This is a genomic window from Corynebacterium gottingense, assembly GCF_002285125.1.
In the GTDB taxonomy this organism is placed as follows: Bacteria; Actinomycetota; Actinomycetes; order Mycobacteriales; family Mycobacteriaceae; genus Corynebacterium; species Corynebacterium gottingense.
Genome location: NZ_NSGN01000001.1, coordinates 400049 through 457719, shown reverse-complemented (window position 1 = coordinate 457719; position 57671 = coordinate 400049). Strand labels below are relative to the sequence as shown.

Sequence of the window (57671 nt, the reverse complement as noted above, 5' to 3'; positions counted from 1 at the left end):
CGCCGGCGCAGACGACCCGGAAGTGACCAAACTGGTGGCGGCAACCGGCCGAGACGACGTCATCGGCTTCACGCTGCGTGCCCCCGAGCCCGGGCAGGTCGGCGTGGAGGGCGGTCGGCTGGTCTCTCGCTGGAAGAGCGACGATCCCGCGGACCTCGCTTCCGCCACGCGCATCCAGCCCCCGGGGGCCGCGGGCGTGCTCGACGCCGCCGCCGCGGCGGCGGTGGCGCTCACCCAGGGTGCGACGCCCGCCCACATCCAGGACGGGTTGGACGCGTACCGCGTGGCCGACCACCGCGGCGCCGTCGTCCACAGTGGTGGGGGCGTGGATTGGGTGGACAACTCCAAGGCCACCAACCCGCACGCCGCCCACTCCGCGCTGTCGGGCGCGGGCACCGTCGTGTGGGTCGCGGGCGGACAGCTCAAGGGCGCAAGCGTGGACGAGCTCATCCACGAGCACTCCGCACAGTTCCGCGCTGTGGCGCTCATGGGGACAGACCGCGAAATCCTGCGCGACGCGCTGCAGCGGCTCGCCCCGCAGGTGCCCATATTTGTCACGGAGAGCACCGACCCGGCCGAAGCGATGGACAACGTGGTTGAGTTCGCAGCTTCCGTAGCGCAGCCTGGGGATTCCGTGTTATTAGCCCCGGCTGCTGCAAGTTTGGATATGTATTCCGGAATGTCAGCGCGTGGCGACGAATTTCGCGCCGCAGCAATGAGACACTGCTAACACGAGTAACACGAACCACGCTGGTTGAAACGACGAAAGGCCACAGGACGCATTCGATGACGCTGAAACCAGACAATCACAGGAGGTCGGAGCGCCCGGCCGGGGCGACTCGCGGGCGCCGCCCCGCCGAGCGCTCCAGCGCCGCGGTCCGACAGGAGTCCCGACTTGGCAACGCCTCGCGTCGCCTGGGCGAGTTCATGGATTCGCGCCCCCTGCTGGATTACACCATGATCCGCACTGTGGTGCTCGTCCTCGCCGGCCTCGGCGTCGTGATGGTGCTCAGCTCATCCATGGCCATGTCGGTGGCGAACAACCAGGCGCCGTGGAGCATCGCACTGCGCCAGCTCCTCATGGTCATCGGCGGCCTGATCGCTTTTTGGGCCGCGCTGAAGATCCCGCCGTCCCGTTTGCACAAGCTCAGCGTCGTGCTCATGTGGTTGGCGGTTCTCCTGCTCATCGCGGTGCTTACGCCGCTGGGCACGGGTAAGGAATCGGTGGGCTCGCAGTCCTGGCTCGAGCTCGGGCCGCTGCGCTTGCAGCCCTCGGAGCTCGCCCGCATCGCCATTGCAATCTGGGGCGCACAAGAGGTGGCCAACAAGGACGCGACGCGCCCGCTGCAGGCCGGAACCGGAACGCTGCGTTTCACCGTCGTCTCGGTCACCTGCCTAGCGCTGATCGCGGCGCAGGGCGACTTCGGCATGGCGGTCTCGTTCGCGCTCGTTGTCGCGTTCATCCTGCTCTTCGCGGGCATCTCGTGGCGCACGATCGGCATCTTTGCCGGCATCGGCGCGATCTTCCTCTTCAGTCAGTTCGCGGCGGGCGGCTTCCGTTCCAACCGCTTCCACGTCTACTTCGACGCGCTCCTCGGTCACTTCGAGGACACGCGCGGCATCGCGTTCCAGTCGCACCAGGGCTTTCTTTCGCTTGCCGACGGTGCCCTCTTCGGCGTCGGACTCGGCCAATCTCGCGCCAAGTGGTTCTACCTCCCGGAGGCGCAAAATGACTTCATCTTCGCCGTCATCGGTGAGGAGCTTGGCTTGTGGGGCGGCGCGCTGGTGATCTGCCTGTTCGCCATGCTCGGCTACTTCGGCCTGCGGGCCGCGCGCCGCGCGCAGACGCAGGAGCAGCGGCTCATGGCTGCCTCGCTGGCGGCCGCTGTGGTCTCCCAGGCGTTCATTAACATCGGCTACGTCGTCGGCCTCCTGCCCGTGACCGGCATCCAGCTGCCGATGCTCTCCGCGGGTGGCACGTCCGCGGTGATCACGTTCGGCGCCATGGGCGTGCTCGCCTCGGTGGCGCGCCACGAGCCGGATGCGGTTTCCGCGATGCAGAACTACGGGCGTCCGCTCTTTGACCAACTGTTGTTGATTGGGGAGCCGCGGCCCGTCGATAAGCAAGGCACCCCGCGCCCGAAGACCGCATCGCGGAAGCGCGAAGGGTCGCGCTCGGGGCGCGTCGTTCGACCGAACCAGCGCGACGCGCGCTTCGGCACACCCGTCACGGCGCGCGGCGCGGCGGGGGCCGGTCGCCGCACCGACGACGAACGAGGTCGCCCGAGCAGGCGCCGCGAGCAGGCACGCTACGATGAACCACGAAACAGCGCTCGCAGGGGCGAGCGCCGGGCCGGCTAACGCTGCCGGTCAGCGACGTGAAAGGCGGAAATACGGCAATGGCTGAAACGCACGACGGAGACGGTACCGAGCTCAACACCCAGCTCAATGTGGTGGTAGCCGGAGGCGGCACCGCGGGCCACATCGAGCCCGCGCTCGCGGTCGGCGAGGTCCTGCGCGACACATATGGCGCGCGCGTCGTCGCTCTGGGCACGGAGAAAGGGTTGGAGACGACCATTGTGCCCGCGCGAGGATTCGAGCTCGAGCTCATTGACCCGGTGCCGATGCCCCGCAAACAGCCGCTGAAGTGGGCAGGCATCCCGCTGAAGCTGCGCCGCGCGGTGCGTCAAACCGCGGACATCATGAAGGAGAGCGGCGCGGACGTGGTCTTCGGCACCGGCGGATACGTCGCCGGCCCCGCGTACCTGGCCGCGCGCCAGCTGCGCCTGCCGTTCTTTGTCCTGGAGACCAACGCGCTTGCTGGTATGGCGAACAAGCTCGGCGTGCGACTCGGCGGCATTGGACTCAACGCCGTGCCGAACTCGGGCATGGCCGGCGACGTCGTCGGGATCCCCGTGCGCCCGGGCGTGGGCGACGACCCGGACGGGGCGAAGGCCGAGCGCGGATACAAGATGTGGGACCTGGACCCCAACACGAAGACGGTCCTGGTCACCGGCGGGTCCCAGGGCGCGGTGAACATTAACCGCGCGCTTGCCGGCGCGGTGGAGCGGATCACCGGCGCGGGGTTCCAGGTCCTGCACGCGTACGGCCGCAAGAACGACGCTCCCGTGACCATGAACGGCTACACGGCCGTGCCGTACATCGACGATATGGAGGCCGCGTACGCTGTCGCGGACCTCGTGGTCTGCCGCTCCGGCGCCATGACCGTGGCAGAGAACTCCGCCGCAGGACTGCCCGCGATCTACATCCCGCTGCCGCACGGCAACGGCGAGCAGGGGCTCAACTCCGCGCACCTTGTTGCCACCGGGGCCGCAGTGCGTATCGACGACGCGTCGCTCACCCCCGACGCCCTCGCCGAAGAAGTCCTGGGAATCCTGAGCAGCCCGGACCGTTACCAAGAGATGCGCAGCGCCCTCGAAACCTCGGGCGCTGGCAACGTGGCCGAGGAACTCGCGCGGCGCATCACCAAGGCCGCCGCCCGCAGCGCTCACCAGTAGCCCCCGCCGATTCACCCGATTAGAAGGAGACCCCAATGACGCCGACGACTACCCCGGGCGCTTCCGACCCGGCCGAGACCACAATCGACCTCTCCCGCGTCCACCTCATCGGCATCGGCGGCGCCGGCATGTCCGGCGTGGCCCACATCCTGCTCGACCGCGGCTCCGTGGTCACCGGTTCGGACGTGAAGGAGTCGCGCCCGGTCCGCGCGCTGCGCTTGCAGGGCGCGGAGGTGGCCATTGGCCACGCGCGCGAAAACCTCGAGCTTTCCGGTGAGCTCCCGACCGTCGTGGTGACCAGCTTCGCTGCGATCCCCAAGGACAACCCGGAGCTGGTGCGTGCTGCCGAGGAGAGAATCCCGGTGATCCGCCGCTCCGATCTGCTGGGCGAGCTCATGGAGGGCTACACCCAGGTGCTCCTCGCCGGGACGCACGGCAAGACGTCCACCACGTCCATGGCGGTGGTGGCGCTGCAGGCGGCCGGGGTGGACCCCTCCTTTGCCATTGGTGGTCAGCTCAACCGCGCCGGCACGAACGCCCACCACGGAGCCGGCGACGTGTTCGTAGCCGAGGCGGACGAGTCGGACGCGTCGCTGCTTCGCTACAAGCCGAACGTCGCGGTGATTACCAACATCGAGCCCGACCACCTCGACTTCTTCAAAACCGACGAGGCGTACTTCCAGGTCTTCGACGACTTCGCCGACCGCGTCCAGCCCGGCGGCCACCTCGTGGTCTGCCTGGACGACCCGCACGCAGCCGAGTGCGGTGAGCACGCCGCCGCCCGAGGCGTGAACGTGCTCGGCTACGGCACCGCGGAGGCCGTCGCGGCCCACCCCGACGTCCCCGCCGGCGCCGTGATCACCGAGGAAACGGTGGAAGGCTCCTACGTCACGACGACTGTGGAGCTGAACGTGCCCGAACACACCGCCACGGTGCGCTATCAGCTCAGTGTCCCGGGCCGCCACATGGTGCTCAACTCCGCGGCCGCGCTGCTCGCAGGCGTGCTTGCCGGCGCCGACCCGGAGAAGCTGGGGGAGGGGCTCACCGACTTTTCCGGCGTGCGCCGCCGCTTCGAATTCCGCGGCCAGGTCGAGGGCGGCGACTTCGACGGCGTGCGCGTCTACGACGACTACGCCCACCACCCGACCGAGGTCAACGCGGTGCTCACCGCCGCGCGCGACAAGGTGACCACCGAGGGCAACGGCGCGCGCGTCATCGTCTGCTTCCAGCCGCACCTCTACTCCCGCACCGAAGCCTTCGCCGAGGAGTTCGCCCAGGCCCTTTCGCTTGCCGACGCCTGCGTCGTCCTCGACATCTACGGCGCCCGCGAAACCCCCGTGGAGGGTGTGACCTCGCGGATCATCACCGACCGTATCGCGGACGGGACCGAGGTCCGCCTGGAGCCCGACTTCTCCGCGGCGCCGCGGACGGTGGCGTCCCTGACGAAGCCGGGCGACCTCGTGCTGACGATGGGAGCCGGCAGTGTGACGCTGCTCGCGCCGGAGATCCTCCGCGAGCTCTCGGGCAACGCGACGCCGGGCGCGGAGGCCTAAATGTCCACCGCGATCGGCAGTTCCGGCACCCCGGACCCGGAGGAGCCCCAAGACACTCAAGACATCCAAGACACCCAAGATCCGCAAGACTCGCAAGAATTAGACGACTCGCGCGAGGAGCCGCAGACCCCGGAGGACGCCTCCGACGTCGACCCCGCGGACGAGGGTGAGCTCGACCCGGAGGAGTGGGACGAGACCGAGCCGGAGCCCGAACCGGAGCCCGAGCCGGGTGAGACATCCAGCCACGTACACGCGCGTGCCCAAGAGACGACCGCTGCGCCGCGCGCCGAAGCGGCAGCCGAGGAGACTCCGGCACCGGTCGACGACGCGGCGTCGCGCGCCAAGCGCATGCGGAGGCGTCGTCGCGCCGTCGGCTCCGTGGCCCTCGCCGTTGTGGTCATCGGCGTCGTGGGCGCGATCATGCCGTTTACCCCGATGATGCCGGTCCACGGGATCAACGTGGACGGCACCCAGAACCTCAGCACCGGCGAGGTCCAGGACCTCACCGGGATCGAGCCGGAGACGCCGATGGGCCGGGTGGACGTGCAGGGTGCCGCGCAGCGCGTCGCCGGGAACCCGTGGGTGAGCTCCGTGACTGTCAAGCGCGACTGGCCGAGCGCCATCGACGTCGTGGTGGACGAGCACAAGCCGGTCGCGTTTGTCACCGAGGATGACGGCGCGCACTTGATCGACGACGAAGGCAAGGACTTCATTGTCGCCGAGCCCCCGGCGGGCGCGATGGAGCTGGTTGGGCCCGGAATCGGTGATGAGGAGGGGAAGCGGCACGCGGTGGAGATCGCGGCGTCGATAAGCGATAAAGCCCGTGGCGAGGTCGAGTCTCTGGAGGCGCGCGGGCCGTACGAGTACGTGCTGCACGTAGCCGGCGGGCGGCAAGTGACGTGGGGTGCTGCGGAGGACAACATGAATAAGGCGCTCGCGCTTGAGACCGTGCTGCAGCTGGAGGGCACGGAGTTCAATATCTCGAACCCGGAACTCGTCACGTCGCGGTAAAACCCCAGGTCAAAACTCTAAAGTAGAGGTTGAGGGTCGTGACACGCCGGAGGAGAAAACAAAAATCTCCGTTGTGTCATTCATGATGGAACGCGTTAGAAAGCAACCACTCCTCACTGTTTGAAAGGCGAGTCACCACACCATGACCTCTCCCGCGAACTACCTCGCCATGATCCGCGTTGTCGGTGTCGGCGGCGGTGGCGTCAACGCCGTCAACCGCATGATCGAAGAAGGCCTGAAGGGCGTCGAATTCGTCGCCATTAACACCGACTCGCAGGCGCTGCTGTTTACGGATGCCGATACGAAGCTGGACATCGGCCGCGAAGCCACACGTGGCCTCGGCGCGGGCGCGAACCCGGAGGTTGGCCGTACTTCCGCGGAGGACCACAAGCAGGAGATCGAGGAGTCGCTGAAGGGCTCCGACATGGTGTTCGTGACCGCCGGCGAGGGCGGCGGCACCGGCACCGGTGCGGCCCCGGTCGTCGCCGGCATTGCCAAGAAGATGGGCGCCCTGACCATCGGCGTGGTCACCCGCCCGTTCACCTTTGAGGGCAAGCGCCGCACCCGCCAGGCACTCGAGGGCATCGAGGCGCTCAAGGAGGTCTGCGACACCGTCATCGTCATCCCGAACGATCGCCTGCTGCAGCTGGGCGAGGCGGAGCTGTCCATGATGGACGCGTTCCGCGCCGCCGATGAGGTGCTCTACAACGGTGTGCAGGGTATTACCAACCTGATCACCATTCCGGGCATGATCAACGTCGACTTCGCCGACGTGCGCTCCGTCATGGCCGACGCCGGCTCGGCGCTCATGGGCGTCGGCTCCGCGCGCGGCGACAACCGCGTGATGACCGCGACCGAGCAGGCCATCAACTCCCCGCTGCTCGAGGCCACCATGGAGGGCGCTAAGGGCGTGCTGATCTCCGTCGCCGGCGGCTCGGACCTCGGCCTGATGGAGGTGAACAACGCGGCTTCCATCGTCGAGGGCAAGGCCGACGAGGACGCGAACATCATCTTCGGCACGATCATCGACGACAATCTGGGCGACGAGGTCCGCGTGACCATCATCGCCACCGGCTTTGATGAGAAGGCCAACGTGCGTGCCGAGGCCGCCCGCCAGGGCGAGCCGCAGATCCAGACCGCCCAGGCACAGTCCGGTTCCAGCACGGCACAGATCGACGGCGCGTCCTCGGCCACCCCGGCCCCGTCCCGCGGCTCGCTATTCGACGACCGCGCGGTGGAGACCAACCAGCCCGCGCCCAGCCAGCGTGCCTACGAGGACCGCCAGCCGCGCCACAGCTACGATTCGCAGCGAGGCGGCCTGTTCACCAGCTCCGACCGTAGCTACAGCGACCGCGGCGAGGCCCGTCGCGACGATCGCGACAACCGCGGCGACGACGATTTCGATCTCGACGTCCCCGATTTCCTGCGCTAACCACCAGCGCTCGCCCGGCCGCGTGAGCCGGGTAGCCTGGTTGGCATGGAAAACCTGACAACCCGCCCCGTCCGCATGGTGTTTACCTCCCGTGCCGGCGGGGCTTCTGCGTCCCCGTACGACAGCTTCAACCTCGCGCTCCACGTCGGGGACGACGAAGCGCAGGTGCATGCTAATCGACGCCGCCTCGCCACCATCCTCGACCTCCCCGAAGAGCACTTCGTGTGGATGGAACAGCTCCACACCAACTCCGTCACCGTGGTCGACGGCCCCCAGGCCGACCCCGTCGAAGCGACCGACGCTCTCGTCACCACCCAGACCGGACTGGCGTTGTGCGTGCTGGTCGCGGACTGTACTCCGGTGCTGCTTTCGGACCACGACGCCGGCGTCATCGCCGCCGTCCACGCGGGCCGGTTGGGCGCGCGCAATGGCATCGTGGCACGCACCGTGCAGCAGATGGTGGAGCTGGGGGCGAAGCCGGCCAATATCCAAGCTCTTTTGGGACCGGCCGCGGCGGGCGAGTCCTACGAGGTCCCCGCGGAGATGGCGGACGACGTGGAAGCGCACCTGCCGGGCGCCCGTTGCGCCACGAGCAAGGGGACGGCGGGCCTGGACATCCGTGCCGGTATCGTGCGCCAACTGCTCTCGCTGGGCGTGACGCACATCGACGCCGACCCGCGCGACACCATTACGGACGAGTCCTTCTTCTCTCACCGCCGCGAGGGCACGACGGGGCGTCAGGCCGGCGTGATTTGGCTGACGGGGGCGAAATAAATGACTGAGCAACTCGCCGGGCAACATGCCGAGCAACAGCACGGCGACCTCAGCGCGGCGCAGCTGCGCGAGAACCTCGAGGCGGTGCGAGAGCGGATCCGCGCTGCGGAACGCGCAGCCAACCGCGAGCCGGGAAGCGTGGCGCTCCTGCCGGTGACCAAGTTCCACGGTGCTGGAACAGTCGAAGCGCTCGCCGCCGCCGGGGTCCGCCTGGTGGGGGAGAACCGTGAGCAGGAGGCGCGCGCGAAGGCGGAAACGCTCGCCACCGACGGCGTGGACTGTGGGATAGTCATGATCGGCCAAATCCAATCCAAGAAGGCTAACGCCGTGGCCCGATGGGCGTCCGAGGTCCACTCGGTGGACTCGGTCAAGCTCGCCCGGGGGCTGGACCGCGGGATGGCGCTCGCGATCGAGCGCGGCGACCGCCGGGACGGCGCCGGAGACGTGCTGCGCTGCTTGGTGCAGGTGTCCGCCGACGGCGACACCAGCCGCGGCGGCGTCGCGCTGGATGGCGCGTCATTCGGCGGCGTCGCTGCGGAGGAGACGGTCTCGGACGTTGTCGGGGCCGTCGAGGACGCGGAACACCTCGTCTTTGACGGTTTCATGGTCGTGCCGCCGCTGGACGCCGAACCAGGCGAAGTGTTCGCGCTCGTCCGCCAGCTGACGGACGAGTGGTCGGCCAAGCTGGGGCGCACGCTGCGGATGTCGGCCGGGATGTCCGGCGACTTCGAGCTCGCTATTGCGCACGGCTCAGACGTGGTGCGTGTCGGAACAGCTGTGGTTGGTCCGCGACCCGTAGGCTAAGCGCGAACCTTACAAATAACACGCCCGGTATTTGTCCGGTCTTCGTCCCGGTTTGGCCTCGATCTGAGCAGCATTGGGCAGTACAAGGGGCACTTCAAGCACCGCAATCAAGGAGCACGATCAATGTCTTTTTTTGACAGCGCGAAGGAATTCCTCGGCCTCGGCCCCTACGGCGAGGACGACGCCTACTATGACGACGCATACGACCGTGATGACCGTGATGACCGTGTTGGCACGGACATGCGCGACGATCGCGGTGACCGCCGGGCTCAGTCCGCCCACGCTGCGCATGAGGTCCGGGACGTCCGCGATGTTGAGCCATCGCGAGCGCACCGTTACTCCTCCGCAGCCGACCGCGATTACGCCGAGCCGCGCGTGCGTCGTGACGCCCAGGTCGTGATCCCGATGCTGCACTCGTACCAGGACGCGAAGCAGGTTGGCGAGCCCTTCCGCGATGGCAACATTGTGATCATGGACCTGACCAGCCTGAGCAAGGTGCAGGCGAAGGCGTTCATCGACTTCTCCTCCGGCCTGTGCATGGCGCTGCGGGGCACGATGCACAACTTGACGTCGCGTCTTGACGTCGACCGTCGCGTCTTCGCCATCGTGCCCGATGGGGTCGACGTCGATGAGCAGGACTTGCAGCGTCGAGCGCACCTGGTCTAGCCAGGAAGACGTGATACGCGCGGGGTAGCGGTTGCACCCCGCGCGTTTTGCTATAGGTATGGTGGCGCATGTGGCAATTTTCGGAGCAATACTGTACGCCCTCGTTGGCCTCTATTCGTTCGTGGTGATCCTCCGCGTCATCATTGAAATGGTGGAAAGCTTTTCACGGCACTTTGACCCGCCCCACTGGTTCATGGTCGCTGGGGAGGCGATCTTTGTGGTGACGGACCCCCCGGTGAAGGCACTGCGGAGGATGATCCCGCCGTTGCGGATGTCCAACGGCATCGGTTTTGACCTCAGCGTGATCGTGCTGTTTGTCGTCCTCGTCGTGGTGCAGATGGTAATTCGCGCCACCCTCATTACTCCGTTCGTCTGAGAGCAGAAACCTGCAGCTCAACCGGAGGTCGAGATCCTTGAATAAGTGCGAATTTCCCCCGCTTTTTGCGCTTCACTCGACACAGACCGCGTGTTCACGTGTATAAATAGATTGACTCGACGTGGCGGAGCTCTCCGTATCGGCTAGAATCGTCGGGTAAAAGCGTTACAATTTATTAGAAACACGGATTGCTTTCCCGTAACGTGGGAGGAAATCCTGTGCCCGGGTAACCGGGTACGTCACTGACTTCGAAGGGAACGCCCATGCCGCTGACTCCAGCAGACGTGCACAATGTCGCTTTCAGTAAGCCTCCGATTGGCAAGCGGGGCTACAACGAGGATGAGGTCGACCAGTTCCTGGACCTCGTTGAGGACACGCTCGCCCAACTGCAGGACGAGAACGATGATCTGCGCGCCCGCGTGGACGAGGTTGTCGCTGGCGGCGGCGCTGCCGCCGCGTCCGCGTCGCAGTCCTCTGCAGTCGACGAGGCGGCTGTGCGCAAGCAGGTCGAGCAGGAGCTCCGCGCTGAGTACGAGAAGAAGCTGCGTGACGCGAAGACCGCCACGGACAAGGCAGAGGCCGAGGCCCGCACGGCGAAGAGCGAGGTAGAAAAGGCCCGCAAGCAGGCCGAGGCCGCAAAGCAGGACGCCGACAAGCGTGTTGCTGAGGCGAAGCGCTCCGCAGAGTCCGCAGCCAAGAGCACCACGCAGGGCTCCTCCATCGCCGCGCCTGCCGCAGCTGCGGCTGCCGGGGCATCTGCTGAGGCTGCCTCCGCCGATACCCACGTCCAGGCCGCCAAGGTCCTTGGCCTGGCACAGGAGATGGCGGACCGTCTGACCAGCGACGCGCAGGCTGAGGCCCGCTCCATGCTGGATGAGGCCCGCGGTGCCGCCGCGCGCCAGCTTGCGGACGCAGACACCAAGGCGAAGAAGCAGCTGGCCGATGCGGAGTCCCGCTCCCACGCACAGCTCGAGGACGCGAAGAAGCGCGCGGACGAAGCCACCACGACCGCGGAGACCCGCGCGAAGCAGCTCGTGGCGGACGCCGAGAAGAAGGCGCAGGAGACCACCAGCGACGCAAACTCCCGTGCCGAGGCGCAGATCCGTCAGGCCGAGGAGCAGGCGCACAAGCTGCAGGCCGATGCAGAGCGCAAGCACACGGAGATCATGAACACGGTCAAGCAGCAGCAGAACGCGCTGGAGAACCGTATTGCCGAGCTCCGCACCTTCGAGCGCGAGTACCGCACTCGCCTGAAGACCCTGCTGCAGTCCCAGCTTGAAGAGCTGGAGACCCGCGGCACCTCCGCACCGAGCGGCGACGCCGGCGCGAAGTAGCACAGCACGCGCTCTCAACGCCCCGCGCGCGGACCTGGGATGAGGTTCGTGGGCGGGGCGTTGGCGTCGATAAGCATGCTCCGCACCGCACCGGCCAGGAGTGCGTTATACTGGCGAGGCACTTCAACAGCGCACGTGCTGATCCGGCCATCACCGGGGAGCGTTTTCGGAAGAACCCCGCGGCTCCAGGGCCGCGGCAAGTAGAACCGGACGTGAACAAGGGGAGACGTCACTTCCTTCACCACAAATGAAGCGGGAGCCGGCCCTGCGGTTGGCTTCAAGCAGGGTGGTACCGCGCGACTTTCCGCGTCCCTGCACGAGAACCGCAACGTGCGTGGAGGAATGATGACCGAGGTAGGTGGCGTCTACCCCAAGGTAGACATGACTGGTGGCAGCAGCCGGTTCCCGGACATGGAACGGATCGTGCTGGACTACTGGAACAGCGACGGGACCTTTCAGGCCTCGCTGAAGAACCGTGAAGACGCCGAAGAGTACGTGTTCAACGACGGCCCGCCGTTTGCCAACGGCCTGCCGCACTACGGCCACCTGCTCACCGGCTACGTCAAGGACATCGTCCCGCGCTACCGCACGATGTCCGGCTACCACGTGCCGCGCGTGTTCGGCTGGGACTGCCACGGCCTGCCCGCCGAGCTGGAGGCGGAGAAGCAGCTGGGCATCAAGGACAAAGCGGAGATCGAGGACATGGGCCTCGAGCGCTTCAACGAGTACTGCGCAAAGTCCGTCATGCACTACGCGGACGAGTGGGAAAACTACGTCACGCGCCAGGCGCGCTGGGTGGACTTTGAAAACGGCTACAAGACGATGGACCCGGAGTTCATGGAGTCTGTCATGTGGGCGTTCAAGGAGCTCTACGACAAGGGCTTGATCTACCAGGGCTTCCGCGTCCTGCCGTACTCGTGGGCGGAGCACACGCCGCTGTCCAACCAGGAGACTCGCCTGGACGATTCCTACCGCGAGCGCCAGGACCCCACGGTGACGGTGACCATGCCGTTCACCGGTGGCCGTGAGGGCTTCGCCGCCGCAACCACGTGGGAGGAGCACCCAGAGCTTCACGACGCCGCCGCGATCGCCTGGACCACCACCCCGTGGACCCTCCCGTCCAACCTGGCCCTGGCGGTCCACCCGGAGGTGGAGTACTCGCTGGTCCGCGTTGCCGAGGACGGTGTCGAGGGCTTTGCCGGAGCGAAGCTGCTGTTGGCCACCGACCTCATGGGCGCCTACGCCAAGGAGCTGGGCACGGACCCGGAGGTCGTTGCCACCTTCCGTGGCGCGCAGCTGGAGGGTCTGGAGTACGAGCCGGTCTTCGACTACTTCAAGGACACGAAGAACGCGTTCATGATCCTGCTGGCGGACTACGTCACCACCGAGGACGGTACCGGTGTGGTCCACCAGGCGCCCGCCTTTGGTGAGGACGATATGCTCACCACCGAAAAGTACGACATCGACCTGGTCATACCGGTCGACGCCGACGGCAAGTTCACCAGCCTCGTCCCCGAGTACGAGGGCAAGCTGGTGTTTGACGCGAACCGCGACATCATCCGCGAGCTCAAGGCCGCCGACCGCGTGGTGCGCGACCAGACCATCGTCCACTCCTACCCGCACTCGTGGCGCTCCGGCGAACCGCTCATCTACATGGCGCTGCCGGCATGGTTTGTCAAGGTCACCGAGTTCCGCGACCGCATGGTTGAGCTGAACCAGCAGATTGACTGGATCCCGTCGCACATCCGCGACGGCCAGTTTGGCAAGTGGCTGGAGGGCGCGCGCGACTGGAACATCTCGCGTACCCGCTACTGGGGCTCCCCGGTGCCGGCGTGGGTGTCGGACAACCCGGAGTACCCGCGCGTCGACGTGTACGGCTCCCTCGACGAGCTCGAGCGCGACTTCGGCCGGCGCCCCGAATCGCTGCACCGCCCGCACATCGACGAGCTGGTGCGCCCCAACCCGGACGATCCGACGGGCAAGTCCATGATGCGCCGCGTGCCGGACGTGCTGGACTGCTGGTTCGAGTCCGGCTCGATGCCGTTCGCCCAGTACCACTATCCGTTTGAAAACGTGGAGGAGTTTGAAACCCGCCAGCCGGCCGACTTCATCGTGGAGTACTCCGGTCAGACTCGCGGTTGGTTCTACCTCCAGCACGTGATGTCTACCGCGCTGTTCGACCGCCCGGCGTTTAAGAAGGTTGTCGCCCACGGCATCGTGCTCGGCGACGACGGCCTGAAGATGTCCAAGTCCAAGGGCAACTACCCGGACGTCAACGAGGTCTTTGACCGCGACGGCTCTGACGCGATGCGCTGGTTCCTCATGTCCAGCGCCATCCTGCGCGGCGGCAACCTCATCGTCACCGAGCAGGGCATCCGCGATGGCGTGCGCCAGGCGCTCCTGCCGATCTGGAACGCGTACTCGTTCCTGCAGCTCTACAGCTCGCACGAGGCGACCTGGTCGCTGGACTCCACCGACGTGCTCGACCGCTACATTCTGGCCAAGACGCACGACATGGTCGCGGTCGTCGACGCCGCACTTGCAGACACCCGCATCGCCGACGCCTGCGACGAGGTGCGCCGCTTCGCCGACACCCTGACCAACTGGTACGTGCGCCGCTCCCGCGACCGCTTCTGGGAAGGGCAGGATGCGCACCCGGAGGCCTTCAACACCCTGTACACGGTGCTGGAGATCCTCACCCGCGTCACGGCGCCGCTGCTGCCGTACATCTCCGAGGTCATTTGGCGTGGCCTGACCGGTGGGCGCTCCGTGCACCTCACGGACTACCCGCAGGCGGACACCATCCCGTCTGACGACGCACTCGTGGCCACGATGGACGCGACCCGTGCGGTGTGCTCCGCGGCTTCCTCGGTGCGCAAGTCCCGCAAGCTGCGCAACCGCCTGCCGCTGCCCAAGCTCACCGTGGCGCTGCCGAACGCGAATGACCTGGCCGACTTCGCCCCGGTCATCCGCGACGAGGTCAACGTCAAGTCCGTCGAGCTGACCGAGGACGTAGATTCGGCGGGTTCCTTCGAGGTCGTCGTGAACGCGAAGGTCGCTGGCCCGAAGCTGGGCAAGGACGTGCAGCGTGCCATCAAGAATGTGAAGGCGGGCAACTACGAGCGCCGCGGCGACGACGTGGTGGTCGACGGCGACATCGTGCTTACGCCGGAGCTCTACACGGAGCGACTCGTGGCCGAGAACCCGGAGAGCACCGCGCGCGTGGACGCCAACGACGGCGTCGCCGGCCTGGTCGTCCTGGACACCGAGGTCACCGAGGAACTGGAGGCTGAGGGCTGGGCCGCCGATGTGATCCGCGGTCTGCAGGACGCACGTAAGCGCGAGGGCTTCGAGGTCTCCGACCGCATCGCCGTGGTGCTCTCTGTGCCGGCGGAGAAGGAGGGGTGGGCCAAGCGCCACGCCGAGCACATCGCCGGCGAGACCCTGGCCACCGACTTCTCCGTCACCACCGACGCGCTGTCCGGCGAGCAGACGGTGCACGAGGTGATCGACGGCGTGACGGCGCAGGTGCGCAGGAACGCGTAGCCCTCGCCTGCCCTCGCCTGCCCGTACCGCCGTGGCCCCCAACCTGCTAGTTGGAACTTGTGAGCGATGATTGGCAGACTTGGGGCATGACTCGCTGGGTGCTGCACATCGACATGGACGCCTTCTTCGCGTCCTGCGAGCAGCTCACCCGGCCCACCCTCAAAGGCCGCCCGGTCCTGGTCGCCGGGGTCACTGGGCGCGGCGTGGTCGCAGGCGCCAGCTACGAGGCGCGCAAGTTCGGCGCGCGCTCGGCCATGCCCACCCACCGTGCCGCCCGCCTCATCGGCCCGCAGGCGGTGCTGGTCACGCCGCGTCGCCCGGTCTATAGCGCGGCGTCGCGACGCGTCTTTGACATCATCCGCCGGCGCGTGGACGTGATGGAGCAGCTCTCCATCGACGAGGCGTTCTTAGAGCCAGAGGAGCTTGTCGACGCCACGCCGGACCACGTCCGCGCTTGGGCCAACGACCTGCGCGACGCGATCAAGCAAGAGACCGGTTTGCCCAGCTCCATCGGGGCCGGCAGCGGGAAGCAGTACGCCAAGATCGGTTCCGGCTTGGCCAAACCGGACGGCGTTTTTGTCATCCCGCACGACGAGCAGTTGGACATCTTGCACCCGCTCCCGGTGAGCCAGCTGTGGGGCGTCGGCCCGGTCACGGAGGGGAAACTCGCGGCGGCCGGCATCGAGACGATTGGAGACTTCGCCGCGTTGAGCGAGAAGGAAGTGGACATCTCACTCGGCGGCGTCGTGGCGAAGCAGCTGTGGACGCTGGCGCGCGGCATCGATGACCGGCCGGTCGCGCAGCGGGCGAAATCCAAGCAGATTTCGTCGGAGCACACCTACCCGCAGGACCTCACCACGCAGGCGGAGGTGGACGCTGCGCTCGAGCGGGCGGCAGCGGGCTCGCACCGACGCCTGGTCCGCGCCGGTCGCGGGGCGCGCACCGTCACGGTCAAGCTGCGCATGGCGGATTTCCGCATCGAGTCGCGCTCAGCCACGCTTCCGTACGCCACCGATGACGCTGGCACCTTGCTCGCCACGGCCTTCAAGCTGGTGCGCTACCCGGACGAGGTCGGGCCGATACGGCTCGTCGGCGTCTCCTACTCGGGCCTCGAGCACTCGCTCCAGGACGTGCTCTTCCCGGAGCTCGACCAGGCGATTGTGAAGCCCGCCTCGGCGGACACGGACTACGAGACCGGGGTGAGCGACCACGTGACTCAGGAGCAGATCGAGGTGGACACGCAGGCCGGGCACCAGCAGGGAATCTGGCAGGCCACGCAGGACGTGTTCCACCCAGAGTACGGCCACGGATGGGTGCAGGGCGCGGGCAAGGGGTGGGTGACCGTCCGCTTTGAAACCCGCTCGACGGGGCCGGGGCGCATCAAGAGCCTGCGCGAGACGGACGAACAGCTGCAGACCGCGGACCCGCTCGACTCGCTGGACTGGGACGACTGGTTCGAGGAGGAGCGCGACGCCGAGGAACGCGACGGCTAGCTAGCGCGCGCCGAGCAGCGGCGCCGGGTCGACGCCCGCGGCCAGCGCCGTCGCGAGCGCCATGCGTGCCTGGCCCGGGCGCAGGAAGCCCGCCGGCAGCGCGCCCTTCGCGCCGAGCGTGCTGCCGCCGCCGGCGCCGCCGTAGGCAAACGCCACCTCGCCGCGCGGTACGGAGGTGGAAATGACCACCGGGATCCCGGCGTCCAGGGCGCGGGCAAGGCCGGTGCCCATCTGCTCGGAGACGTTGCCCGCACCCAGTGCGGCGACGACGATGCCGTCCGGGCGGGAGGCGGCGACGGCGTCTACGAGCGCGTCGTCCGCGCCGGGCCACGCCGCGATGACGGGGATGTTGCACCCGTCCAGTTGGGCCAGGGGAGCGGCAGCGGGCCGGGGCAGCGGCCGGTCGGCGGCGAGCGCGAAAGCGCGCAGCTCGCCGGTGTGGGCCTTGTACAGGCCACGGGCCGGTAGGGTGTCGCCGCCGAAGTGGACGAGCACGCCCTGGCCGCGGCGCAGCGGGTCGGCGGCGGTGTCGATCGCGCGGCGCAGGTTCTCGGGCCCGTCGGGCGCGTCGGCGTCGGCGGGGCGCTGCGCGCCGGTGAGCACGACGGGGCGGGGGTCGTCGTGGACGAGGTCGAGCGCGAGCGCGGTATCGGCCATGGAGTCGGTGCCGTGGGTGATGACGATTCCGGTGACGGAGGCGTCGTCAAGCGCTTTGCGCACGAGCGACTTTAAGATATCGACCTCGGCGAGGGTGACTGAGGAGGAATCCAGGCTCGCGGCGTCGTAGGTGCGCACTGGCTCGGTGGTGCCGCTGCGGGAGACGAGCTCCTCGCAGGTCAGGGTGGGGACGCGCGCGCCGGTGGCGTCGGTGGTGGAGGCGATGGTGCCGCCGGTGGAGATGACGAGGACGAAGTGTTCCATGAGTTCTAGCGTGCCAGATGTTGTTGTTGGTGTGGTGATACCGGGGCGATACGCTGAGTGGAATAAAGTGCAAACGAGAACCTACGAAGCAAATGCTGCCGCAAGGAGAATCAGTGAACGCACACAAACTCATCGTCGCCGTTGCCGCACTCGGGCTGACTGCGGGCCTCGCCGCCTGCTCCGATGATGGCGAGTCCGGCGCGGACACCAGCGGGTCCGCCAGCAACGAGCAGACCTCCGCCCAGCAGGCCGCCCCGGTGGCCGAGCTGCCGACCGCCGAGGAGCTCAACGCCGTGCTGACCCGCGCGACCGACTCCGCCCTGCCGATCGGCGAGCGCGTCAACACCGTCCAGGGCGGCGACACCGTGCCCGAGCTTTTCGATGTCATGGCGCAGTCCCAACAGCAGTCCGGGGCAAACTTCCAGGTCGTGGACCCCATCCTGCCGGGCTACGGGCCGAACACGGTCCTGGCTACCGTGAACTTCACCCAGCCGGAGCAGCAGTCCGCGCAGCAGGCGGAGGACGTGGAGTTCGTCTTCGAGGACGGGCAGTGGAAGCTGTCCCAGGAGTGGGCCTGCACCCTGGTGACGAATACGCTGCCGCCGGAGCAGGTGCCGCCAATGTGCACCGCCGGCGCCGCGCCGACCGTGCCCGGGGACCAGGCCCCCGCCGACGCGCCGGCCGCGGATGCCCCGGCTGCGGATGCCCCGGCTGAGCAGGCGCCGGAGGGCGATTACCAGGAGGCCCCGGCCCTGTAGCCCGCTAGTCCACCTCGTCGCGCCAGACCTCGCCGGTCCACATCGTGGACAGGGTGAGGATCCTGGCGCGTTCGTCGTTTGTGCGGATCCGCTCGCGCCACTGGCGGCGCACCCACCGGTCGTGGCTGGTGATGATCACGGTGCCCGCGAAGCCCAGCAAGGCGTGCTCGAGCTCTTCCGCCAGGGCGAGCGAGAGGTGGTTGGTGGGCTCGTCCAACAGCAGCAGGTCCGGCGGAGTGGAAAGGATCACGCCGAGGGAAACCCTGCGGCGCTGGCCCAGCGAGAGGTCCTCCAGCTTCGTAGCGGCCTGCGCCTCGGTCATCAGTCCCATCTCCACGAGGTCCGGGGAGCCGCCACCGGTACGGATGGCAAACGCCTCGGCCGCGGTAACCGTCAGGTCGCGCCACGAGTCGTCCTGCTCAAGGCGGCCCACGCTGTACTCCTCCGGGATGAGGCACTCGCCGGAATACTCGGTGAGCGTGCCGTCCAGAATCTTCAGCAGCGTCGATTTGCCCGACCCGTTCGGCCCCTCCACCAGCAGCTGCTGGCCGGGCTGCAGCTTCAGGTCCAGCGGGGCGAGGCGATCCGGCACCGCGAGGCCACGGGTCACCACGGCGGGCACGCCTATCGACGTCGCCGTGTGCTCCGGCACCCCGCGAAACTCCAGGCGCGCGGGAGGTGCAGGGATCGCCTCACGCTCCAAGGCTTCCAGGCGCAGATGCGCTGAGCGGCGCCGGTTGCCCACCGTCTTCGCTGCCTTATCGGCGTAGAACTTCGCCGCACTGCGCGTCTCCGTCTTGTTCTCGTGGGAGTGGAAGACGTCGTCCTCGCCCTGCTCGGCGGCCTTCTCCAGGCGTGCGCGCTCGTGCTCCTGGGCGGCGTAGTCGGTCTCCCAGCGTCGCCGGCGGTCCTCGCGCGCCTTGAGGTAGTCCGAAAACGCGCCGGAAAAGCGGGCGCCCTGGCGGGTCTCCTCGCCGAACCCGCCTTCCGCGCCGAGGCCGGGATCCAGGTCGACGATCCCGTCGCAGGCGCGGTCGAGGAAGTAGCGGTTGTGGGAGGCCACCAGCACGGGGCCCTTAAACGCCTCGAGCTCGCCGATGAGGAAGTCCACGGCCTCGTCGTCGAGGTGGTTCGTTGGCTCGTCGAGCACCATGGCCTCGACCGGGCGTAGCAGGAGGGCGGCGAGCGCGAAGCGGCGCCGCTGCCCGCCGCTCATCTCGCCGAGCGGGGTGGAAAGGGGCACGTTGGCCAGGCCAAGGCCGGCGAGCACGGTGGCGATGCGCGCATCCAATTCCCACACGCCGGACTGCTCCGCGCGCGCGAGCGCACGGTCAAAGTCGGCGGCGAGTGCGGCGGACGCGGCGTCGTCCTGCTCCGTGGCCATGGCCTCCCCGAGGCGGGTGATGTCGGCTTCGACGTCGCGGAGTTCGGCCACGGCGGCGTCGATAAGCTTGCTTGCAGGCTCGGTGAACGGCAGGGACGTTTCCTGGGCGATGAAGCCGGTGGTCGGCGGGGTGATGAGTTGGCCGGTATCGGCGGTGAGCTCGCCGGAGATGACGCCGAGCAGGGTGGATTTGCCGGCGCCGTTCTCGCCGATCAGCCCCGTGACGGAGCCGGAGGGGACGGCGAAGGAGATGTCGGTGAGCACTCGCTTGCCGCCGGGGTAAGTAAATGAAATGCCATCGAGGCCGATGTGCAGCGGTGCGACCATGGGAAACTCCTTGAAAACTCTGGGGTGAGCGCTACGCGTCGTCGGACCCGTAGGTCACGGCCTCCGTGACGTCCTGCACCACGCGGTAGGCGGCGTCCTCGCCCGAGTAGACCAGGCGGGTGGTGGACGCGACCTGCCCGGACGTGGGCAGCGGGTGCTTCAAGTCCAGCGTAATACTGCCCTGTGAGGTCGTTGACGTGCTCTCCACGTCAAGCGTCTGCCCGTCCAGGTCCCCGGCGACAGAGTTGTCAATCTGCAGCGACTGCTGGGTGGGGCGTTCCTCCACGTGGACGTCAAGGTCGACGGCATCGCCCTCGAGCCGGGTCACCGTATAGGTTGCGGTGCGCAGCATGTTCGAGGTCCCGGTGACGCGGTTGCGCACGGTCCACGAGCCGCCCACGCCGACCGGTTCGTCCGGCAGCACCACGTTCATCGACGCCATGGCCAGCAGCGACTGCTCCACCGCTTGGCGTCCCCGCTCCTGGGACTCGTTCGGCGCCATAAGCTTCAGCGTGGAGATGGCGCCGGTCGACTGCGCCCGCCAGCGCATGAGGAACCCCTCCGCGGACGCGACCTCCTGGCTCAGCGGCAGGTCGGAGTGCTTGCCTTTGCCCACGGTGAACTCTACCGCAGCGTCCGCCGGGGACTCGTCCTCGCCCGGCTCCGGGGCGCTGCCCGCCGTGACTGCGAGCGGGAGGGTGGTGGTGGAGACGTCGACGCTGCTCACGTTCGGCAGGCCGGGGTCCTCGTGCGCCTGGTCCGCGGGCAGCACGTCCTGGCTGATGCCGGAGGACACCGCGACGGTGGTGTCCCAGGCGGAGTCGCCTTCGTCGCCTTCGCCACTCAGCCGGTAGGAGAGCTGCTGCGGCGACTCGCCCGCGGCAACGACCTCCACGGCCGGGGTGTCCATGGCAAACGCCGGAATCCCCTCGAGCGGGTCCTCGTCCGCGGTGCCGCAAGCAGTCAGCGGGAGCAGCGTTGCGCTGAGCACCAGGCAGGCGGCGGCGAAACGGGGTCGGTGAGCTGGGCGAGCAGGACGCGCCGAGCGCGCTCGGGGAGGCAGAAACATCACACTTTGAAACTACCGCACCGCGACGACCCGGAAGCAACCACGGCTGCGTGCCCAGACCGGGCGACAGTGCGCCCGCGCGGAGCCGGACCCGCTACAGTTGACAGGCGATGCAACACAACAACAGTCACACCAATACGCAGGACCCGGCGTCCGCGCCTCGCGGCCCGCGCCGGGGGAGGTACCTGCCGCTCGTCGCCGCCGTCATGCTGGTCATCGCGGTGGCGGATCAGGCCATCAAACAGCTGATGGTCTCGTGGCTCGAGCCGGGGGATCAGGTCCCGCTGATTGGTGACTGGTTCCGGTTCTACCTGCTGTTCAACCCGGGCGCGGCCTTCTCCATGGGCCAGAACTCGACCTGGCTGTTCACCACGATCCAGCTCGCCTTCGTCGTCGGTGCGCTGCTCTACGCCCCGCGCTTGACCTCGCGTTTCGAGGCCATCGGTCTGGCCATGATCGCGGGCGGTGCCCTGGGCAACCTCATTGACCGCCTGTTCCGTGACCCCGGCTTCTGGTTCGGCCACGTCGTGGACTACATCTCCGTGGGCTCGTTCGCGGTCTTCAACCTCGCGGACGCCTGCATCACCGTCGGCACCGCCCTGTTCGCGTTGGCGGTGTTGACCTCTGACCACAAGGAGGCGCCGCATGCCGGGTGACTTCCGCAGCCTCCCCGTCCCCGAAGGCCTGGCCGGCATGCGCGTTGACGCCGCGCTGGCCAAACTCTTCGGCATCTCCCGCAGCGTTGCCGCCGAGATGATCGCGCAGGAGCAGGTGCTTATCGACGCCACACCGCCCCAAAAATCCGACCGCGTCATCCCAGGCGCCCTCATCGAGGCCACCCTCCCGGAACCCAAGCGAGCGCCGGAACCGGTGGCGGAGCACGTCGAGGGCCTGGAGATCCTCTACCACGACGCCGACGTCATCGCGGTGGACAAGCCAGTCGGCGTTGCCGCGCACCCGACCCTGGGGTGGGACGGCCCCACCGTCCTCGGCGGCCTGCAGGCCATGGGCTTCACGCTGCCGGACGCGGGTCCCCCGGAGCGCAAGGGCATCGTGCAGCGCCTGGATGTTGGCACCTCCGGGGTGATGGTGGTCGCCGCGAGCGTCCAGGGCTACTCGGTGCTCAAGCGTGCCTTCAAGGAACGTACGGTGGACAAGACCTACCACGCCGTCGTCCAGGGCTTGCCGGACCCCATCGTGGGCACCGTCGACGCGCCCATTGGCCGGCACCCGTCGTCGGGCTGGAAGTTCGCCGTGACTGACGACGGCCGACCGAGCGTGACGCACTACTCCGTCATCGAGGCCTTCCGCCGTGCAAGTCTGCTCGAGGTGCACCTGGAGACGGGGCGCACCCACCAAATCCGCGTGCACATGTCCGCGCTGGGCCACCCGTGCGTGGGCGACCCCATGTACGGCTCTGACCCTAACCTGTCCAAGCGCCTCGGGCTGATCCGCCAATGGCTGCACGCCAAATCGCTCGGGTTCACGCACCCGCGCACCGGTGAGTACATGACGGTCGAGTCCTCGTACCCAGCCGACCTCCAACACGCGCTGGATGTGCTGAGGGCGGGCTAGCATGCGCCATCCGCTTGCCGCAGCAGCCGCCGTGTTCGGGGCGTGTGCGCTGCTCATCGTCGCGTTGTACGCCGTCGGGATGTCTCACGCGCCCGCCACGCCGACGCTGCAAGGCGACGCGCTCGGCCCCGATCCGGGAGAGTCAGCGGAGGAGTACTTGCAACGCGCCGCGGCGACGCTTGACTCCGCGCGGAGGAAGAGCGCGCCGGGCGACTCCCACCTCGCCCTGGTCGCGTTCGACGCGCCGCAGTCCTGCGACGCGGCGGCAGCTGCGTACCGAGACGTGCCGCGCGTCAACGCGATCGTGCCGGAGGGCCTGCCGCCGAAGGACACCCCGGAGCCAGTCGGGGAGACGAGCGCAGGAAGGGGCGAAGTGTGCGAGCGCGAGGCGCGCCGGGCCGTTCAGCGCGAGTCAGGCGCTGGGCCGGACTGGGCGCAGGCTTCTGTGCTCCTCGCTGGCGCGGTGGTGACCGCGGACGTTGCAACGCTGTCGCGCCTAGCGGAATCGTCGCACGTGCGCTCAGTCGAGGTATTGCCCGCCGACGCGGTGTGGGGCGCAATCGCTGTGCGGAACCCGGGTGTGTATTCAGCGGGTTCGTAGGCAGAATCCAGGCTCGTCGTTCGGGCCCCAAGCGGGGGAATGCGCTGGCCCGAAGTGGTCCGGGCCCGTGTATAGTTCAACGAAGTTGCACGCCTAAGCGCCCGGACTCTTCAGTTGGCTTTGCCGAAGACGCCGTTGGCGCGCCCGTTTGTGAGGAGAAGTTTTGGTTTCCGAATCCGGAATTGCCACCCCGCACGCCACCACCAACCGCCGCCGGTCGCTGAAGCTGCGCTCCGTCGCGGTAATCACCACCGTGTCGCTGTTTGCATCTGCCTGCGGCTTCGGTGGAGGAGACAACAGCAAGGACGCGGACGGCTTGCAGCCGGGCGACTACACCGTGGCGTCGGCGGAAGACGTCTCCGACAGCGTTGTGGTCAACGGCAGCATTGCTCCGGTTCGGGCAATGAACATCACCACGTCGGTGCAGTCCGAGGTGCAAAAGATCGCCGTCCAGCCCGGTGACCGCGTGCAAAAGGACCAGTTCTTGGTCTCTATGGACACCGAGCAGCTGGACCGGCAGCTTGCCGCGCAGGAGCGCCAGCAGGCGAACGCTCAGGCCGACGCCACCCAGGCGCTGCAGCAGGCAGAATCCCAGCTCAACGCCCACGACCAGTCCATTAACGACGGCACGAACCAGGCCATCCGCCAGGCACAGGCTCAGGTGGATCAGGCGCAGGCTGCATACAACGCGGCGCTCGCCGCAAACGGCGGTCGTTCTGCAACCCGAGTGGCCGACGTATTTTCCCAGATGGCGGGCAACCTCTCCTCGCACCTGCCGGGTAGCTCGAGCGGCGGCGCCCCGGAGGCTCCGGCACCCGCTGCACCGGCAGCACCCGCAGCCCCCGTTGCGCCAGCTGCACCTGGCGCGGGCGCGGTGGCCGTACCGGGCGCTGCCGGCGCAGACGGCGCGGCAGGCGCCGGTGCGGTCTCCCCGGAGGACCTCGCCAGCATTGCCGGCGCCCAGGGCGCGGGTGCTGCAGGCGCGGCTGGGGCCGACGCCGCGGCGAGTGCGCCGATGAGCGTCGATGAAGCGTATGCAGCGCTGCAGGATGCCCAGGCGGCGCTCGCGGCCGCGCAGACCCAGGCGCAGCAGGAGCGGGAGCAGCTGCAGGGGCAGGTAGACAGTGCGCGTCGACAGGCGGAAAGCGCCGGCATCTCTGAGAGCGACGGCACGCTGGAGTACCAGCTGCAGGAGGCGACGCTGTACTCGCCGCTCGCCGGCATCGTGACCGCGGTGGACGTGCAGGAAGGCGACATCCCGCAGGGCAAGCTGCTCAGCTTGGCAGATGATTCCAGCCTGATCATCAAGTCCGAGGTTCGCGAGGCCGACGTGCCGAACATCGCGCAGGGCAACCGCGTCGAGTTTACGTCGACCGCAACCGGCGACAAGAAATTCAAGGGGCGCGTAAAGCGCATCGCCCCGGCCGCTGACCCGAGCGCGTCGGGCAGCATGAGCAGCGGCATGGCAGGTGGCATGGCCGGAGGCGTGAACGCGGCCGGCGGAGCCAACGACCAGTCCAGCAGCGTGACCTTCCCCGTGGAGATCGAGGTCACCGGCGACAAGAAGGGGCTCCTGCTCGGCGGTACGGTGCGCGCGGAGATCATCACCGAAGAGTCCCCGGACGCCCTCAACGTGCCTGTCGACGCCGTGTACGGCGACGATAATGACAAGAAGGTCCTGGTGCTCGCCACCGATGGCGACGACGCGAAGTCCGGCAAGGTGGAGGAGCGCAGCGTGAAGACGGGCGCCACCAACGACGTGGACATTGCCATCACCGGGGGCGACCTCAAGCCGGGCGACATCGTCATCAACTGGCCGGACGAGTACTCCGACAAGATCGGCGAGACCGTGGACATCTCCGATCCGAAGTTCGACCCGCAGCAGGTACGCGATGCCAAAGACGGCGCCAAGGACAGCGCGAATGACAGTGCGAATGACAAGGACGGGACAAAGTCCTCTGAAGCGCCGAAGTCTGAGCAGAAGGACGCCGCCGAGGGCGGCGAGGAAAAGTAGGGGAGCGCGCCGTTGAAGAAGTTCTCCCGAAAAGGAAAACACGCCCGCAGAGACGACGACAACGCACTCGACACTGCGCAAGCAGCGCCCGGCCAACCGGCCGGGGCCGGAGAGGACGACGACCCGTTTTTCTTCGGCGCGGAGGAGGCCACCGGCGAACAGCCGGCCGTCTCCACCACGAAGGAGCCGCCGAAAGCGCAGCCCAGGGAACAGCGGGGCGGGAGCTCGGTGATCGTTGGTGGGGAACGTGGGGGCGTCGATAAGCGTCCTGCTCCTGCGAACCCGATGGCAAACTCGGGCCTACTCATTGACATGCGCGGGGTGGTGAAGACGTACAACGAGGGTGAGCCGAGCGAGCTGACCGTGCTGCACGGCATTGACTTTCACGCAAAACCGAGCGAGTTCGTGTCCATCGTTGGTCCATCCGGCTGCGGTAAGTCGACGCTGATGAACCTGATTGGCATGCTGGACCGGCCGTCCAAGGGCGCGTACGCGTTCAACGGCGAGCCGGTCTACGCCAAGGAGGACAAGGAGCTCGCGTCGTACCGCAGCAAGAACATCGGCTTCATCTTCCAAAACTTCAACCTCATCGGCCGCATCGACGCGCTGCAAAACGTGGCCATGCCCATGATGTATGCGGGCGTGGAACGGAAGGAGCGCGAGGAGCGCGCCGCGGAGCTGCTGGAGATGATGGGGATGGGTGACCGCATTCACCACAACCCGAACGAGCTGTCCGGTGGCCAGAAGCAGCGCGTGGCTATTGCACGCAGCCTGGCCAACGACCCGGACCTCCTGCTTGCCGACGAGCCAACCGGCGCACTCGATTCAAAGACCGGCCGCATGGTGATGGACCTGTTCCACAAGCTGCACAAGGACCTGGGCAAGTCAGTGGTGTTTATTACGCACAACCCGGAGCTCGCGGAAGAAACAGAGCGCGTCGTGGAAATGATGGATGGGCGCGTTGCCAACGTGCGCACGCCCGCCGGGCTGGGAATGTAAGGAAGGAGACGACACACCGTGAATATCCAAGAATCGCTCCGGCTGGCCGTCTCCAGCCTGAACAAGAACAAACTGCGCTCGCTGCTGACGCTGCTGGGCATCATCATCGGCATCATGGCCGTGGTGATCATCATGACCCTCGGACGCGGCCTAGAGAACCAGGTCATGTCCGGCCTGCAGGGCGTGGGCACGACGACGCACCCGGTCGTGGTGCACGAGCGCCCCGACGAAGAGGAACAGTCCGACGACCCGTTTGCGGCCATGTCGCAGGCGCAGCCGACGGACGAGCGAGACTCGCTGACGCTGCAGGACCTGCAGGATATGCGCGACGCGTTCGGCGACCGCATCACCGGCATCGACGTCGACCTCTCCGGCATGGGCGAGATTGAAAACGGCGACAAGGACCCAGTGAGCACTACGATCAACCCGGCGCTCATGGATTCCATTGACATGCGCGGCGGCGAGGTCGAGTTCGGCCGCGGCATCTCCGACAAGGACATGCAGGGCCAGCGCCCGGTGGCCGTGGTGAGCCCAGAGCTTGTCGACGCCATGTTTGACGGTGACCCCGCCTCCGCCTTGGGCGAACGCATCGATCTGGTGCAAGAAGGCCAACCGGCCGTCTTCACCATCATCGGCGTGCTCGGCGACAAGACGGATGGCGCCGCCGGCGGCGGCGGAGCGTTCGGCGGGATGCAGTCCTACGCCGAGGCGTACATTCCCGTCACCGCGGCCGACCGAATCGGGCTGAACGGGGATTGGTTCACGTCCATCTCGGTGCGCAGCTCCGGCGAGGAGGAGGCGGCCACGTTCCAGAAGGATCTGCAGGACTACCTGGACCGCCAGTACCGCGGTAATGAAACCTACCAGGCCGAGGTCATCGACCTGTCCTCGTCGCTGCAGGAATTGACCAGCGTGTTCCGCATCATGTCCTCCGTGCTTTCCGCAATCGGCGGCATCTCCCTGCTGGTCGGCGGCATCGGCGTGATGAACATCATGCTGATTACGGTCACGGAGCGCACCCGCGAGATCGGCGTGCGCAAGGCGCTCGGCGCGACCCACGGCGACATCCGCACGCAGTTCATCGTCGAGGCGATGCTGGTCTGCCTGGTCGGCGGCGTCATCGGCGTTATCCTCGGCGGGGCAATCGGCATGATCGCCACCGCGGCGTTCGACGCATTCGTGTGGCCCCCGGTCGGTGCAGTGTTGCTTTCGCTGTTGTTCTCACTTGCTACCGGCGTGTTCTTCGGCGCCTACCCGGCGTCGAAGGCGGCAAAGATGCAGCCTATTGAGGCGCTCCGTTACGAGTAAGCGCCGCCGTAGCGGCGAATCACACCCCCGTAATCACGGGGGTTTTGCCGTTTCTTGAGTAGGGTTAAGATGACCCGCATGGCCAAAAACTCCTCCTTCGTCCACCTCCACAACCACACCGAGTTTTCCATGCTGGACGGCATGGCCAAGGTGGACCTGCTGGCCGATGAAGTGGTGCGCCAGGGCATGCCTGCTGTGGGCATGACGGACCACGGCAATATGTTCGGCTCCAACGCCTTCTACCGACGCATGGTCGACGCTGGCGTGAAGCCGATCATCGGCATCGAGGCCTACATGGCCCCGGCGTCTCGCTTTAACAAGAAGCGCCAGCTGTGGGGCACCCCGGATCAGAAGCGCGACGACGTCTCCGCGTCCGGCGCCTACCTCCACCAGACCATGTTGGCGGAAAACGCCACGGGACTGCACAACCTGTTCAAGCTATCTTCCCTCGCCTCCTACGAGGGACAGCTGGGCAAGTGGCCCCGCATGGACGCCGAGCTCATCGCCGAGCACGCGGACGGCATTATCGCCACCACTGGCTGCCCTTCCGGCGACGTGCAGACGCGCCTGCGCCTGGGCCAATACGACGAGGCCCTGGAGGCTGCCGCGATGTGGCAGGACATTTACGGGCGGGACAACTTCTTCCTTGAGCTTATGGACCACGGGCTCCACATCGAGCGCCGTGTCCGCGATGACCTGCTGCGCATCGGCAAAGCACTGGACCTGCCCCCGCTGGTGACCAACGACTGCCACTACGTCCTGGAATCCCAGGCGCCCGCGCACGAGGCGATGCTGTGCGTGCAGACCGGTAAGACGATGATGGACCCGGATCGCTTCAAGTTCGACGGCACGGGCTACTACATCAAGTCCGCGGAGCAGATGCGCGAGATTTGGGACTCCACCGTGCCGGACGGCTGCGACAACACGCTGTGGATTGCCGAGCGCGTCGGCGATTACGGCGAGCTTTGGGAGGACCACCCGCACGATCGCATGCCAATCGCGGACGTGCCGGAAGGCGAGACGCCGACGAGCTGGCTGCGCAAGGAGGTTCAGCGCGGGCTCGAGGCGCGTTTCGACGGCAGCGAGGTCCCAGAGGAGTACCTCAAGCGCGCGGAATACGAGATCGACGTCATCGACATGAAGGGCTACCCGTCCTACTTCCTCATCGTCGCGGAGCTGATTAAGCACGCGCGTGAGGTGGGCATCCGCGTCGGGCCGGGCCGTGGCTCGGCGGCTGGTGCACTTGTGGCCTACGCGCTGACCATCACCAACATCGACCCGATGGAACACGGCCTGCTCTTCGAGCGATTCCTCAACCCGGAGCGTCCGTCCGCGCCCGATATTGATATTGACTTTGACGACCGCCGCCGCGGCGAGATGATCACCTACGCCGCCGAGCGCTGGGGTGAGGACAAGATTGCCCAGGTGATCACGTTCGGCACCGTGAAGACGAAGCAGGCGATCAAGGACTCGGCGAAGGTGAACTTCGGCCAGCCCGGCTTCCAGATGGCAGACCGCATCAACGCGGCCCTGCCCCCCGCGATCATGGCGAAAGACATCCCGCTCGTCGGCATCACGGATCCGGAGCACGCCCGCTACACCGAGGCAGCCGAGGTGCGCTCCCTGATCGAGACGGACCCGGATGTGGCCAAAATCTACGAGACGGCCCGCGGCCTCGAGGGCGTCGTGCGCCAAGCCGGCGTGCACGCCTGCGCGGTGATCATGGCGTCCGTGCCGCTCATGGACCACATCCCGATGTGGAAGCGCCCGGCGGACGGCGCGATCATCACCGGCTGGGACTACCCGGCTTGCGAGGCCATCGGCCTGCTGAAGATGGACTTCCTGGGCCTGCGCAACCTTACGGTGCTTGGCGACGCACTGGAGAACGTGAAGAAGAACCGCGGCGAAACGCTCGACCTGGAAACGCTGGATACAGACGACACAGCCGTGTACGAGCTGCTCTCCCGCGGCGAGACCCTCGGCGTGTTCCAGCTGGACTCCGGCGGCATGCAGGAGCTGCTCAAACGCATGAAGCCGACCGGCTTCAAGGACATCGTGGCGTCGCTGGCGCTCTACCGCCCGGGTCCGATGGGTGTGAACGCGCACTGGGACTACGCGGACCGTAAGAACGGGCGTAAACCCATCACTCCGATCCACCCGGAGCTGGACGAGCCGCTGCGCGAGATTCTCGACGAGACCTATGGCCTCATCGTGTACCAGGAGCAGATCATGCGTATCTCGCAAAAGGTGGCAAATTACACGGCCGGCGAGGCAGACGGCTTCCGTAAAGCGATGGGTAAGAAGAAACCCGAGGTGCTGGCCCAGCAGTACGACAAGTTCTGGGGCGGCATGCAAGAGAACGGGTACTCCAAGGCAGCTATGGACGCGCTGTGGGGCACGATCGAGCCGTTCGCTTCCTACGCGTTTAACAAGTCGCACGCCGCTGGCTATGCGCTGGTGTCGTACTGGACGGCCTATATGAAGGCGAATTACACCGCTGAGTACATGGCGGCGCTGCTGACGTCGGTTGGCGACAAGAAAGACAAGTCCGCGATCTACCTGTCGGACTGCCGTCACCTTGGCATTTCGGTGTTGCAGCCGGATATTAATGAGTCGGAAGAGAACTTCATGGCTGTTGGCGAGGACATCCGCTACGGCCTCGCCGCGGTGCGCAACGTCGGTGCCGAGGTGGTGGAGTCAATCAAGGAAACCCGCCGCACGAAGGGCCACTTCACGAGCTTCTCCGACTACCTGGACAAGATCGATCTGTTGGCCTGCAACAAGCGAATCACGGAATCGCTAATCAAATCCGGCGCGTTCGACTCGCTCGAGCACCCTCGCAAGGGACTCATGCTCGTGCAGGAGGACATGGTCGACTCCGTGCTGACCACGAAGAAGGCGGCGGACAAGGGTCAGTTCGACCTATTCGCCGGCTTCGGCGGAGACGACGGGCAGGAGAGTGGTTCGGCCGTGTTCACCATGGACATTCCGGACGACGAGTGGGACAAAAAGCACAAGCTCGCGCTGGAACGCGAGATGCTCGGCCTGTACGTCTCTGGCCACCCGCTCGACGGGTTCGAGGAGGCGATTGCTGCGCAGACCGACACCGAGCTGACCACGGTCTTGTCGGGCGAGCTGCGCCACGGCACGGAGGTCACGCTCGGCGGCCTCATCTCTAGTGTGGACCGCCGCTTCTCCAAGAAGGACGGTTCCCCGTGGGCGATTGTGACCATTGAGGACCATCACGGCGCTCAGGTCGACGTTCTCCTGTTCAACAAGGTGTACTCCCTCGTTGCGCCCCAAATCGTTGAGGACAACATCATCCTGGTCAAGGCCCGCGTGACCATTCGCGACGAGCGCATGAGCCTCTTCGGCGACGACGTCAAGGTTCCCGAGCTTGGGCCCGGCCACGGCGCCGGCCTGCCGCTGCGTCTGACGTTGCGTACCGACCAGTGCACGGTGGAGAATATCGCGCGACTCAAAGACGTGCTGCTGAACAACCCCGGCGATTCCGACGTGTTCCTCAACCTCGTGAACGGGGACCACAGCCAGATGATGGTCCTGGGCGATCACCTTCGCGTGGAGCGCTCAGCAAGCCTCATGGGGGACCTCAAGGCCACGATGGGAATGGGGATTTTGGGGTAGCTGTGCTCCGCCGGCCGGGACCGGTTGGTCGGTTGTGGATGGAGCTAGCTCTGTTTGGCGGTGGCGGGGTGGTGAATTGCCTGGTCGCGCGGGGCAGTTGGTTGTAGATGGAGCTAGCTCCGTTTGGCGGTGGCGGGGTGGTGAATTGCCTGGTCGCGCGGCGCAGTTGGTTGTAGATGGAGCTAGCTCTGTTTGGCGGTGGCGGGGTGGTGAATTGCCTGGTCGCGCGGCGCTGTCAGCTGCAAATGGAGCTAGCTCCGTTGGGCACCGACCCGCCGCGCTCAGAACCACCACGCCCGCAACCACCACGCCGACAACCGGAGCGCCCCCCAAAAAACCGCGTGGCCGTCCAGCTCCTAGGACTTGATACCTGCCTGGGCGAGCATTGCCTTCAGTTGCTCCTGCATCCGCGGGTTCGACGCCATGACCAGGGAAAGTGCTTGGAGCAGGCCGGCAAGCATCGTGATGGCGAAGTTGATGTAGGTAAAGATCTCCTTGCCGCGCTCATCAAGAGCGCCCTTGTTAATCCACTCCGAGCTCGGACCCGTTGCGCGGAACGGGGTGGGGGTTGCGGTCACAGCCGGTGCAGTCACCGTCACCGTCACCGGCGTAGGACCGTCTTGGGAGGGCGACGGTGTGGCGGATCCGGTTGCTGACGCAGAGGGGCTCGGAGTCGCGGTTGCAGACGGGCTGGGCGTGGCAGTCGTGCCGGCCGGAGCCGTACCGGTTGTCGCGGAAGTTTCGGTCGTGCTTGGGTCAGTGCTCTTCGCAGAAACGGGGCTCAGACCTGCTACGGCGAGTGCAACGACGGTGGCAGCAGCAACGGGGTAGGTCGCCTTCACTTTGTGTCCTTCCAGTGGGAATAGAGAGAAAAAATCGGCGGGGCCTTCGAGTGAAAGCCCCGCCGAAGTGCCGCGTCTTAGAATACCTTCGGAATGTTCAGGTGTGGGATGCCGAGGTGGAACTGCGCGTTGACCATGTCGATGATCTTGTTTGCGCCGGTCGGGTCGGAAGCAACGATCAGGGTGGTGGTCAGGACTGCCGCCAGGGTGCCGGACACGAAGCCGACGATGTGGCCGTTGGAGGAGCCGGAGGACTTGCCGTTGTTCGGCTGCGGAGCCGGCTTGTTCGGGGTGGTCGGCTGAGTGGTCTCAGTGCCCTCGGTGCCTGCGGGAGCCTCGGCGGTCGGCTCGGAGGTCTCGGTAGCCGCGGTGGTGGGCTCCTCGGTCGGGGTAGTGGTAACCGTAGCGGTCTGGGTGGTGGTCGCGTCCTCAGCCAGTGCCGGTCCTGCCGTGATGGCCAGTGCGGTTGCAGCTGCGACGGCAGCGGTGGAAATACGCTTCATTAGTTTCTAGCTCCTCGTGAGAGTTTTGGTCCTGCGCCGAAACCGGGCTGAAAGATTACAGCTCGGTTACAGCGATGTCGTTAGAGAAAGTAGCAGGTTTCTTACGAAAAGGATAGTGCAGGGTGCCACACCATCCATTTGTTCAAAACGAGCTCCAGCTTAGCTGGGTTTGCTTCGCAAAACTACTGGGTCGCGGGCAAACGTCCGCGAAATCCCACTAGAAGGGAAGCTTGGGTGCGCCCGGAATCTGGCCGAGCAGCTGGTCAACCGGGTTCTGGATCAGGCCCAGGGAAACGCCTCCGGCAACGAGTGCCACCAGAGCGGCGAGCACGCCTGTGACCGCAGCGACAACCTTGCCCGCGGTGGAGGAGCCCTCCTGTTCGTCACCAGTCTGCTGATCCGGGGAGTCCGGTTTTTCTTCCGGCTTCTTTTCCGGCGTCTCGCCAGGCTCCTCACCCGGCGTCTCCTCCGGCTCCTCCGCCTTGTCCAGCAGGGATTCCACCTGGAAGAGCGTGGTGGTGCCGGAGACCTCGTTGCCCACGGCCAGGAGTGCTTCGCCGTTCGGGGAGTCCGCGGCCGGGATGAATGTAAGTCCCTCGGCGCCGAGGTCGCCGACCTTGGACAGGCCGTCGTGAAGCTGCTCCTCGCCCTCGTCGGCAAGCGCTTCCATGTTGATCGAGAAGTCGCGGTTGTTCACGTAGGCCTGGTACTTCGGAGCGCTCGGGTCGGTGATGTTGTAAACCATCACGCCGCCGAGGCGCTCAAAGCCGATGAACGCGTAGGTGCGGCCGTTGACCTCGCCGACGGTGACGCCCTCCGGCTCCGGGCCCTTGTCGTCGGAGCGGGTGTCAAAGGAGGTTTCGGTGTGGTTCGAGTTGAAGTACTCGGGCAGGATGCGGGAGGTGATTTCCTCGAACTGCGAGCCGGAGTCGAAGACACGCTTGCCATCCGCGGTGAAGATGGAGAAGCTGCGCCCGCCCAGGTTGTACAGGTCGTCGTAACAGCCCTTCTCCTCGTTGAGACCCATGGAGGTAGTCATGTTCAGGCGGCCCAGCTGCTCGTCGGACTGCAGCTCCTCGAGCTGGTCCGCGGAGAGACCGGCGTAGCCCTCGCAGATCGGAGCGACGTCCTTCTTGCCAAACTTCTTCAGGCGCGCCTCTTCGGAGTAGCCGTCCCAGTCGCGCGAGTCGCCCTCGTTGGCCAGGACCAGGTAGGTTTCGCCGCCGACGTTGTAGGCAGCGATGGAGTCCGGCTGCAGGAGGGACTTCACCGGCCACTTGGAGATGTTGGTCGTGCCGTCCTTGTCGGAGGCGTCGAAAGGCACCTCGCGGCGGTCGGTAACACCGAGCGGCCAGATGTCCTCGACCTTGCCGGAGGTGATGTCCACGACAGCGATCGCGTTGTTCTCCTGCAGGGTCACGTACGCCTTGTTGCCGTCGACGGCGATGTACTCCGGCTCCAGGTTCTGCGCCTCAGTCTGAGAGGCGCCGACCTGGCCAAAGATGCGCACGCCCTTGTCCGCCAACGTGCCCTCGAACGCCGAAAAGTCGGCGGTACGGACCTTGTCCTGCGTTGGTGCGGCAACGTCGTGCTCGAGGCGGATGAGGGAGATGGAACCCTCCGGGTCAACCGAGTAGTCTTCGGCCGGCTCGCCTTCGTTTGCCACCAGGGCGTAGCGGCCGTTGGGGGTCAGGGTCACCATGTCCGGCAGGGAGCCCACGCCCACTCGGCCGAGCACTTCGCCCGGCGTGTCCGCGCCGGCGTCGAAGAAGATGACTTCGCCGGGCTTCGTCTTGTCCTCGTCCGGCTCCACGGTCGCGACCGCCAGGCCGTCCTCGCGCACGGCGACGGAGTTGATCGTGGTGTCGTCGCCGCCGTGAACTTCGCCCACCTTGGTGGGCGCCGTCGGGTCGGCGATGTCGAGCACGTCGATCTTGCCCGAGTTCGCATTCACGGTGAGCACGCGCTTCGAGGCCTTGTGGTAGGCCACGATCTCCGCGCCGGACTCGTCGAAGACGCCAGCATCGTACGAGCCGATCGGGGAGATTGTCGCGGAAGCATCCTTGGCCTGGTCGTACACAGGCTTATCGACGACCACCGCACCCGCCGGGGCAACAGCAATCAGCGATGCGGAGAGCGCGGCAGTAGCGGGCAACGCGAGCAAAGCGCGGGAGCGGGGACGGCGGAGCGAAGGGAACATGCGTAGGCCTTTCTTGGAGCTGGCTTCGGACCGGCTTTGGGTTCGCCTGTCAAAAGCGTGGTCTGCGGTTGGGTGGCCATCCTAAAGTGGGCAGGTAGTTCCAAGGAGAACGCGTGATGAACACCTGGTGAACCGTGCGGGTGAATGAAAACTGGCGGCGAAGGCCCGCGCGAATACCTGTTCACGGATAGACTTGTCCACCATGAATCCAGCCACCGAGCACAATGAACAGTCAACGAGCAACTACCAACCGGTCCACGCTGCCGACATTCAAGCTGCTCAGGCGAAAATTTCCTCGGTGATTGAGCCGACCCCGCTGCAGTACTGCCCGCGGCTGTCGCAGCAGTACGGCGCAGATGTGTACCTCAAGCGTGAGGATTTGCAGGACGTGCGCTCCTACAAGATTCGCGGCGCTTACTACAACATCTCTCGCCTGTCCGCTGAGCAGCGCGCAGCGGGGGTGGTCGCGGCGTCGGCAGGCAATCATGCGCAGGGCGTCGCGTACGCCTGCCGTGCGCTAGGGATCCAGGGCAAGATCTTCGTGCCCAAGCCCACGCCGAAGCAGAAGCGCGACCGGATCATGGTCCACGGCGGCGACAACGTCGAGCTCGTCGTAACGGGCAATACGTTCGACGAGGCGGCGGAGGCGGCTCGTGCCGACGCCCGCGAGCGCGGGGCAACAATCATCGAGCCTTTCGACGCCCGCGATACCGTCATCGGGCAGGGCACGGTTGCCGCCGAGATCCTCGCTCAGCTGACGGGACTTGGCCGGGAACTGGACACCATCATGGTGCCCGTCGGCGGCGGCGGCCTGCTCGGCGGGATCGTGTCGTACGTGGCAGACATGTCGCCGCGCACGGCCGTGGTGGGGGTGGAACCGCGCGGCGCGGCGTCGCTCGCCGCTGCCCTCGAGCACGGGGCCCGGTGACGCTGACCGACATTGACCCGTTCGTCGACGGCGCGGCGGTCAAGCGCATCGGCGCGTTCCCGTTTGAGGTGATCGAACACAACCAAGGGCGTACGCACCTCCTGCGCGCAGACGAGGGCGCGGTGTGCACCGAGATGCTCGCGCTGTATCAAAACGAGGGCATCATCGCCGAGCCCGCAGGCGCGCTGTCTGTCGCGGGACTTGCCGGGATGAAGGTCCAGCCGGGGTCCACCGTCGTATGCGTCATCTCCGGCGGCAACAACGACGTGCTGCGTTACGCGGAGGTCATGGAGCGCTCCCTGGTGCACCGCGGGCTCAAGCACTACTTCCTGGTGAACTTCCCGCAGGAGCCGGGGCAGCTGCGTACCTTCCTCACCGACATCCTCGGCCCGGACGATGACATCGTCCTGTTCGAGTACCTGAAGAAGAACAACCGCGAGACCGGCGCGGCGCTGGTCGGTCTGGAGCTCACCCGCGCGAGCGACCTGGAGCCGCTGCTGAAGCGCATGGATGACTCCGTCATCGAGTGCCGCCAGCTCACGCCCGGCACGCCGGAGTACGAGTTCATCGTCTCCAGCTAGCCCAGTGGGCCGAGCGGGCCGAGCGGGCCGTGCGGATCACGCCTAGCGCTGGATGTAGGCGATGCCCCAGGGGGCTAGCACCGTCTCGTCGGCACCGACCTGCGGGTCGGTGAACGAGTACAGCAGCGTACCGCCGACCGGCACGGTCGCCGGCTCGTCGCTGAAGTTCGCAGCCAGCACGACCGTTCCGTCATCGCTACCGTCCGCCATGGTCAGCCACTTCTCGCCGTTGTCCACCTGCAGCGTGCGCAGGTCCTCGCGGTTGCAGCCGTGCTCGCGGCGCAGCTGGATCAGGCGCTTGTAGGCGTCGTGGACCTGCTGCTGCTCGTCGGTAAAGGTCCAGTTCAGCTTCGCGGACGTGTAGGTCTCCTCGTTGCCCGGGTCCGGCACTTCGTCGTGGTCCCAGCCCTGGCGGGAGAACTCGTGGAGGCGACCCTGGCGGGTGCCCTCCAAAATCTGCTCATTGGAGTGGGAGACGAAGAAGGGGAACGGGGTGTCCGCGCTGAACTCTTCGCCCATGAACAGCATCGGGGTAAACGGGGAGTGCAGCAGCACCGCAGCCTTGAGCACCTGCTGGGTCGGGGTGAGGTTTTGGCTCGGGCGGTCGCCCGCAGCGCGGTTGCCGGTCTGGTCGTGGTTGGTGGTGTAGGACACCAGGTGCCACGGAGCGACGTGGGAGAGGTCCAGCTCGCGGCCGTGCGTGCGGGCGCGGTACTTCGAGAAGGAGTTGCGGAACCGGTAGCCGTTTCGCAGCGTATCCGCGAGGATCTCCATGGAGCCGTAGTCCATGTAGTAGCCCTGGGTCTCACCGGTCAGCAGAGAGTGGATCCCGTGGTGGAGGTCGTCGAGCCAGTGCCCCTCGAGCCCGTAGCCGCCGCGCTCGGGGGCGCTGATCAGGCGCGGGTCGTTCTGGTCGGACTCGCCGATCACGGTGCGAGGCACGCCAGTGTCCGCGGCGAGGTCGTCGCCGATGCGGGCGATTTCTTCCATGATGGAGAAGGCGAGGCGGTCGTCGTAGGTCTGCACCGCGTCCAGGCGCAGCCCGTCAGCGTGGAACTCGCCGAGCCACTGGCGCACCGCATCCAGGATGTAGGCGCGCACCTCGTCGGAGCCGGGGCCGGAGATGTTGATGACCTCGCCCCAGGCGGTGAGCCCGTCCGTCAGGTACGGACCGAACTCGTCGTTGTAGTTGCCCTCCGGGCCGAAGTGGTTGTACACGACGTCGAGGAGGACGGCGATGCCGCGGGTATGCGCGGCGTCGATAAGCTCCTTGAGCCCCTGCGGGCCGCCGTACGTCTCATGGATGGCAAACCAGTCGACGCCGTCGTAGCCCCAGTTTCGGGTTCCGGCGAAGGGCTGCAGCGGCATGAGTTCGATGGTGTTGACGCCCAGCTCGGCGAGGTAGTCCAGCTTCTCAATCACGCCGGCGAAGGTGCCGGAGGGGGAGAAGGTGCCCACGTGGAGCTCGTAAATCACCATGTCCTTGGTGGGGATGCCGGACCAGTTGTCATCGTTCCACGCGAAGTCGGTGCTCACGACCTCGGACGGGCCGTGCACACCCTCGGGCTGGAGGCGCGTGCGCGGATCCGGCATGGGGATGGACCACTGGGTGCCGTCGAAGAGCGAGAAGGTGTAGTGCTGACCCGGCTGCGGGGCGGCGGTGGCGGGGTCGAGCACCCACCAGCCTGCGCGCTCCGCGTCGGGCTGCATGTCGTGTTCCTCGCCGTCGACGGTCACGCGCACCTTCTGGCCCTTCGGGGCCCATACCTCAAACTGGCCCGGGGCGGTGTGGGACGCAGCATTGTAGGCAGTGTTTGTGCTGTGTGATTCACTCATGTTCCCCAGCCTAAGGAGGCGACTCGAGCACCGCAATGACGTCGTCCCCCGGTAGACTCCACCCCTATGCTGACCACCTACGAGCTGCCCGCCGCGGGCGCGCCGACCACCCACGAACTTGAAATCAAACGTTCCCGGTTCATTACCTGGGTGGGTCGCGTCGAATCGGAGGATGAAGCACGCGAATTCATCCACGCAGCGCGCGAGGCGTTCCCGGATGCGCGCCACCACTGCTCGGCGTTCATCGTCCACGTTGACGGCGCGCAGCCCATCGAGCGCTCGTCCGACGACGGCGAGCCGTCCGGCACCGCGGGCACACCCATGCTCGAAGTGCTCAAAGGCTCAGGCTTGGTCAACGTATGCGCAGTGGTCATCCGCTACTTCGGCGGCACCAAGCTGGGCACCGGCGGGCTCGTCAGCGCGTACACGCACGCGGTGACCGGCGCGCTCGAGAACCTGCCGCGCGCCACCCGCAACCTCCGCGAGCTCATCACCGTCAACCTGCCGCACGCCGAGGCCGGCCGGATCGAGTCGGAACTGCGCAACGCGGGCATCGAGGTCGTGGACATTGCCTACGGGGCACTGGCCACGTACACGCTCGGGTTCGCCCCGGGGGAGCGTGAGCTTGTCGACGCCCACCTGGCAGCGTCCACCCAAGGCACCGTCGAGTCGAAGGAAGCCGGGCACCGGTGGGTCGAAACGACCGACTGATCCGCGGCAAACGCCGGCTGCGCGTGATCCCGCGATAGACTGTGCAGCATGACGATGAAGCCTCGCCTCAATAACCCCATCGCGCGCCGCAAGGAAGCTGTGCGCAAGTACAGCCGGAACGCCGTCCTCTGGGCCGGCGGCGGAGTGGTCGGCGGTGTCGCCCTCGGCCTCATCGCGGGCTCATGGTCGCTGCTCATCCTCGGTTTTGTCGTCGCCGTCGTTGGCGGCGTGGCCAACTGGATGAAGGTGCAGAAGATCGTGAACCATAAAGACGAGTACTAAAGGCGCGGGCGAATGACCCAACCCGACGGAAGGCCCGACGGAAAGGCAGTGCGGATCGACGCCTGGCTGTGGGCCGTCCGCATCTTCAAGACCCGCACCCAGGCCGCGGAGGCCGTGCGCGCCGGGCACGTCAAACTGAACGAGCAATCGGTAAAACCCGCCGCGCAGGTCGTGCCCGGCGACGCGGTGCGCGTGTGGAAGGACCACCGCTACCGCGACCTGGAGGTCACGGCAACCGTGCGCAAGCGCGTCGGGGCGCCCGTGGCCAAACAGTGCTACCTCGACCACTCGCCGCCACCGCCCCCGATGGACATTTTCGCCACGATGCCCAAGCGCGAGCGGGGAGCGGGGCGCCCGACGAAGAAGGAGCGGCGCGAGACCGACCGCCTGCTGGGTCGGCGCCGTTAGTTCGCCGCCCGGAGCTGCGCCAGACGCTTGGTCAGCCGCGCCCGGCGCACCTTTGGCCGGTTGCCGGCGTCCCAGGTGCGCTCGATGTGGTCGGTGCCGTAGCGGTTGAGCAGGAGGTCGTCGACAAGCCTGACTTGCCCGGGCACGAATGAGTAGCGCAGGCCGTTGGTTACCGCCTCAAGGTCCGCCGGGTTGAGCAGCTCCGCGACCTGCGAGACCCGCTCGAGGCCGTGCGCGCGCAGCAGCTCGTTGAGGAACCGGTAGTCCGCCGCCCGCGAGAGTGGGTAGCGCGAACCGAGCAGCACCGTGAGGATGCCGGGCAGGGTCTCCGGCGCGATCTGCGCCTCCACGTCCGCCCCCTCCGCAGGTTTCACATCCGTGATCCCGGCGATCTGGTCAAACTGCTGATCGGCCAACTCGATGAGCCCGGCCGCGAGCGTGAACGCACGGTCCACCTGCGGGTCGACGTCCTCAACGGCCCGCTTGTAGCGCACGTCGTGCTCGAACTCGGCCCAAGCGTGCTGGAGCACCGTGCGGATCTGCACCTCGAAGGCCGTCCCCACATACTCCTCGAGCCCCTCGGACCTCTCCTGCACCCGCAGCACCAGGTGGTGCGAGCCGTAGCCGAATCCGCCGGCCACGCGCGTCTCCTCCGCCTTATCCACGCTGCGCAGGACCTCAAACTCCTCCGCAAGCAGCGTCTGCACAGCGGGGATCTCAGTGGAGTGCAGCACCGTAATGCGCGCCCCGATGATGTCCTTAATGTCCGTCCACGGTTCCGGGTAGACGGGTTCGCCGTCGCGCATCTTGCGCGCCTTTTCCTTCAGCGAGGGCCACGTCTTGATCCGCACGTCCACCCGGTCGAAGTTCACGGCGGCATCGCGCATCAGCTCGTGTAGCGCGTGGCGGAACGCCGTCGCCGGGTCCTCGTGCGCATTGAGCCAGTTGAAATAGGTAGAGCCGAGCCGGGCGATGGTCGCGTCGGGAACCCTCGCCTCAGCCTTCCGCGCCCCCTTGCCCGCCCGGGCGCGCTTCTCCTGCTCGTTGCTCATCAGGAGCTACAGCATACCCCGCTGCGTGCTTATCGACGCCCTCACAGTCCCATCTTCACGCCCCCGCCCGCACGAACAGCGCCACCGGCAGCGCGGAGAACACGTCGGCGACCTGCACAGTCCCGCGAAACTCCCGCCTGCTCAGGCGCTCGACCCACGTACCCTCCGGCAGGTCCACCGTCGTTTCGCCCCAGCCGCCGGTCCTGGCCAGCTTGAGCGGCTCCCGGGTGGCGAGCCCAATCACCTGCGCGTCCTCGCCCTGCATACCTCGCGCCATGCCGACGAGGTGGTGCTGCGCGGGACCCAGCGCGAACACGGCCCGGTACGAGCCCTCCGAAAATACCTCCGGCCGCTCGTGGCGCAGCCGCAGCGTCTCCGCCGTGACCGCCTGCTTCGCGTGGTTGCCGCGCTCCGCCAGCGCCTCGGGGGTCGGCGGAACCTCGCCGTACAGGAACCGAGCCACGTCGAATGACTCACCGCTGCGGGCGGCGTCGTACTGTGCGAGCGTTTGCGCCCGGGCCGTGTAGTCCACGAAGGCCCTGTTGTCCGGGTCCACGAGCGCAAGTTCTACGAACTCCTGCCCCTGGTACGTATCCGGAATGCCCGGCCCGACCAGCTGGAGCAGCTTGCGGCCCAGCGACACCTGGACCGCCCCAATGTGGAGCTGCCGGACGAACGCGCTCACCCGCGCGGCGGCCGGTCCGTACAGGACAGCGTCCACCCAGTCCAGTACCCGCTGTTCGTAGCGCGCATCCGGGTCCACCCACGTGGTGTGGAGCGCCGCCTCGCGCACCGCCTTCGTGGCGTAGCCGTGCAGGCGCTCCCGCAGTGCGTCCGTCACCGCTCCGTCCTCCGGCCAGACGCCGATGATGTTCTGCAGGAGGAAGTGACCGGTCGCGCTGTCCGGCGGCGGCACCAGCGCAACAACCTGCCGCACCAGCTCGGCAAAGTCGGTCGGCACCTCGGTGAGCTCGATGATCCGCGCACGGGTGTCCTCGCTGCGTTTTGTGTCGTGCGTGGACAGTGACGTCATCGCGTGCGGCCACAGGCCGGCGCGCTCGTCCTGCAGCAAGTGGAACTCCGCCGCCCCGACGCCGAAGCGCCCCGGCGCGCCGCCCACTTCCTGCAGCGCCACGAGCCTGCTCGCGCGGTAGAACAGCGTGTCCTCGACGCCTTTGGCCATGACGGCGCCGCAGACTTGGGCGAAGCGGTTCTTCGCCTCGCCGGACGCGAGGAAGGCAGCCGCGATGAGGTCGAGCGCGTTGCGGCGGGAGGGGAAGCGCTTGGACATGTCCGAGATGACGCTGGAGGTGATGCGCGAGAGCGACCGGTAGTCGGCGCGGTAGACGGGCATCGCTGCGACCAGCTCGATCACTGTCGACGCCAATTGCTCATCCGAGACTTCCGCGGTCACCGCGGAGAAGTTGTCGCGGCGGATGGCGCGAACGAGCCTGCGTACCTCGGCGCCCAGCTCGGAGGAGGCGACGTCGTGCTTGAGCTGCTGCTCGCTCGCCGCGATGGCCTCCTCGTCCCAGGTCGAGCCGGATTGCTGCAGGGCGAGCATGCTTAACGTGTCCTCGGCCGAGCGGTTGAGAAAGATGCCGTCGAGTTCCCGCAGCGCGTCGTACCCGGTGGTGCCGTCGACGTGCAGGCGCGGGTCGAGCGGCTCGTTGACGCCAAGGATCTTTTCCACCACGAGCCACCGGTCGTGCCCGATGAGGTCCCGCAGGCGGGAGAGGTACGCGAAGGGGTTGGTCAACCCGTCGGGGTGGTCGACACGTACGCCGTCGATAAGCTCTTCTGCGATCAACTGGCGAAGGAGCCGGTGCGTGTGCTCGAAGACGAGTGGATCTTCCTGGCGCACCCCTACGAGCCCATCGACGGAGAAGAAGCGGCGGTACGAGATTACGCCGTCGCGCCAGTACATCAGCTTGTACGGCTGGCGCTGGTAGACCTCGAGCGGGTCGTCGTCGAGACCGCCGTACGACCCCGGCGCGAGGGGAAAGTAGTTGTCGTAGTAGGCCAGGACATCCTCCCCGCCCGGGGCAGTGCCTGCGGGGAATTCATCCTCGGCCAGGTGAGTGAGGCGGAGCTGCTCCTCGTCGCCCTCCTTGCCAAGCACCGGGAGCCCGAGCTTACCGCCGGCGCCGTTGTCCTCGTGCCAATCAATATCAAAGTAGGTGGCAAACTCGGAGTCCGCGCCAAGCTTGAGCACGTCCCACCACCAGCGGTTGCGATGCGGGACCTCCACGCCCACGTGGTTTGGCACGATGTCCAGCACGATGCCGAGTCCGGCGTCGTGTGCTGCCCGGGCGAGCTCGCGCAGGCCCTCGATGCCACCCAGCTCCGGGTTAACCTCGGTCGGATCGATGACGTCGTAGCCGTGATTGGACTCCGGCATGGCGGTGAAGATGGGGGAGAGATAGAGGTGCGATACCCCTAGGTCGCGCAGGTAGGGGATCTGCGCCTGCGCCTCAGCAAACCCGAACGCCCGGCCCGCCGGGTCGGCCCCCGGGCCGCGCAGCTGGAGGCGGTACGTGGAAGTGATGGGTCGACGCATGGTCGTGCTGCTCCTTGAGCTGGAATAAACGGGGACACAGGGACACCCCATTCACCATAGCGAGGTGGCTAGTAAAAGCGGCGTACCTTGCGCGGACGGCATAGCAGGAGCGGGAAGCCGAGCGAGTACCGCATCAGGCGCTCCCAACCGACGACACCGGCGACGTCCCTCGGTGGTGCGTCGAAGACGAACAACTTGTTGTCATCAGCAACGTAGTACAGCAATTCGTGCTCCGGGCGCAGCACTTCCGTGAAGTGCGAGTGCAGTACGTCGAAGGTTGTCGGGTGCGTCACCCACCCCGCGGCCGTCCACCCAAGTGCTTGGACCTCAACGCCGCGCGGGAGCGAGCCCGGGGCACCACCGAGCGCGATGGACGGGTCCCGGACCCAAAACGCCTCCTCCGGGCCGCGCTCCTCGGCGAAGCGGAGCAGGCGCGCGGCAGCGTGCTTCCACGCTTGGTGCTCCGAAAAGCCCAACATGCCCACTTGCTGGTGCGTGAGCGCGGCCGTTGCCGGGGTGTCAAACACGCACGCCAGGCCGGGCGACAGGCCGACGTACGCAGTTGACGAGCTCAGCCCGGGCGTGAGCCACGCGTACGGGCCGGTGGAATAACGCTCGTCGCGCCGGGCGAGGCGGGGGATGAGCAAGGCGGGCAGCTCCGGGGCGCGGGGAGCCAGGGTGTCAGAAAAATGCGTCATGCACTATTAGACGCAAAAAGTGCCGCTCCGGTTCCATGCGTTGCCGAAGAAATTGAAATTTTTTTGACGGAGGGGGGAGTTGGCAGGTCAGAACGGTGGTTCGTCGTCAAGCTCGAGCACCGAAAGCAGGCGATCCGCCTGCCAGATCTGGATCTCCTGGCCCTTTTCCTGCAGTTCCTTGGCGCGCTTTTCCTTCGAGGTGACGCTGTTCCAGGCGCCGACCACCAGGATCGTCGTCTTCTTGGTCACGTTCTTGCCCACCTGGCCGCCGTGCTCGGCGATGCCGTTCCAGAGCGTGCCCTTGTCAAAGGGCTCGAATTCGCCGGTAAGCGTGACGTGCTGGCCGTACAGCGGCGAATCCGGGCTGGCGTCCAGGCTCGGCTCGGGGACCTTGTCGGGCGTGGCCACAGACTGCCAGGGAGCCGGGCCGCGCTGCCCGCCGCTCGAGACCCCCGCCCCCTTGCCCGAGCCGGATTGCCCACCGCGCTTCGGCCCGGCCTGGTTACTGCCGCGCGGCGCGGCGGCAGCCTCCACGACGGCCTGCACGCCGCCAGCGGCGAGCAGCTCCGCCTGTGCGGCGCTCCGCGTCCCGGAGCGGTCCCGCGTCACCGGCGAGACCTTCGCCTGCTCGATGGTGCCCAGCACAAAGCCGCTGCTGTGCACGAAGCTGGCCAGGGAGCCTGTGTGGTGCGCCCGGCGCGCCAGGCCGAGCATGATGCCGGCGCACGCGGCCGCGTCGGCGCACGCGTCGTGGTGGTTGTCCAGGCCCACACCGAAATACTCCGAAAGCGTGGGCAGACGGTGGTTGCGCACGTCAAGGCGCTCCGCGCGCGACTGCGCGAGCGTGCACGCGAACAGCATGGGCGGAACCGGGTGCCCCGTAGCCACGCACGCGCTGTGCAGCGCCGATGCGTCAAACTGCGCGTTGTGCGCGACCAACGGCAGCTCGCCGACGAAGTCAATCATCGCGTCGATGCGATCAGCCACGCCGGGCGCGTCAGCCACATCCTCGGCGGTAATGCCGTGGATGGCCACGTTGCCCGGCTCGAACTGGTTGCAGCTCTCCGGGGGCTGGCACAGCCACGACACGCGGTCGACCTCTTCGCCGTCCACAAACTTGACCAGCCCAATCTGGCAGATGGAGCCCCAGTTGGGGTTGGCGGTCTCCACGTCGAACCCCACAAAATCGAAGCCGGGGATCGCGCCAGAAGCCTCCGCACTATCGACGTCCGGGGCTTCGCCCCGGCGCGCCGCAGCCACCAGCGACGCGAGCGCTTCTACTTGCGACGCCTCGCCGGGCGCGAAGCGCACCACCTTGGTGTCCCCGGCCCCGAGCGTGATGGTGAGGCGGCCTTCTTGCCACCCGTCCCCGGGCTCGGTGGTCACCTCGGTGATGTCCGCGACGTCCACACTGTGCTCGTCGGACTCGCCCGTGAGGGCGGCGGCGAGGGGCGAGGGGCGCCACACCACCTTCGAGTTGGTCACCGTTACCAGGGCGCCGTGGGCGGAAATCACGTGAACTACTCTCCAATCACAGGCAAATGCGGGTTCGCACTAGTCTACCGGGGCGGTGGGACGTCGATAAGCACCTGCCCCTTAGTCCTCCGGCATCACCGGCGGCTCGATCTGCTTGAGCACCATGGTGGAGCGGGCAGGCACGGTCAGGGTGCCCTCAGCGTCGGCGGGATCGAAGCCGACGGGGTAGCCCAGGGGCTCGGTCGTGTCGATGAGCACCTCCCACTTCGCGCCGAACTTCTGCGGCGGGATGCGGAACTCGATGTCCTCGTAGTGGGCGTTGAACATGAGCACGAAGGAATCGTCCGTGATGCGGCGGCCGCGCGAATCGGGTTCGGAGATCGCGTCGCCGTTGAGGTAGACCATCAGCGCCTTGCCAAAGGCGAAGTCCCAGTCCTTCTGCTCCATTTGCTGCCCGTCCGGGACGAGCCAGGCGATCTCGCGGTCCAGCACGTCCTCACCCAACGCACCACCGGAGAGGAAGCGACGGCGGCGGAAGACGGGGTGGGCCTTGCGGATGGCAATGAGGCGTTTGGTGAAGTCGTGGAGCTCGTTCGCCTCGTCCAGGCGGTCCCAGTTCATCCAGGCGATCTCGTTGTCCTGGCAGTAGACGTTGTTGTTGCCGCCTTGGGTGCGCGCAAACTCGTCGCCGTGGGCGATCATGGGCGTGCCCTGGGACAACAGGAGCGTGGTGAGGAAGTTGCGGCGCTGCTGGGCGCGGAGCTGGCGCACCTCCGGATCGTCCGTCGGGCCCTCCACGCCACAGTTCCAGGAGCGGTTGTGGCTCTCGCCGTCGCGGTTGTCCTCGCCGTTCGCGTCGTTGTGCTTCTCGTTGTAGCTCACCAGGTCATTGAGCGTGAAGCCGTCGTGCGCGGTGATGAAGTTGATCGACGCGGTCGGGCGGCGATCGTTGTGTTGGTACAGGTCCGAGGAGCCGGTGAGGCGGGACGCGAACTCGCCCAGGGTGGAGCCCTCGCCGCGCCAGAAGTCACGCATGGTGTCGCGGTACTTGCCGTTCCACTCGCTCCACAGCGACGGGAAGTTGCCCACCTGGTAGCCGCCCTCGCCGACGTCCCACGGCTCCGCGATGAGCTTGACCTGGCTGACAACCGGGTCCTGCTGCACGAGGTCGAAGAAGGTGGCCAGGCGGTCCACATCGGAGAACTCGCGGGCAAGGGTGGAGGCGAGGTCGAAGCGGAAACCGTCGACGTGCATCTCAGTGACCCAGTAGCGGAGGCTGTCCATAATCAGCTGCAGCGAGTGCGGGTCGCGCACGTTAAAGGAGTTGCCCGTCCCCGTGTAGTCCATGTAGTGGTACTTGTCATCGTCCACCAGGCGGTAGTACGCCTCATTATCAATGCCGCGGAACGCAATCGTCGGGCCCATGTGGTTGCCCTCCGCGGTGTGGTTGTACACCACGTCCAGGATGATCTCCATGCCCGCCTCGTGGTAGGCGCGCACCAGGTGCTTGAACTCGGCCACGGCGTCGCCGGGGTTGGAGGTGGAGGCGTAGTCGTGCTCCGGGGCGAAGAAGCCGAAGGTGTTGTAGCCCCAGTAGTTGCGCAGCCCCATTTCCTTCAGGCGGTCGTCCTGGAAGAACTGGTGGATCGGCAGCAGCTCGACGGAGGTGACGCCGAGGTCCTTGAGGTATTCCACCATTGCGGGGTGTGCCATACCGGCGTAGGTGCCGCGCAGGTTTTCCGGGATGTCCGGGTGCGACTGCGTCATGCCCTTGACGTGGCACTCGTAAATCACCGTTTCCTCGTCGGGGATGCGCGGGCTGCGGTCGTCGCCCCAATCGAAGAACGGGTTGATCACGACCGAAAGCATGGTGTGACCCAAGGAGTCTTCCTCATTGCGGCCGGTGCCGGGTTCCTCAGCGTCCGGGTCGTAGGAAAACAGCGCGGAGTGGGTGTCAAAGGAGCCGTCGAATGCGCGCGCGTAGGGGTCGATGAGCAGCTTGCTCGGGTCGCAGCGCTTGCCGTCAGCCGGGTCCCACGGCCCGTGGACGCGGTAGCCATAGCGCTGGCCGGGGGCGATGCCGGGGAGGTAGCCGTGCCAGATGTGGTTGTCCATCTCTTCCAGGGGGACGCGCGTTTCGGCTCCGTCGTCGTCGATCAGGCACAGCTCGACGGCATCGGCGACACCGGAGAACAGCGCGAAGTTCGTGCCGGCTCCGTCGTAGGTGGAGCCAAGCGGGTATGCGGATCCTGGCCACACGATCGGTGCCTCGGAGGTGGTGGGTGCATCAGAAGGTGCAGAAGGTTCAGTCATGTCGCCCGATCCTAGCCAAATTTGCGCGCCCGGTCCCGGCTACGCGCCCGCCTCGCCCGCCGTGCCTCCCGCGCGTAGCCCCGCCATGAGGAGCGCGATGCCTTCCTCGTGCTCGCGCGTCGCTTCCTCAGCGCCCACCACCGGCCGCTCCCCGGTGGCTTCCGCCAGCTGCGCGCCTGATTGGTACATCGTCGCCGCGCCAAGCGTCATGGTGACCAGGCCCGCCGCCGCTGAGCGAAGGACACTTGCCGGAGCGCCCTCGTTCGCGACTTCCCGCACTGCCTCCTCAAAGACGGTGGAAAGCTCCCCGCGGATGCGCGCTCCCGGCTGGCTCATTGCCGCGAGCACGACCTCGGCGCCATCGCGGATGCCCAGGACGGCCTCCCGGAGGGCGCGCGCGAGCTGTTCCGGCGCGGTCGCCTCCCCCGCGGCGTCGGCTGCAACTGGTCGCACAATCTCCGCGGCAAGGCAGGAGATGAGCTCCTGTTTGTTCTCGATGTGCCAATACAATGCCCCCGGGGCAACGCCGAGTGAGGTGGCCACGCGGCGCATTGAGACGTCCGCCAGCCCGTATTCTGCCAAAATGCGCAGCGCGGATGCGGTAATGGTGTCCCGGGTCAACTGCATAATGCTCCATCGTAACTGTGGTGCAGTCAGGGCACGGGAGGTTCATTGCCCCGATTGCTCACAGGAAGCGCCCAGAATGTTGTCACCTCAACTCGACGATGGCCCCAGCTGGGTGTTGTTAGGATGGTCGAGACAACTTACAAGTATCTCGAGCGTGCGTTCGCGCGTCCAAGAGTGATACGAACCCGGGCGGTCCGACTTCCCGGGAGATGAAGAGAGGTAATTCGTGAGGTTTTCCACCAAGACGACGAAAGCTGCTGCAGCAGGTGTCACGGCAATCGCCCTGACCTTGACACTGTCTGCGTGTGGCTCAGGGGAGGAAACCAAAGGCGGCGGTCTGTCCACGGCAGCAGAGGCCGCCGGGGACAACGGGGCCGACAACACCGAGTCCGTCGACGGCGCCGCGAAGGAATCGGAAAAGAAGTCCGGGGACGACAAGGACCAGAAGGACGGCCAGGAGGCTCAGGACTCCAAGGGCGGGGGTGCCGCGAAGAAGACCTCGGACAAGGACGCCAAGGACTCCGGCGAGAAGGATTCCGGCTCCGACAACCAGGGCGAGAACGGCGATGTGCCCACCATTGCTAACCCGTTTGCGGACGGTGAGTACGAGCAGGTCACCCACGAGCCGATCGCTGGTGGCCAGGATGCGTCGCAGGGCGACATCGATGAGATGACCAAGGTCGTCGAGGCCGTCTCCAACCCGGAGTCGCTCGCTACCTGGACCCGCACGATCCTGGATAACTCCTGCAAGGCCGTGCGCGACCCTGCGATGGAGGAGCTTGAGCGCCAGGGCATGACCCTGGACTCCGTCGAGGAAGCGGCGCGAATGCAGGAAGATGCCGGCATGACCATGGACCTGCCGAAGTCCGAGATTTCCCTGGCTGACGTGCGCGTTGACGGCGACCGCGCCTCCGCGTCCGTGACGGCCAAGAATGATTCCGGCGAGGATACCCAGACCCAGCTCTTCGAGCGCGAGGATGGCCGCTGGAAGCTCTGCAACTAGTCAGCGTCTTCGTTGAGTACTGCATTCGAAGAATCCCAGCCCGCGTCGCGGCCCCGCATCCCGAGGTTCCCAGCCCGGATCGGGGCGGACGCGGGCCTTGTAGTGTGCGCGCTGCTGCTTGGTATTGGCGGCGGCCTCGTGTGGGGCTGGCTGCGCCCGGCGTACGTGGGCACGGCGGATGACGGGAGGCTCGCCATCGACCAGGTGGCCAGTCCGGAAAACGCGGAGTTCGCCGCGACCGGCTGGTTCAGCCTGATCACTCTGGCCATCGGCGTCGTCCTGGCCGTCGTCGCGTTGCGCCAGTTCGCTACTCGACGCACCCGTGGAGGCCTCGGCTCGCTATGTTGGCTCATCGCCTGCGCGGTCTCCGCGGTCCTGACGGTGGCCGTTACCGGCGACGTGCTCGCCGCGGCGCTGCACCCGCTGGACCACGCGAACCTGGCCGACGGCCAGCAGGTCGAGATGGTGCCTCCCGCCAAACTCGGCGCTGCATGGTTGGTCGGCCCGTTTGTCTCCTCCCTGATCTACTGGGCCTTCAATGCGATGTCCCTCGTGGTGGAGCGGGACGAGCCGCCAACTGACTGACGAACTTGCCGCGCGCAGCGGTACCGACCCCTACACTGGAAACGTCCTGGGGCACAGCCACGCAAAGGCCGCGCCCCGTACCTCAAAGCAACGCGAGCGATGTTGGGAGTTTCCATGCTGCACGTCACCGACCTCCGGGACACCACGCCGACGACATCCGAGCTCCGTCGCGCACTACCGCGCGGCGGGACGGACGTGAACGCGGTCCTGCCCACCGTGGCGCCGATGGTGGAGGCCGTGCGCACCGGCGGGGCTGCGAAAGCCCTGGAATACGGCGAACAGTTCGACCGGATCCGCCCCGCGTCGGTGCGCGTGCCCGCCGAGGTCATTGAGCGGGCCGTCGCCGACCTTGACCCCGCAGTTCGTGACGCGCTTGAGCTGGCCATCCAGCGCATCCGCCGCGTCCACGCGGAGCAGAAGCCAGCGGCGCACACGACGCGCCTGGCGGCGTCGGCGCACGTCACCGAAAAATTCGTTCCCATCAACCGCGTGGGCCTCTACGTCCCCGGGGGCAAGGCGGTCTACCCGTCGAGCGTGCTCATGAACGTCATTCCGGCGCAGGAAGCGGGTGCCACCTCCATGGTGGTGTGCACACCACCCCAGGAGGAGTTCGGCGGCTGGCCGCACCCGACCACGCTCGCCGCCTGCTCCTTGCTCGGCATCACCGAGGTCTGGGCGGTCGGTGGCGCACAGGCCGTGGCGCTCATGGCGTACGGCGACGACGCAGCCGAGCTCGAGCCGGTGGACATGGTCACCGGACCCGGCAACATCTTCGTCGCTGCCGCCAAACGCCTGGTCAACGGCGTGGTCGGCATCGACGCGGAGGCGGGCCCCAGCGAGATCGCGGTGATCGCGGACGAGCACGCCAACGCCGAGTACGTCGCGCTGGACCTTATTTCCCAGGCGGAACACGACGAGCAGGCGGCCAGCGTCCTCATCACTGACTCGGAAGCGTTCGCGCGCCGCGTCGACGAGCTGGTGGAGCAGCACTCCACGTCCACGCTCAATGCCGAGCGTGCCCGCAGCGCGCTGGGCGGGGCGCAATCCGGCATCGTGCTGGTGAGCGACATGGACGCCGCGGTCGCCGTGGCCGACGCCTACGCCCCGGAGCACCTCGAGGTCCACACCGCCAACGCGAGGGAGATTGCGGAGCGTGTAATCAATGCGGGCGCGATTTTCGTCGGCCCGTACTCGCCGGTGCCGCTTGGCGACTACGCTGCCGGCTCCAACCACGTCCTGCCCACGTCCGGCACCGCGCGCTTCTCCGCGGGCCTGTCCACCCACACCTTTCTCAAGCCGGTCAACCTCATCGAGTACGACCAGGCCGCGCTGGCGGAGATCGGCCAGGCGATCATCACCCTGGCCGCCGAGGAGCAGCTGCCCGCCCACGGCGAATCCATCCGCGCACGACTCGAAGGAGGCCGCTAACCATGCAGTTTCAGGACGGCACACTCGCCGCGTCCACCGAGCTCGCCGGGCTGCCGCTGCGGGAGGAACTGCGCGGCAAGTCCGCGTACGGCGCGCCGCAGCTCAAGGTCCCGGTCGCGCTGAATACCAATGAGAACCCGTACCCGCCATCGCAGGAGCTTATCGACGCCCTCGTGCAGGAAGTTGCCGCCGTCGCCGGCGCCCTCAACCGCTACCCGGACCGCGACGCGCTCGCGCTTCGCGACGACCTCGCCGCCTACATCAGCGGCCAAACCGGCGTCCGCGTCACCCGCGACAACGTCTGGGCGGCCAACGGCTCGAACGAAATCCTCCAGCAGCTGCTGCAGGCCTTCGCCGGCCCCGGCCGCAGCGCGATGGGGTTTATCCCCAGCTACTCCATGCACCCGATTCTGTCTGCGGGCACGCAAACGGAGTTCATCGCGGTCCCGCGCGGGGAGGACTTCAGGATTGATCTTCAGGCGGCGCTGGTGGGCGTCGATAAGCATGCGCCCGACGTCATCTTTATCACCACGCCGAACAACCCGACTGGCGACGTAACGACCCTGGACGACATCGAGCGGCTCATCCAAGCCGCGCCGGGCATCGTGATCGTGGACGAGGCGTACGCCGAATTCTCGCCGAGCGCTTCGGCGGTGACCCTGCTGGAGCGGTACCCGGAGAAGCTCGTGGTGTCGCGGACCATGTCCAAGGCCTTCGATTTTGCGGGAGGGCGGCTCGGCTACTTCGTGGCGGCGCCGGCGTTTATCCAGGCAGTGATGCTCGTGCGGCTGCCGTACCACCTCTCGGTGCTTGCGCAGGCGGCCGCGCGCGTGGCGCTTCGGTACGCGGGGCAGACCCTGGAAACCGTGGAGAAGCTCGCGCAGGAGCGCGACCGAGTCCAGGCGGGGCTGGAGGAGATGGGCTACGATGTCGTGCCGAGCGAGTCGAACTTCGTCTTCTTCGGGCCGTTTGCCAACGCGCCCGCCGTGTGGCAGGAGTTCCTCGATCGCGGCGTGCTGATTCGCGACGTCGGGGTGGCCGGCCACCTCCGCGCGACCATCGGCCTACCGCACGAAAACGACGCATTTCTCACCGCAGCGAAGGAGGTTTCCCATGGCTGAGTCTCCGGCGCCAGCCGCGCAGCGCATCGGCACCGCGACCCGCACGACCAGCGAGTCCGACATTACGGTGCAGATCAACCTTGACGGCACGGGCCAGGTCGAGGTTGACACCGGCCTGCCGTTTTTTGACCACATGCTCACCGCGTTTGGCACCCACGGTGCGTTCGACCTCTCCGTGCGTGCCCAGGGCGATACGCACATCGACGCCCACCACACCGTCGAGGACACCGCCATCACGCTGGGCTGGGCGCTTATCGACGCCATCGGCAACAAGCGCGGCATCCGCCGGTTCGGCTCGATGCTGCTGCCCATGGACGAGACCTTGGTGGAAGGTGTCGTCGACCTTTCCGGGCGGCCCTACTTTGTCATGCACGGCGAGCCCGAGCACATGGACTGGCAGGTCATCGGCGGGCACTACGCCACCGTGATCAACCGCCACTTCTTCGAGACGCTGGCGTACAACGCGCGCCTCACGCTCCACCTCAATGTGCGCTACGGGCGCGACCCGCACCACATCACGGAGGCGGAGTACAAGGCGGTGGCCCGCAGCCTGCGCCAGGCGGTGGAACGCGACCCCAGTATCTCGGGGGTACCGTCGACGAAGGGGGCGCTGTAGGTGTTTAACGTCGCTGCCGGAATGTGGGTTGTCGTCCTTTTCCTGCTTGCCGGGCTGCTCGCCGGGGGAGTGTGGTCGGCGTATCAACACGGCTCAAAGGCCGTCACAATTGTATTAGCTCTACTCGCTGCGCTGGCATTCGTGTTCGCGCTGTTCAACATGGCAAAGGTGGTGTGAGGTGTCCTTCTTTTCCCGTCGTCCTGTGACTACGGAAGAGATCAATTCCCTAACAAGTGTGTGGCAGGCACGCGGTCTTAAAGCGGTCTTCGTGGCCATGGCGTGCGCGTTCGGCGCGTGGGCCCTGCTCCTGCCCGTCGTTCCCACTGCCGTCCTTGACGCTGGCGGGGGCGAGACACTCGCCGGCACCACGACCGGTGTGTTCATGCTCTTTACCGTCACCACACAGGTATTTACTCCGCGGCTGCTACGAAAGTTTGGCTACACCACTGTGATGTCGGTTTCCGCGTTCCTCCTGGGCTTCCCCGCGGTGGGGTACCTCCTCGGGATGGGGGCGCCCGAGGTGCTCACCATTTCCGCGATTCGCGGCGTGGGATTCGGTGCGCTGACGGTGGCGGAGGCGGCGATCGTCGCGGAGCTGGTACCCATCAGCCTGCTGGGCCGCGCGACCGGCGTGGTGGGCATCATGATTGGCCTGGCACAGATGATCGCGCTGCCCACTGGCATGGCCCTGGTCCAGCGCATCGGGTACGACGCTGTCTACCTGATCGCGGGCGGCGTCGGCCTGCTCGCGCTCGTGGCCTGCCAGGGCATCCCGCCCATCCCGCCGCCGGAGAAAGAAACGTCAGAGACGGACCACATTTACGTGCCGATCTGGCGGTTGGTGCTCGTCCCTGCGCTCGCGCTCATGTTCGTCACCACCGCATACGGTGCGATTACGAACTTCCTGCCGGCGTCGATGCGCGAGCTCGACCCCGTCGCCGGCGCAACCCTGGGCGGGCTCATGCTGGGGTTCATGAACTTCGCCTCCATGCTCTCGCGCTACTACGCGGGCCGCGTCATGGACCGCGTGGGGTACCCGGGTACCGTGATGATTCGTTTCCAGATCACCGCCGCCCTCGGCGTCTTCCTCATCGCCGCGATCCTGGTGTTCCAGCTGTCTGTGTGGTGGATGGTGCTCGCGGCACTGCTGTACGGACTCGGCTTCGGTGCCGTGCAGAACGAGGCGCTGACCATGATGTTCTACCGGCTGCCCCGGTCCAAGACCTCAGAAGCCGCGGCGATTTGGAACGTGGCCTACGACGGCGGCACCGGGCTCGGCTCAACCTTCTACGGCATGCTGCTGACCACGATGGCGTTTTCGCCCATGTTCGGTATTTCCGCGGCGGTCATCATGATCGGCCTGGTGGTGACGTTGCTGGACCGCCAGCTGGGCCGCAACCGCGTGGTTGAGGTGAACAACCTCGCCGCCCGGCTCCAGTCGGTGCAGGCACCGCGCCGCCACCGCCGCCGCGACCGGTAAGATGAGCCACCATGAACGCCACCCCTGAGCGCCCGGACCACGCGACAACGCCGAGCAGTGCCCCCAGCGTCGCCCTGCTTGATTACGGAGCGGGCAATATCCGCTCCGCGCAGCGCGCCCTCGAGCATGTCGGCGCGCAGGTGACCGTCACACAAGACCCGCACGTGGCCGTGGAGGCTGACGGCCTGCTTGTTCCTGGGGTGGGCGCGTTCGACGCGTGCATGCGCGGCATCAACCGCGTCAACGGCGGTCGCGTCATTGGCCAGCGCCTCGCCGGGTCGCGCCCGGTGTTGGGGATCTGCGTCGGCCTGCAGGTGCTGTTTGACCGCGGCGTGGAGCACGGCGTGGACACCAAGGGGCTCGGCGAGTGGCCCGGGGTGGTTGAGAAGCTCGAGGCTTCGGTGCTGCCGCATATGGGCTGGAACACCGTCGAGATCGCGGACAACAGTGAGATGTTCGCCGGTCTGGACCCGCAGACGCGCTTTTACTTCGTGCACTCCTACGGGGTGCGCGACTTCGCGCTGTCCGCCGACGACTACATCGCGTACCCCAAGCTCACCTGGGCAACGCACGGCGACTGCCGGTTCGTCGCTGCGGTGGAGAACGGCCCGCTGTGGGCCACGCAGTTCCACCCGGAGAAGTCCGGAGACGCGGGTCTGGCGCTGCTGGAGAACTGGGTGAACACGCTGCGCTAAACGCGTGGCGGCGCTGCTACCATGTGTGCATGGATTTCACACTGCTGCCCGCCGTAGACGTTGTTGATGGCCAGGCCGTCCGCCTCGAGCAGGGCGAGGCCGGGACGGAGAAGAGCTACGGCGACCCGTTGGAGGCTGCCCTTCGCTGGCAGGAGCAGGGGGCGCAGTGGCTCCACTTCGTTGACCTGGACGCTGCCTTTGGGCGGGGGTCGAATCACGAGATGATGGCGGACATCGTCGGCAAGCTTGATGTGCAGGTGGAGCTGACCGGGGGGATTCGGGACGACGCTTCGCTTGAGCGCGCCCTGGCCACCGGTGCGCGTCGCGTGAACATCGGTACTGCAGCGCTGGAGAACCCGCAGTGGGCGGCCGATGTCATCGCCCGTTTTGGTGACAAGATCGCGGTGGATCTGGCGGTGCGCGAGGAAGCCGGCGAGTGGCGCACGAAGGGCAACGGCTGGACCTCGGACGGGGGCGATCTCTGGGAGGTCCTGGAGTACTTCGATGCGGCGGGGTGCGCGCGCGTTGTGCTTACCGACGTCAGCAAGGACGGCACCCTGACCGGTCCGAACATCGAACTGCTGCGGGAGGTCTCGGCGGCAAGCGACGCTGCGGTGACCGCCTCCGGTGGGATCGCCACACTCGACCACGTGCGGGAGCTGGCCAGCTACGCGGAGGAAGGCATCGACTCGGCCATCATTGGCAAGGCGCTCTACGAGCAGAAGTTCACGCTGACCGAAGCGCTCGACGCGGTGGCACACGCCACGCCCGCGGCCCAGGACTAATTGCGAGACGAAGGAGAAGGGGCACCGCACGTGAGCGAGTTGCACCAGCCCAATTCCAACACCGATGCGGCGGGGACAGGCGTCGACCTTCCCGGGTGCATGGACGCCGCGCGCGACGTGGTAGCGCAAGCTCGCGAGCTCTTCACCGCGCACCTCGGGGCGGTGCCGGCGTTGGATAAGGGGAAGGGGGACTTCGCCACCGAAGCGGACCTGGCCATCGAGGCGCTCCTGCGGCGCCGCCTCGAGTCGGAAACCGGCGTGCCCGTCTTTGGGGAGGAGCAGGGCGGGGAGCTCAACGAGCACGCGTGCTGGGTCGTGGACCCCATCGACGGCACGTCGAACTACTCGTCCGGCAACCCCAACTGCGCGATTCTGGTCTCGCTGGTGGTGCGCGGCGAGCCGGTCCTCGCGCTGACGGACATCCCGCTGATGGACATGCAGCTGAGCGCCGTCGCGGGCGGCCCGGTCATGCTCAACGGGGATGCGTTGCCACCGGTGAACAGCCGGACGGCCTCCGCGTGGCAGGTCGGCGTGGGCTCCGTCGGCTCGGACGACCGGCAGCGGTTCCCCGCCCGGATGCGCCTGGGACTTGTCGGGGCGCTCGCGGAGACGGAGCTGCGCCCCCGCATTTCCGGCTCCGTGGGGGTGGACCTGGCGTTCGTGGCGCAGGGCATCTACCAGGCGGCCGTGAGCTTCTCGCCGCACATCTGGGACAACGCGGCGGGCGTGTGCCTAGCGCGCTGCGCCGGGGCGCGCGTGACCGACGCCGTAGGCAAGCCCTGGCACATGCACTCCGTCGGCGCCCTGCTCGGCACCCCAGAGGCGCACGCTCGGACCCTGAGTACGATGAAGTCCATTGTATAGATAGCCCTGTAGCCCTGTAGCCCTGCCCGAAAGGACGTGCCCGCCCATGCCCGTTGCAATTCGTGTGATCCCGTGCCTCGACGTGGACGAGGGTCGGGTGGTCAAGGGGGTCAACTTTGCCAACCTCCGCGACGCCGGCGATCCGGTCGAACTGGCCAAGAAGTACGGGGAGGCAGGCGCCGACGAGCTGACGTTCCTCGACGTCTCCGCGTCGAAGGAGGGCCGCGGCACCATGTTGGATGTCGTGCGCCGCACCGCGGAGCAGGTGTTCATTCCCCTCACCGTCGGCGGGGGAGTGCGCTCTGCTGACGACGTCCGCGAGCTCCTCCGCGCGGGAGCGGACAAGGTGAGCGTGAATACCGCAGCCATCGCGAACCCGTCGCTGCTGCGTGAACTCAGCGAGGAGTTCGGCGCCCAGTGCATCGTGCTGTCCGTCGATGCGCGGCGCGTCCCCGAAGGCGGCGCGGAACAGCCGTCCGGGTTCGAGGTCACCACCCACGGCGGCACGCGCTCAGCAGGTATCGACGCCGTGGAGTGGGCCCGCACCGGCCAGGACCTGGGCGTGGGTGAAATCCTCTTGAACTCCATGGACGGTGACGGCACGAAGGAGGGGTTCGACCTGGACCTGCTGCGCGCGGTGCGAGAGTCCGTGACGATCCCGGTGATCGCCTCCGGCGGCGCCGGTAAAGCGGAGCACTTCCCGCCCGCGGTCGATGCAGGTGCCGACGCGGTGCTTGCCGCATCGATCTTCCACTTTGGCGAGGTCTCCATCGCCGCGGTGAAGGACGCGCTGCGGGATGCCGGCAAGGAGGTCCGGTAAGTGGACACCCAGCACAGCGATAATCCCGCCGACTATGCGCTCGATCCGGAGATCGCGCAGCGCTTGAAGCGCAACGATGCGGGGCTCGTTCCGGCAGTGGTGCAGGCGGCGGACACCCGCGAGGTGCTTATGATGGCGTGGATGGATGA

Annotated in this window: 49 protein-coding genes and 1 pseudogene (2 of these 50 running past the window's edge); 37 read left to right on the top strand and 13 right to left on the bottom strand. The window is 66.9% G+C overall.

Going from position 1 to position 57671, the window contains the following annotated elements; genetic code table 11:
• The 13 genes from murD to CKJ82_RS02065 form a co-directional block, all read left to right on the top strand.
• Positions 1 to 730 carry the 3' portion of a UDP-N-acetylmuramoyl-L-alanine--D-glutamate ligase gene (gene murD, locus CKJ82_RS02125; RefSeq protein WP_095534883.1) on the top strand. 680 nt of this gene lie to the left of the window's left edge, so 730 of the gene's 1410 nt are visible here — the last part of the coding sequence; its start codon lies off the left edge, out of view; the stop codon is at positions 728 to 730.
• A 56-nt stretch (positions 731 to 786) separates the two neighbouring features.
• The gene (locus CKJ82_RS02120) at positions 787 to 2361 is read left to right on the top strand and encodes an FtsW/RodA/SpoVE family cell cycle protein (RefSeq protein ID WP_205691345.1); all 1575 of its coding nucleotides are present in this window, start codon (positions 787 to 789) and stop codon (positions 2359 to 2361) included.
• A gap of 38 nt (positions 2362 to 2399) precedes the next feature.
• Entirely contained in the window at positions 2400 to 3518 is a 1119-nt protein-coding gene (locus CKJ82_RS02115) for a UDP-N-acetylglucosamine--N-acetylmuramyl-(pentapeptide) pyrophosphoryl-undecaprenol N-acetylglucosamine transferase (RefSeq protein WP_095536823.1), read from the top strand.
• 35 nt (positions 3519 to 3553) lie between these two features.
• Positions 3554 to 5071: a UDP-N-acetylmuramate--L-alanine ligase gene (gene murC, locus CKJ82_RS02110; RefSeq protein WP_095536822.1), complete on the top strand. Its 1518-nt coding sequence runs from the start codon at positions 3554 to 3556 to the stop codon at positions 5069 to 5071.
• On the top strand, positions 5072 to 6082 hold the full coding sequence (locus tag CKJ82_RS02105; protein ID WP_095536821.1) for a cell division protein FtsQ/DivIB: 1011 nt from the start codon (positions 5072 to 5074) through the stop codon (positions 6080 to 6082).
• Between the two features lie 142 nt (positions 6083 to 6224).
• On the top strand, positions 6225 to 7514 hold the full coding sequence (gene ftsZ / locus CKJ82_RS02100; RefSeq protein ID WP_095536820.1) for a cell division protein FtsZ: 1290 nt from the start codon (positions 6225 to 6227) through the stop codon (positions 7512 to 7514).
• Positions 7515 to 7559: 45 nt separating this feature from the next.
• On the top strand, positions 7560 to 8288 hold the full coding sequence (gene pgeF, locus CKJ82_RS02095; protein WP_233125682.1) for a peptidoglycan editing factor PgeF: 729 nt from the start codon (positions 7560 to 7562) through the stop codon (positions 8286 to 8288).
• Positions 8289 to 9092, top strand: a complete 804-nt coding sequence (locus tag CKJ82_RS02090) for a YggS family pyridoxal phosphate-dependent enzyme (RefSeq protein ID WP_095536819.1) — start codon at positions 8289 to 8291, stop codon at positions 9090 to 9092. It begins immediately after the preceding gene.
• Positions 9093 to 9215: 123 nt separating this feature from the next.
• On the top strand, positions 9216 to 9758 hold the full coding sequence (sepF, locus tag CKJ82_RS02085; protein ID WP_095278046.1) for a cell division protein SepF: 543 nt from the start codon (positions 9216 to 9218) through the stop codon (positions 9756 to 9758).
• Between the two features lie 70 nt (positions 9759 to 9828).
• Positions 9829 to 10134 (top strand): YggT family protein, encoded by a 306-nt coding sequence (locus tag CKJ82_RS02080; RefSeq protein WP_095278043.1) that lies wholly within the window; start codon positions 9829 to 9831, stop codon positions 10132 to 10134.
• A gap of 263 nt (positions 10135 to 10397) precedes the next feature.
• Positions 10398 to 11468, top strand: a complete 1071-nt coding sequence (locus CKJ82_RS02075; RefSeq protein ID WP_095536818.1) for a DivIVA domain-containing protein — start codon at positions 10398 to 10400, stop codon at positions 11466 to 11468.
• 342 nt (positions 11469 to 11810) lie between these two features.
• Positions 11811 to 15014 (top strand): isoleucine--tRNA ligase, encoded by a 3204-nt coding sequence (ileS, locus tag CKJ82_RS02070; protein WP_095536817.1) that lies wholly within the window; start codon positions 11811 to 11813, stop codon positions 15012 to 15014.
• Positions 15015 to 15100: 86 nt separating this feature from the next.
• Positions 15101 to 16507 (top strand): DNA polymerase IV, encoded by a 1407-nt coding sequence (locus tag CKJ82_RS02065; protein ID WP_095536816.1) that lies wholly within the window; start codon positions 15101 to 15103, stop codon positions 16505 to 16507.
• Here CKJ82_RS02065 and CKJ82_RS02060 read toward each other — a convergent pair whose 3' ends face one another.
• Positions 16508 to 17428 (bottom strand): asparaginase, encoded by a 921-nt coding sequence (locus CKJ82_RS02060; protein WP_095536815.1) that lies wholly within the window; start codon positions 17426 to 17428, stop codon positions 16508 to 16510.
• Positions 17429 to 17541: 113 nt separating this feature from the next.
• Here CKJ82_RS02060 and CKJ82_RS11735 point away from each other — a divergent pair, with 113 nt between their 5' ends.
• The gene (locus CKJ82_RS11735; protein ID WP_095536814.1) at positions 17542 to 18186 is read left to right on the top strand and encodes a WKL family lipoprotein; all 645 of its coding nucleotides are present in this window, start codon (positions 17542 to 17544) and stop codon (positions 18184 to 18186) included.
• 4 nt (positions 18187 to 18190) lie between these two features.
• Here CKJ82_RS11735 and CKJ82_RS02050 read toward each other — a convergent pair whose 3' ends face one another.
• Together CKJ82_RS02050 and CKJ82_RS02045 are read right to left on the bottom strand one after the other, a co-directional pair.
• Positions 18191 to 19897 (bottom strand): ABC-F family ATP-binding cassette domain-containing protein, encoded by a 1707-nt coding sequence (locus tag CKJ82_RS02050; RefSeq protein WP_095536813.1) that lies wholly within the window; start codon positions 19895 to 19897, stop codon positions 18191 to 18193.
• A 31-nt stretch (positions 19898 to 19928) separates the two neighbouring features.
• Positions 19929 to 20888 (bottom strand): DUF6263 family protein, encoded by a 960-nt coding sequence (locus CKJ82_RS02045; protein ID WP_095536812.1) that lies wholly within the window; start codon positions 20886 to 20888, stop codon positions 19929 to 19931.
• 188 nt (positions 20889 to 21076) lie between these two features.
• On the opposite strand from CKJ82_RS02045, the gene lspA reads away from it, so the two are divergent.
• The 7 genes from lspA to dnaE all read left to right on the top strand — a co-directional run bounded on the left by lspA (position 21077) and on the right by dnaE (position 31108).
• Positions 21077 to 21622, top strand: coding sequence for a signal peptidase II (gene lspA / locus CKJ82_RS02040; protein WP_095534868.1), 546 nt, complete (start codon positions 21077 to 21079; stop codon positions 21620 to 21622).
• Positions 21612 to 22541 (top strand): RluA family pseudouridine synthase, encoded by a 930-nt coding sequence (locus tag CKJ82_RS02035; RefSeq protein WP_095534867.1) that lies wholly within the window; start codon positions 21612 to 21614, stop codon positions 22539 to 22541. Before lspA ends, CKJ82_RS02035 begins: the two co-directional genes overlap by 11 nt.
• Before the next feature lies 1 nt (position 22542).
• Positions 22543 to 23142, top strand: coding sequence for a hypothetical protein (locus tag CKJ82_RS02030; protein ID WP_095536811.1), 600 nt, complete (start codon positions 22543 to 22545; stop codon positions 23140 to 23142).
• A gap of 163 nt (positions 23143 to 23305) precedes the next feature.
• Positions 23306 to 25156 carry an efflux RND transporter periplasmic adaptor subunit gene (locus CKJ82_RS02025; protein ID WP_095536810.1) on the top strand — a complete coding sequence of 617 codons (1851 nt, stop codon included), beginning with the start codon at positions 23306 to 23308 and terminating at the stop codon, positions 25154 to 25156.
• A gap of 285 nt (positions 25157 to 25441) precedes the next feature.
• Positions 25442 to 26155: an ABC transporter ATP-binding protein gene (locus CKJ82_RS02020; protein WP_095534973.1), complete on the top strand. Its 714-nt coding sequence runs from the start codon at positions 25442 to 25444 to the stop codon at positions 26153 to 26155.
• Between the two features lie 18 nt (positions 26156 to 26173).
• Positions 26174 to 27463 carry an ABC transporter permease gene (locus CKJ82_RS02015; RefSeq protein ID WP_095536809.1) on the top strand — a complete coding sequence of 430 codons (1290 nt, stop codon included), beginning with the start codon at positions 26174 to 26176 and terminating at the stop codon, positions 27461 to 27463.
• A gap of 78 nt (positions 27464 to 27541) precedes the next feature.
• Positions 27542 to 31108: a DNA polymerase III subunit alpha gene (gene dnaE, locus CKJ82_RS02010; protein WP_095534972.1), complete on the top strand. Its 3567-nt coding sequence runs from the start codon at positions 27542 to 27544 to the stop codon at positions 31106 to 31108.
• A 356-nt stretch (positions 31109 to 31464) separates the two neighbouring features.
• Here the strand turns inward: dnaE and CKJ82_RS11585 are convergent, their stop codons facing one another.
• The 3 genes from CKJ82_RS11585 to CKJ82_RS01995 form a co-directional block, all read right to left on the bottom strand.
• Positions 31465 to 31950 carry a hypothetical protein gene (locus CKJ82_RS11585; RefSeq protein ID WP_133063994.1) on the bottom strand — a complete coding sequence of 162 codons (486 nt, stop codon included), beginning with the start codon at positions 31948 to 31950 and terminating at the stop codon, positions 31465 to 31467.
• A gap of 77 nt (positions 31951 to 32027) precedes the next feature.
• Positions 32028 to 32453, bottom strand: a complete 426-nt coding sequence (locus tag CKJ82_RS02000) for a hypothetical protein (protein WP_095536807.1) — start codon at positions 32451 to 32453, stop codon at positions 32028 to 32030.
• A 217-nt stretch (positions 32454 to 32670) separates the two neighbouring features.
• On the bottom strand, positions 32671 to 34653 hold the full coding sequence (locus CKJ82_RS01995) for a choice-of-anchor I family protein (protein ID WP_205691344.1): 1983 nt from the start codon (positions 34651 to 34653) through the stop codon (positions 32671 to 32673).
• 202 nt (positions 34654 to 34855) lie between these two features.
• On the opposite strand from CKJ82_RS01995, the pseudogene ilvA reads away from it, so the two are divergent.
• A pseudogene (gene ilvA, locus CKJ82_RS01990) lies at positions 34856 to 36162 on the top strand (threonine ammonia-lyase IlvA).
• Positions 36163 to 36204: 42 nt separating this feature from the next.
• Here the strand turns inward: ilvA and treZ are convergent.
• Entirely contained in the window at positions 36205 to 37998 is a 1794-nt protein-coding gene (treZ, locus tag CKJ82_RS01985; protein ID WP_095536806.1) for a malto-oligosyltrehalose trehalohydrolase, read from the bottom strand.
• A 66-nt stretch (positions 37999 to 38064) separates the two neighbouring features.
• On the opposite strand from treZ, the gene CKJ82_RS01980 reads away from it, so the two are divergent.
• Genes CKJ82_RS01980 through CKJ82_RS01970 form a run of 3 tightly spaced genes read left to right on the top strand, consistent with a single transcriptional unit; the run spans position 38065 to position 39399 of the window.
• Positions 38065 to 38709: a YigZ family protein gene (locus tag CKJ82_RS01980; protein WP_095536805.1), complete on the top strand. Its 645-nt coding sequence runs from the start codon at positions 38065 to 38067 to the stop codon at positions 38707 to 38709.
• Positions 38710 to 38757: 48 nt separating this feature from the next.
• Positions 38758 to 38991, top strand: a complete 234-nt coding sequence (locus CKJ82_RS01975) for a hypothetical protein (protein WP_095534855.1) — start codon at positions 38758 to 38760, stop codon at positions 38989 to 38991.
• A gap of 12 nt (positions 38992 to 39003) precedes the next feature.
• Positions 39004 to 39399, top strand: a complete 396-nt coding sequence (locus CKJ82_RS01970; protein WP_095536804.1) for an Hsp15 family ribosome-associated heat shock protein — start codon at positions 39004 to 39006, stop codon at positions 39397 to 39399.
• Here CKJ82_RS01970 and CKJ82_RS01965 read toward each other — a convergent pair.
• The 6 genes from CKJ82_RS01965 to CKJ82_RS01940 all read right to left on the bottom strand — a co-directional run bounded on the left by CKJ82_RS01965 (position 39396) and on the right by CKJ82_RS01940 (position 48125).
• Positions 39396 to 40451, bottom strand: a complete 1056-nt coding sequence (locus CKJ82_RS01965; RefSeq protein ID WP_095277581.1) for a GTP pyrophosphokinase — start codon at positions 40449 to 40451, stop codon at positions 39396 to 39398. The genes CKJ82_RS01970 and CKJ82_RS01965 overlap by 4 nt on opposite strands.
• Positions 40452 to 40506: 55 nt before the next feature.
• Positions 40507 to 43011, bottom strand: coding sequence for a malto-oligosyltrehalose synthase (gene treY / locus CKJ82_RS01960; RefSeq protein WP_095536803.1), 2505 nt, complete (start codon positions 43009 to 43011; stop codon positions 40507 to 40509).
• A gap of 68 nt (positions 43012 to 43079) precedes the next feature.
• Entirely contained in the window at positions 43080 to 43709 is a 630-nt protein-coding gene (locus CKJ82_RS01955) for a hypothetical protein (protein ID WP_095536802.1), read from the bottom strand.
• Between the two features lie 87 nt (positions 43710 to 43796).
• Positions 43797 to 45224: a 3'-5' exonuclease gene (locus CKJ82_RS01950; RefSeq protein ID WP_095536801.1), complete on the bottom strand. Its 1428-nt coding sequence runs from the start codon at positions 45222 to 45224 to the stop codon at positions 43797 to 43799.
• A gap of 81 nt (positions 45225 to 45305) precedes the next feature.
• On the bottom strand, positions 45306 to 47498 hold the full coding sequence (glgX, locus tag CKJ82_RS01945; protein ID WP_095534850.1) for a glycogen debranching protein GlgX: 2193 nt from the start codon (positions 47496 to 47498) through the stop codon (positions 45306 to 45308).
• Positions 47499 to 47537: 39 nt separating this feature from the next.
• Positions 47538 to 48125: a TetR family transcriptional regulator gene (locus CKJ82_RS01940; RefSeq protein WP_095536800.1), complete on the bottom strand. Its 588-nt coding sequence runs from the start codon at positions 48123 to 48125 to the stop codon at positions 47538 to 47540.
• A 226-nt stretch (positions 48126 to 48351) separates the two neighbouring features.
• On the opposite strand from CKJ82_RS01940, the gene CKJ82_RS01935 reads away from it, so the two are divergent.
• From CKJ82_RS01935 to hisI, 12 genes are all read left to right on the top strand, one after another.
• Positions 48352 to 49128 carry a hypothetical protein gene (locus CKJ82_RS01935; RefSeq protein ID WP_095536799.1) on the top strand — a complete coding sequence of 259 codons (777 nt, stop codon included), beginning with the start codon at positions 48352 to 48354 and terminating at the stop codon, positions 49126 to 49128.
• Between the two features lie 12 nt (positions 49129 to 49140).
• A complete protein-coding gene (locus tag CKJ82_RS01930; RefSeq protein WP_133063993.1) occupies positions 49141 to 49713 on the top strand; it encodes a hypothetical protein in 573 nt (190 codons plus the stop codon).
• A 114-nt stretch (positions 49714 to 49827) separates the two neighbouring features.
• Positions 49828 to 51141, top strand: coding sequence for a histidinol dehydrogenase (hisD, locus tag CKJ82_RS01925; RefSeq protein WP_095536797.1), 1314 nt, complete (start codon positions 49828 to 49830; stop codon positions 51139 to 51141).
• Between the two features lie 2 nt (positions 51142 to 51143).
• Entirely contained in the window at positions 51144 to 52262 is a 1119-nt protein-coding gene (locus tag CKJ82_RS01920; RefSeq protein WP_095536796.1) for a histidinol-phosphate transaminase, read from the top strand.
• Positions 52255 to 52878, top strand: a complete 624-nt coding sequence (hisB, locus tag CKJ82_RS01915) for an imidazoleglycerol-phosphate dehydratase HisB (RefSeq protein ID WP_095536795.1) — start codon at positions 52255 to 52257, stop codon at positions 52876 to 52878. The genes CKJ82_RS01920 and hisB overlap by 8 nt, the downstream gene beginning before the upstream one ends.
• Positions 52879 to 53055: a CG2302 family histidine operon protein gene (locus CKJ82_RS11730; RefSeq protein ID WP_158221631.1), complete on the top strand. Its 177-nt coding sequence runs from the start codon at positions 52879 to 52881 to the stop codon at positions 53053 to 53055. It begins immediately after the preceding gene.
• Positions 53056 to 53113: 58 nt separating this feature from the next.
• On the top strand, positions 53114 to 54358 hold the full coding sequence (locus tag CKJ82_RS01910; RefSeq protein WP_240510642.1) for an MFS transporter: 1245 nt from the start codon (positions 53114 to 53116) through the stop codon (positions 54356 to 54358).
• 11 nt (positions 54359 to 54369) lie between these two features.
• Positions 54370 to 55053 (top strand): imidazole glycerol phosphate synthase subunit HisH, encoded by a 684-nt coding sequence (gene hisH, locus CKJ82_RS01905; RefSeq protein ID WP_095536794.1) that lies wholly within the window; start codon positions 54370 to 54372, stop codon positions 55051 to 55053.
• Between the two features lie 29 nt (positions 55054 to 55082).
• The gene (gene priA, locus CKJ82_RS01900) at positions 55083 to 55838 is read left to right on the top strand and encodes a bifunctional 1-(5-phosphoribosyl)-5-((5-phosphoribosylamino)methylideneamino)imidazole-4-carboxamide isomerase/phosphoribosylanthranilate isomerase PriA (RefSeq protein ID WP_095277556.1); all 756 of its coding nucleotides are present in this window, start codon (positions 55083 to 55085) and stop codon (positions 55836 to 55838) included.
• A gap of 30 nt (positions 55839 to 55868) precedes the next feature.
• On the top strand, positions 55869 to 56702 hold the full coding sequence (locus tag CKJ82_RS01895; protein ID WP_338063592.1) for an inositol monophosphatase family protein: 834 nt from the start codon (positions 55869 to 55871) through the stop codon (positions 56700 to 56702).
• Between the two features lie 46 nt (positions 56703 to 56748).
• Positions 56749 to 57522 (top strand): imidazole glycerol phosphate synthase subunit HisF, encoded by a 774-nt coding sequence (gene hisF, locus CKJ82_RS01890; RefSeq protein ID WP_095534841.1) that lies wholly within the window; start codon positions 56749 to 56751, stop codon positions 57520 to 57522.
• Positions 57523 to 57671: the beginning of a phosphoribosyl-AMP cyclohydrolase gene (hisI, locus tag CKJ82_RS01885; protein ID WP_095277551.1), read on the top strand. The gene runs 220 nt beyond the window's last position; 149 of the gene's 369 nt are visible here — the first part of the coding sequence; it begins with the start codon at positions 57523 to 57525; its stop codon lies off the right edge, out of view.

Bases quoted from the DNA above. Each gene is read 5' to 3' on its own strand.
- hisF (WP_095534841.1), top strand. From the start codon at position 56,749: ATGCCCGTTGCAATTCGTGTGATCCCGTGCCTCGACGTGGACGAGGGT.
- CKJ82_RS02020 (WP_095534973.1), top strand. From the start codon at position 25,442: ATGGCAAACTCGGGCCTACTCATTGACATGCGCGGGGTGGTGAAGACG.
- CKJ82_RS01940 (WP_095536800.1), bottom strand. From the start codon at position 48,125: ATGCAGTTGACCCGGGACACCATTACCGCATCCGCGCTGCGCATTTTG.
- dnaE (WP_095534972.1), top strand. From the start codon at position 27,542: ATGGCCAAAAACTCCTCCTTCGTCCACCTCCACAACCACACCGAGTTT.
- sepF (WP_095278046.1), top strand. From the start codon at position 9,216: ATGTCTTTTTTTGACAGCGCGAAGGAATTCCTCGGCCTCGGCCCCTAC.
- CKJ82_RS02050 (WP_095536813.1), bottom strand. From the start codon at position 19,897: ATGGTCGCACCGCTGCACATCGGCCTCGATGGCATTTCATTTACTTAC.
- CKJ82_RS02065 (WP_095536816.1), top strand. From the start codon at position 15,101: ATGACTCGCTGGGTGCTGCACATCGACATGGACGCCTTCTTCGCGTCC.
- ftsZ (WP_095536820.1), top strand. From the start codon at position 6,225: ATGACCTCTCCCGCGAACTACCTCGCCATGATCCGCGTTGTCGGTGTC.
- CKJ82_RS01995 (WP_205691344.1), bottom strand. From the start codon at position 34,653: ATGTTCCCTTCGCTCCGCCGTCCCCGCTCCCGCGCTTTGCTCGCGTTG.
- CKJ82_RS02115 (WP_095536823.1), top strand. From the start codon at position 2,400: ATGGCTGAAACGCACGACGGAGACGGTACCGAGCTCAACACCCAGCTC.
- CKJ82_RS02090 (WP_095536819.1), top strand. From the start codon at position 8,289: ATGACTGAGCAACTCGCCGGGCAACATGCCGAGCAACAGCACGGCGAC.
- CKJ82_RS01970 (WP_095536804.1), top strand. From the start codon at position 39,004: ATGACCCAACCCGACGGAAGGCCCGACGGAAAGGCAGTGCGGATCGAC.
- priA (WP_095277556.1), top strand. From the start codon at position 55,083: ATGGATTTCACACTGCTGCCCGCCGTAGACGTTGTTGATGGCCAGGCC.
- CKJ82_RS02035 (WP_095534867.1), top strand. From the start codon at position 21,612: ATGCCGGGTGACTTCCGCAGCCTCCCCGTCCCCGAAGGCCTGGCCGGC.
- CKJ82_RS01965 (WP_095277581.1), bottom strand. From the start codon at position 40,451: ATGAGCAACGAGCAGGAGAAGCGCGCCCGGGCGGGCAAGGGGGCGCGG.
- glgX (WP_095534850.1), bottom strand. From the start codon at position 47,498: ATGACTGAACCTTCTGCACCTTCTGATGCACCCACCACCTCCGAGGCA.
- hisH (WP_095536794.1), top strand. From the start codon at position 54,370: ATGAACGCCACCCCTGAGCGCCCGGACCACGCGACAACGCCGAGCAGT.
- CKJ82_RS01920 (WP_095536796.1), top strand. From the start codon at position 51,144: ATGCAGTTTCAGGACGGCACACTCGCCGCGTCCACCGAGCTCGCCGGG.
- CKJ82_RS02105 (WP_095536821.1), top strand. From the start codon at position 5,072: ATGTCCACCGCGATCGGCAGTTCCGGCACCCCGGACCCGGAGGAGCCC.
- CKJ82_RS02000 (WP_095536807.1), bottom strand. From the start codon at position 32,453: ATGAAGCGTATTTCCACCGCTGCCGTCGCAGCTGCAACCGCACTGGCC.
- pgeF (WP_233125682.1), top strand. From the start codon at position 7,560: ATGGAAAACCTGACAACCCGCCCCGTCCGCATGGTGTTTACCTCCCGT.
- murC (WP_095536822.1), top strand. From the start codon at position 3,554: ATGACGCCGACGACTACCCCGGGCGCTTCCGACCCGGCCGAGACCACA.
- CKJ82_RS01955 (WP_095536802.1), bottom strand. From the start codon at position 43,709: ATGACGCATTTTTCTGACACCCTGGCTCCCCGCGCCCCGGAGCTGCCC.
- hisD (WP_095536797.1), top strand. From the start codon at position 49,828: ATGCTGCACGTCACCGACCTCCGGGACACCACGCCGACGACATCCGAG.
- lspA (WP_095534868.1), top strand. From the start codon at position 21,077: ATGCAACACAACAACAGTCACACCAATACGCAGGACCCGGCGTCCGCG.
- treY (WP_095536803.1), bottom strand. From the start codon at position 43,011: ATGCGTCGACCCATCACTTCCACGTACCGCCTCCAGCTGCGCGGCCCG.
- CKJ82_RS02060 (WP_095536815.1), bottom strand. From the start codon at position 17,428: ATGGAACACTTCGTCCTCGTCATCTCCACCGGCGGCACCATCGCCTCC.
- CKJ82_RS02120 (WP_205691345.1), top strand. From the start codon at position 787: ATGACGCTGAAACCAGACAATCACAGGAGGTCGGAGCGCCCGGCCGGG.
- ileS (WP_095536817.1), top strand. From the start codon at position 11,811: ATGATGACCGAGGTAGGTGGCGTCTACCCCAAGGTAGACATGACTGGT.
- CKJ82_RS01975 (WP_095534855.1), top strand. From the start codon at position 38,758: ATGACGATGAAGCCTCGCCTCAATAACCCCATCGCGCGCCGCAAGGAA.
- CKJ82_RS01980 (WP_095536805.1), top strand. From the start codon at position 38,065: ATGCTGACCACCTACGAGCTGCCCGCCGCGGGCGCGCCGACCACCCAC.
- CKJ82_RS02030 (WP_095536811.1), top strand. From the start codon at position 22,543: ATGCGCCATCCGCTTGCCGCAGCAGCCGCCGTGTTCGGGGCGTGTGCG.
- treZ (WP_095536806.1), bottom strand. From the start codon at position 37,998: ATGAGTGAATCACACAGCACAAACACTGCCTACAATGCTGCGTCCCAC.
- CKJ82_RS02075 (WP_095536818.1), top strand. From the start codon at position 10,398: ATGCCGCTGACTCCAGCAGACGTGCACAATGTCGCTTTCAGTAAGCCT.
- hisB (WP_095536795.1), top strand. From the start codon at position 52,255: ATGGCTGAGTCTCCGGCGCCAGCCGCGCAGCGCATCGGCACCGCGACC.